Origin of the sequence: Massilia sp., from assembly GCF_031995545.1 — a bacterium.
In the GTDB taxonomy this organism is placed as follows: Bacteria; Pseudomonadota; Gammaproteobacteria; order Burkholderiales; family Burkholderiaceae_D; genus Telluria.
In genome coordinates this window covers 165622-222297 of sequence record NZ_DAMAGA010000001.1, presented here as the reverse complement: position 1 = coordinate 222297, position 56676 = coordinate 165622, and the positions used below count along the sequence as shown (strand labels likewise).

At 63.3% G+C, this 56676-nt stretch carries 52 protein-coding genes (2 of these 52 cut by a window edge); 22 read left to right on the top strand and 30 right to left on the bottom strand.

Going from position 1 to position 56676, the window contains the following annotated elements; translation table 11 throughout:
• A protein-coding gene (locus RTQ83_RS01075) for a cation transporter (RefSeq protein WP_312510685.1) crosses the window boundary here: on the top strand, positions 1-709 show its 3' portion. It extends 266 nt beyond the left edge of the window; 709 of the gene's 975 nt are visible here — the last part of the coding sequence; its start codon lies off the left edge, out of view; the stop codon is at positions 707-709.
• 45 nt (positions 710-754) lie between these two features.
• Here RTQ83_RS01075 and RTQ83_RS01070 read toward each other — a convergent pair whose 3' ends face one another.
• From RTQ83_RS01070 to RTQ83_RS01020, 11 genes are all read right to left on the bottom strand, one after another.
• Positions 755-1525, bottom strand: coding sequence for a hypothetical protein (locus tag RTQ83_RS01070; RefSeq protein ID WP_312510684.1), 771 nt, complete (start codon positions 1523-1525; stop codon positions 755-757).
• A 628-nt stretch (positions 1526-2153) separates the two neighbouring features.
• Positions 2154-3305, bottom strand: a complete 1152-nt coding sequence (locus RTQ83_RS01065) for a phage integrase central domain-containing protein (protein ID WP_312510683.1) — start codon at positions 3303-3305, stop codon at positions 2154-2156.
• Positions 3306-3560: 255 nt separating this feature from the next.
• A complete protein-coding gene (locus tag RTQ83_RS01060) occupies positions 3561-3872 on the bottom strand; it encodes a hypothetical protein (RefSeq protein ID WP_312510682.1) in 312 nt (103 codons plus the stop codon).
• Between the two features lie 643 nt (positions 3873-4515).
• Complete coding sequence (locus RTQ83_RS01055; protein WP_312510681.1) at positions 4516-6252, bottom strand: class I SAM-dependent methyltransferase; 1737 nt, start codon at positions 6250-6252, stop codon at positions 4516-4518.
• A 168-nt stretch (positions 6253-6420) separates the two neighbouring features.
• Positions 6421-7128, bottom strand: coding sequence for a TrkA family potassium uptake protein (locus tag RTQ83_RS01050; protein WP_312510680.1), 708 nt, complete (start codon positions 7126-7128; stop codon positions 6421-6423).
• Entirely contained in the window at positions 7118-8452 is a 1335-nt protein-coding gene (locus RTQ83_RS01045) for a TrkH family potassium uptake protein (protein WP_312510679.1), read from the bottom strand. Before RTQ83_RS01045 ends, RTQ83_RS01050 begins: the two co-directional genes overlap by 11 nt.
• 39 nt (positions 8453-8491) lie before the next feature.
• Complete coding sequence (gene nhaA / locus RTQ83_RS01040; protein ID WP_312510678.1) at positions 8492-9715, bottom strand: Na+/H+ antiporter NhaA; 1224 nt, start codon at positions 9713-9715, stop codon at positions 8492-8494.
• 144 nt (positions 9716-9859) lie between these two features.
• Positions 9860-11971 carry a TonB-dependent siderophore receptor gene (locus RTQ83_RS01035; RefSeq protein WP_312510677.1) on the bottom strand — a complete coding sequence of 704 codons (2112 nt, stop codon included), beginning with the start codon at positions 11969-11971 and terminating at the stop codon, positions 9860-9862.
• A gap of 215 nt (positions 11972-12186) precedes the next feature.
• Positions 12187-13023 (bottom strand): oxygenase MpaB family protein, encoded by an 837-nt coding sequence (locus tag RTQ83_RS01030; RefSeq protein ID WP_312510676.1) that lies wholly within the window; start codon positions 13021-13023, stop codon positions 12187-12189.
• A gap of 62 nt (positions 13024-13085) precedes the next feature.
• Entirely contained in the window at positions 13086-14522 is a 1437-nt protein-coding gene (locus RTQ83_RS01025) for a carboxylesterase family protein (RefSeq protein ID WP_312510675.1), read from the bottom strand.
• A 65-nt stretch (positions 14523-14587) separates the two neighbouring features.
• Positions 14588-15478 (bottom strand): LysR family transcriptional regulator, encoded by an 891-nt coding sequence (locus RTQ83_RS01020; protein WP_312510871.1) that lies wholly within the window; start codon positions 15476-15478, stop codon positions 14588-14590.
• A gap of 301 nt (positions 15479-15779) precedes the next feature.
• Between RTQ83_RS01020 and RTQ83_RS01015 the strand changes: the two genes are divergently transcribed.
• Both RTQ83_RS01015 and RTQ83_RS01010 read left to right on the top strand, forming a co-directional pair.
• A complete protein-coding gene (locus tag RTQ83_RS01015; RefSeq protein ID WP_312510674.1) occupies positions 15780-17477 on the top strand; it encodes a diguanylate cyclase domain-containing protein in 1698 nt (565 codons plus the stop codon).
• A gap of 266 nt (positions 17478-17743) precedes the next feature.
• Entirely contained in the window at positions 17744-18697 is a 954-nt protein-coding gene (locus tag RTQ83_RS01010) for an SUMF1/EgtB/PvdO family nonheme iron enzyme (protein WP_312510673.1), read from the top strand.
• Between the two features lie 117 nt (positions 18698-18814).
• Here RTQ83_RS01010 and RTQ83_RS01005 read toward each other — a convergent pair whose 3' ends face one another.
• The gene (locus tag RTQ83_RS01005) at positions 18815-21022 is read right to left on the bottom strand and encodes a hypothetical protein (protein ID WP_312510672.1); all 2208 of its coding nucleotides are present in this window, start codon (positions 21020-21022) and stop codon (positions 18815-18817) included.
• A 22-nt stretch (positions 21023-21044) separates the two neighbouring features.
• A complete protein-coding gene (locus RTQ83_RS01000) occupies positions 21045-24026 on the bottom strand; it encodes a type VI secretion system Vgr family protein (protein WP_312510671.1) in 2982 nt (993 codons plus the stop codon).
• Between the two features lie 404 nt (positions 24027-24430).
• Between RTQ83_RS01000 and RTQ83_RS00995 the strand changes: the two genes are divergently transcribed.
• Together RTQ83_RS00995 and RTQ83_RS00990 are read left to right on the top strand one after the other, a co-directional pair.
• Positions 24431-25420, top strand: coding sequence for a porin (locus tag RTQ83_RS00995; protein WP_312510670.1), 990 nt, complete (start codon positions 24431-24433; stop codon positions 25418-25420).
• Positions 25421-25531: 111 nt separating this feature from the next.
• The gene (locus RTQ83_RS00990) at positions 25532-25966 is read left to right on the top strand and encodes a hypothetical protein (protein ID WP_312510669.1); all 435 of its coding nucleotides are present in this window, start codon (positions 25532-25534) and stop codon (positions 25964-25966) included.
• On the opposite strand, the gene RTQ83_RS00985 is transcribed toward RTQ83_RS00990, so the two are convergent.
• The 3 genes from RTQ83_RS00985 to RTQ83_RS00975 all read right to left on the bottom strand — a co-directional run bounded on the left by RTQ83_RS00985 (position 25928) and on the right by RTQ83_RS00975 (position 28688).
• Positions 25928-26950 (bottom strand): SDR family oxidoreductase, encoded by a 1023-nt coding sequence (locus tag RTQ83_RS00985; RefSeq protein WP_312510668.1) that lies wholly within the window; start codon positions 26948-26950, stop codon positions 25928-25930. The genes RTQ83_RS00990 and RTQ83_RS00985 overlap by 39 nt on opposite strands.
• Positions 26951-27304: 354 nt before the next feature.
• Positions 27305-28330: a sulfate ABC transporter substrate-binding protein gene (locus RTQ83_RS00980; RefSeq protein WP_312510667.1), complete on the bottom strand. Its 1026-nt coding sequence runs from the start codon at positions 28328-28330 to the stop codon at positions 27305-27307.
• Positions 28331-28475: 145 nt separating this feature from the next.
• Positions 28476-28688 carry a hypothetical protein gene (locus RTQ83_RS00975; RefSeq protein WP_312510666.1) on the bottom strand — a complete coding sequence of 71 codons (213 nt, stop codon included), beginning with the start codon at positions 28686-28688 and terminating at the stop codon, positions 28476-28478.
• Between the two features lie 140 nt (positions 28689-28828).
• Between RTQ83_RS00975 and RTQ83_RS00970 the strand changes: the two genes are divergently transcribed.
• Both RTQ83_RS00970 and RTQ83_RS00965 read left to right on the top strand, forming a co-directional pair.
• Positions 28829-29578, top strand: coding sequence for a phosphatase PAP2 family protein (locus RTQ83_RS00970; RefSeq protein WP_312510664.1), 750 nt, complete (start codon positions 28829-28831; stop codon positions 29576-29578).
• Between the two features lie 14 nt (positions 29579-29592).
• Positions 29593-30429, top strand: a complete 837-nt coding sequence (locus tag RTQ83_RS00965) for a metallophosphoesterase (protein ID WP_312510662.1) — start codon at positions 29593-29595, stop codon at positions 30427-30429.
• A 16-nt stretch (positions 30430-30445) separates the two neighbouring features.
• Here the strand turns inward: RTQ83_RS00965 and cls are convergent, their stop codons facing one another.
• Positions 30446-31834 (bottom strand): cardiolipin synthase, encoded by a 1389-nt coding sequence (gene cls / locus RTQ83_RS00960; RefSeq protein WP_312510661.1) that lies wholly within the window; start codon positions 31832-31834, stop codon positions 30446-30448.
• The gene (locus RTQ83_RS00955) at positions 31831-33954 is read right to left on the bottom strand and encodes a site-specific recombinase (RefSeq protein ID WP_312510659.1); all 2124 of its coding nucleotides are present in this window, start codon (positions 33952-33954) and stop codon (positions 31831-31833) included. The genes cls and RTQ83_RS00955 overlap by 4 nt, the downstream gene beginning before the upstream one ends.
• A 160-nt stretch (positions 33955-34114) precedes the next feature.
• Here RTQ83_RS00955 and RTQ83_RS00950 point away from each other — a divergent pair, with 160 nt between their 5' ends.
• Positions 34115-34951, top strand: a complete 837-nt coding sequence (locus tag RTQ83_RS00950) for a branched-chain amino acid aminotransferase (RefSeq protein WP_312510658.1) — start codon at positions 34115-34117, stop codon at positions 34949-34951.
• Positions 34952-35026: 75 nt separating this feature from the next.
• Here the strand turns inward: RTQ83_RS00950 and RTQ83_RS00945 are convergent, their stop codons facing one another.
• The 5 genes from RTQ83_RS00945 to RTQ83_RS00925 all read right to left on the bottom strand — a co-directional run bounded on the left by RTQ83_RS00945 (position 35027) and on the right by RTQ83_RS00925 (position 40365).
• Positions 35027-37900, bottom strand: coding sequence for a TonB-dependent receptor (locus tag RTQ83_RS00945; protein ID WP_312510657.1), 2874 nt, complete (start codon positions 37898-37900; stop codon positions 35027-35029).
• 306 nt (positions 37901-38206) lie between these two features.
• Positions 38207-38875, bottom strand: coding sequence for an OmpA family protein (locus tag RTQ83_RS00940; protein ID WP_312510656.1), 669 nt, complete (start codon positions 38873-38875; stop codon positions 38207-38209).
• 101 nt (positions 38876-38976) lie between these two features.
• On the bottom strand, positions 38977-39123 hold the full coding sequence (locus RTQ83_RS00935; protein ID WP_005671362.1) for a lmo0937 family membrane protein: 147 nt from the start codon (positions 39121-39123) through the stop codon (positions 38977-38979).
• A gap of 88 nt (positions 39124-39211) precedes the next feature.
• A complete protein-coding gene (locus tag RTQ83_RS00930) occupies positions 39212-39436 on the bottom strand; it encodes a hypothetical protein (protein WP_312510655.1) in 225 nt (74 codons plus the stop codon).
• A 197-nt stretch (positions 39437-39633) separates the two neighbouring features.
• Entirely contained in the window at positions 39634-40365 is a 732-nt protein-coding gene (locus RTQ83_RS00925; RefSeq protein ID WP_312510654.1) for a glycine zipper 2TM domain-containing protein, read from the bottom strand.
• A gap of 206 nt (positions 40366-40571) precedes the next feature.
• On the opposite strand from RTQ83_RS00925, the gene RTQ83_RS00920 reads away from it, so the two are divergent.
• On the top strand, positions 40572-41300 hold the full coding sequence (locus RTQ83_RS00920; RefSeq protein WP_312510653.1) for a Crp/Fnr family transcriptional regulator: 729 nt from the start codon (positions 40572-40574) through the stop codon (positions 41298-41300).
• A 118-nt stretch (positions 41301-41418) separates the two neighbouring features.
• On the opposite strand, the gene RTQ83_RS00915 is transcribed toward RTQ83_RS00920, so the two are convergent.
• Positions 41419-41640 (bottom strand): glycine zipper 2TM domain-containing protein, encoded by a 222-nt coding sequence (locus RTQ83_RS00915; RefSeq protein ID WP_312510652.1) that lies wholly within the window; start codon positions 41638-41640, stop codon positions 41419-41421.
• A gap of 19 nt (positions 41641-41659) precedes the next feature.
• Positions 41660-41998 (bottom strand): BON domain-containing protein, encoded by a 339-nt coding sequence (locus RTQ83_RS00910; protein ID WP_312510651.1) that lies wholly within the window; start codon positions 41996-41998, stop codon positions 41660-41662.
• A 330-nt stretch (positions 41999-42328) separates the two neighbouring features.
• Between RTQ83_RS00910 and RTQ83_RS00905 the strand changes: the two genes are divergently transcribed.
• The 7 genes from RTQ83_RS00905 (at position 42329) to RTQ83_RS00875 (ending at position 47195) form a co-directional block, all read left to right on the top strand.
• Positions 42329-42718 (top strand): DUF4398 domain-containing protein, encoded by a 390-nt coding sequence (locus tag RTQ83_RS00905; RefSeq protein ID WP_312510650.1) that lies wholly within the window; start codon positions 42329-42331, stop codon positions 42716-42718.
• 143 nt (positions 42719-42861) lie between these two features.
• Positions 42862-43785: an OmpA family protein gene (locus RTQ83_RS00900; protein WP_312510649.1), complete on the top strand. Its 924-nt coding sequence runs from the start codon at positions 42862-42864 to the stop codon at positions 43783-43785.
• Between the two features lie 81 nt (positions 43786-43866).
• Entirely contained in the window at positions 43867-44400 is a 534-nt protein-coding gene (locus RTQ83_RS00895; RefSeq protein WP_312510648.1) for a ferritin-like domain-containing protein, read from the top strand.
• A gap of 38 nt (positions 44401-44438) precedes the next feature.
• Positions 44439-44786 carry a DUF883 family protein gene (locus RTQ83_RS00890; RefSeq protein ID WP_312510647.1) on the top strand — a complete coding sequence of 116 codons (348 nt, stop codon included), beginning with the start codon at positions 44439-44441 and terminating at the stop codon, positions 44784-44786.
• Between the two features lie 35 nt (positions 44787-44821).
• Positions 44822-45187 (top strand): phage holin family protein, encoded by a 366-nt coding sequence (locus tag RTQ83_RS00885; protein ID WP_312510646.1) that lies wholly within the window; start codon positions 44822-44824, stop codon positions 45185-45187.
• Positions 45188-45269: 82 nt separating this feature from the next.
• The gene (locus RTQ83_RS00880; protein ID WP_312510645.1) at positions 45270-45653 is read left to right on the top strand and encodes a hypothetical protein; all 384 of its coding nucleotides are present in this window, start codon (positions 45270-45272) and stop codon (positions 45651-45653) included.
• Positions 45654-46022: 369 nt separating this feature from the next.
• Complete coding sequence (locus tag RTQ83_RS00875; RefSeq protein WP_312510644.1) at positions 46023-47195, top strand: DUF3616 domain-containing protein; 1173 nt, start codon at positions 46023-46025, stop codon at positions 47193-47195.
• 197 nt (positions 47196-47392) lie between these two features.
• Here the strand turns inward: RTQ83_RS00875 and RTQ83_RS00870 are convergent, their stop codons facing one another.
• On the bottom strand, positions 47393-47776 hold the full coding sequence (locus tag RTQ83_RS00870) for a hypothetical protein (protein ID WP_312510643.1): 384 nt from the start codon (positions 47774-47776) through the stop codon (positions 47393-47395).
• 156 nt (positions 47777-47932) lie between these two features.
• Positions 47933-48391 (bottom strand): glycine zipper 2TM domain-containing protein, encoded by a 459-nt coding sequence (locus tag RTQ83_RS00865; RefSeq protein ID WP_312510641.1) that lies wholly within the window; start codon positions 48389-48391, stop codon positions 47933-47935.
• Positions 48392-48639: 248 nt separating this feature from the next.
• Between RTQ83_RS00865 and RTQ83_RS00860 the strand changes: the two genes are divergently transcribed.
• From RTQ83_RS00860 to RTQ83_RS00850, 3 genes are all read left to right on the top strand, one after another.
• Positions 48640-49206 (top strand): hypothetical protein, encoded by a 567-nt coding sequence (locus RTQ83_RS00860; RefSeq protein ID WP_312510639.1) that lies wholly within the window; start codon positions 48640-48642, stop codon positions 49204-49206.
• Between the two features lie 85 nt (positions 49207-49291).
• Positions 49292-49606: a BON domain-containing protein gene (locus RTQ83_RS00855; RefSeq protein WP_312510637.1), complete on the top strand. Its 315-nt coding sequence runs from the start codon at positions 49292-49294 to the stop codon at positions 49604-49606.
• A 46-nt stretch (positions 49607-49652) separates the two neighbouring features.
• Positions 49653-50939 carry an AI-2E family transporter gene (locus RTQ83_RS00850; RefSeq protein ID WP_312510636.1) on the top strand — a complete coding sequence of 429 codons (1287 nt, stop codon included), beginning with the start codon at positions 49653-49655 and terminating at the stop codon, positions 50937-50939.
• Positions 50940-51118: 179 nt separating this feature from the next.
• Here the strand turns inward: RTQ83_RS00850 and RTQ83_RS00845 are convergent, their stop codons facing one another.
• From RTQ83_RS00845 to RTQ83_RS00835, 3 genes are all read right to left on the bottom strand, one after another.
• Positions 51119-52042 (bottom strand): IS1595 family transposase, encoded by a 924-nt coding sequence (locus tag RTQ83_RS00845; RefSeq protein WP_312510870.1) that lies wholly within the window; start codon positions 52040-52042, stop codon positions 51119-51121.
• A gap of 187 nt (positions 52043-52229) precedes the next feature.
• On the bottom strand, positions 52230-53144 hold the full coding sequence (locus RTQ83_RS00840; RefSeq protein WP_312510635.1) for a YihY/virulence factor BrkB family protein: 915 nt from the start codon (positions 53142-53144) through the stop codon (positions 52230-52232).
• A 91-nt stretch (positions 53145-53235) separates the two neighbouring features.
• A complete protein-coding gene (locus RTQ83_RS00835; RefSeq protein WP_312510634.1) occupies positions 53236-54264 on the bottom strand; it encodes an OmpA family protein in 1029 nt (342 codons plus the stop codon).
• A 554-nt stretch (positions 54265-54818) separates the two neighbouring features.
• Here RTQ83_RS00835 and RTQ83_RS00830 point away from each other — a divergent pair.
• The 3 genes from RTQ83_RS00830 to RTQ83_RS00820 all read left to right on the top strand — a co-directional run.
• On the top strand, positions 54819-55424 hold the full coding sequence (locus tag RTQ83_RS00830) for a winged helix-turn-helix domain-containing protein (protein ID WP_312510633.1): 606 nt from the start codon (positions 54819-54821) through the stop codon (positions 55422-55424).
• Positions 55425-55695: 271 nt separating this feature from the next.
• Entirely contained in the window at positions 55696-56457 is a 762-nt protein-coding gene (locus RTQ83_RS00825; protein WP_312510631.1) for a glutathione peroxidase, read from the top strand.
• A protein-coding gene (locus RTQ83_RS00820) for a zinc-dependent peptidase (RefSeq protein WP_312510629.1) crosses the window boundary here: on the top strand, positions 56457-56676 show its 5' portion. The gene runs 668 nt beyond the window's last position; 220 of the gene's 888 nt are visible here — the first part of the coding sequence; it begins with the start codon at positions 56457-56459; its stop codon lies off the right edge, out of view. Before RTQ83_RS00825 ends, RTQ83_RS00820 begins: the two co-directional genes overlap by 1 nt.

Sequence of the window (56676 nt, the reverse complement as noted above, 5' to 3'; positions counted from 1 at the left end):
CTCGCTATCGTTCGATCTGTCCCAGCGGGAGTTGGCAGTGGTTCACCAAGGGGATGTGGAGGGCATCTTGAGCCGCCTACAGCCGCTAGGGTTGGGTGCTGTGCTCAATGGCTCGCCTACAGTGGTATCGGGGCAGGCGGCTGCTCAAAGCCAGACTGACGATGCCGGGGAGGCGAAGACGCTGCGGTTGCTGCTGGCAATCAATGCTGTGATGTTCGTCTTCGAGCTAACGCTTGGTCTGTGGGCGCAATCGACCGGGCTGATAGCAGACTCGCTTGACATGTTTGCAGATGCTGCTGTGTACGGGCTTGCTCTGTACGCCGTAGGTAAGGCGGCAAGCATGAAAGTACGGGCGGCACACTTGGCTGGTTGGCTCCAGTTGCTGCTGGCGCTGGGTGCTCTTGCGGAGGTCGTTCGTAGGTTTGTGGTCGGTAGCGAGCCAGAGTCTGCCTTGATGGTGGGTGTCGGTCTGGTGGCCTTGGTGGCGAATGCTGCCTGTCTGGTGCTGATTGCAAAGAAGCGAGACAGTGGTGTGCACATGAAGGCCAGCTACATCTTCTCGGCGAATGACGTAATCGCAAACATCGGTGTGATCGTTGCTGGTGGGCTGGTTGCTTGGACTGCTTCGCCATACCCTGATCTGGTGATCGGCACCATTATTGGTATCGTCGTTCTTAACGGTGCACGTCGGATTTTGAAGCTCAGCTAGTTCGCAGGGAGTGTTGGGATTGGTTGTCCTGTCACTCCCTTGTCGTTATGCCGTGGCTGTCCCGGTGTTCGCTTGGGATGGCTGGTAGATGTGCTGCATCTTCCCGATCATGTTGTCCAGTAGGCTGTCGCCAGTCTTAACCTTGATCGGGATATTGCCAATAAGGATGGGTTGGCTGGAGTCGATGGCGGCTACTGCCTTGTTTCGCGTTGGTCGCGAAGCGGAGAAAATTTGCCCTTGCTTCTCCCACTCCTTGTCCAACTTGTCCCGAGCCTTGTGGATGTAGCTCAACCATTCCAGTGCATCTACCAATCGCTGGGTTGCCTGTTCCGTGGCCCGGTTAGTGGGGCCGAGGTAAGGGAGTTGAGCGTAATAGTTCCCGCCGTGTATCTGGTTCGATGGCGACGCGATCCACGGATCATTAAGCTCTTGGTTGCGGCATTCTTTCGTTAGCCAGCCATCCTTGAAGGTATTCAGGATTGCCTGTGGTGGCGAGTTATCCGCGTCAACCAAGATAAAGATGTGCAGATGTTCGCCTCGCTCCACGCTGCATTCCCGTGCAGAGAACCATTCGTGGGGCACTCCGGCACGAGTTAGGTGCTGGCATAGGGCCGTGAGCATCGTCTTGTGCTTGCTGTAAGTGTTGCCAGACAAGATAAGGTGATACAGACGGGGTTCCCGGTAGTAAGTAAGGCACTGGATGATCTTGGTCTTCGCTGCTCGATATGCACGCTTCCCCTTCGGGTGCCATCCTGCGTTCTTGCGCCTTCTCCCGTGCACTACGTTATCGGGATAGGTTGTTGTTGCCTTTGGCATGTTGTGTTGTCCTTTCTTGGTCGATAGTCCTCCTTGGCCTGATCCGTGGACAGGCGCACTGATTCCCTGTTATTGATGAATGAATAATGGATGGTCGGATGACCGTCCTTGTTGCTGGCGATCCCAAGCAAACTCGATGGACAATAGGAATGCTCGGTAGTGCCAACTTGGGCTTACTACTATAGCTACTAGAGTAACGGAGAGTGCTTCCTAGGGCGGAAGGGATACTGCGGCAAGTGTGCATCCGGCTGAGACGTAGAGCCAGTGCGGGTTTTGCCGGAGAAAGAGGGCTTACACGGATGTGAGTGTAAAACGTCCAGATGAGCCATTGCCAACCCTGCACTGTAGCACGCCTTTAACCGGGTTTGCAACAACTTTCTTGAATAGTCCATTGGAAGCGATTTAAGGCGTTTTCAGTCGTCCGTGTGGGTAAGGGTCAACTCTTCCGTAAAACGCCTTGTAGGTGCCTTCCGTGCCTTCTAAAGCGATTCTAGGGTTCTGGGTAGCCAGTGTGGAGTGCTGGCTGCTCCCATGCTGCTTGCTCTGCTTAATTTTTACGCGGCTGTCGCATATAAAGCGCACACATTTGCTTAGCAAACCGCCGCTTCTCTGTCCTTGGCAACAGAGATTAGCCTGCTGTCGTGCAGTATGTCGCCCAGTCGTTCATTAATTCCCGGCGCTTGTTGAACAGATCGGAGCAGAAGTAGGCTGCTTCGGTCTTGTCCTTCTGTACGTGCGCCAGTGCGGCTTCGCATACCGCGTGCGGATAGCTGGTCTGTTCTGCTGCCCAGTCCCGGAAGGAGGAGCGGAAGCCATGCACCGTGAACTCGTGGCCCAGCCTCCGAAGGATCGCGGTAAAGGCCATGTCGGAGTATGGCTTGCCCTTTGAGTTCGGGAAGATCAGTTTCGGGTGCTTGCCCTTCTGCGCTTCGAGAATCGCCATCGCTCGGGGTGACAGCGGTACACGGTGCTCGTTCCCGGACTTCATCCTATCGCCCGGAATGATGCGACGCTTTTCCTCGAAGTCGATTTCCGACCACTCTGCAAGGCGAACCTCGCCAGTCCGGGCTGCTGTAAGAACAATGAACTCCAGCGCCAGCTTGGCCGAATCCTCGCTGCCCGTTAAGTGAGCCGCTGCAATCGTGGAGGCTACGTCCTTGTATGGGCAGGCAGCGAAGTTGCCCTTGGTGCCTCGGTTTGCTGGCAGTGCTCGTGCGATCTGGTTCCAGATGCCTGCATCGTGGTTCTGCCTATAGTCCTTTGCTGCTGCCCAGTCGAGTACGGCGTGGATGCGCTGCTTCACTCGTGATGCCGTGGGTGCTTTCGTCGTCCAGATCGGCGTGAGTGCGGCCAGGATGTCGCCCTTCGTCACGTCGGAGACAGGTTTGTTGCCGAACACCGGATAAGCATAAGTCTGTAGCGTGTTCGTCCACTGGGAAGCGTGCTTCTCGTTCTTCCAAGTGTGAAGGTGTGTCTGGTGGTACTCGGCTGCGCACTCTGCAAAAGTACGCTGGTGCTGGAGTGCGGCTCGTTGGCTGTCTCGGGCAGCGATTGGATCAGTGCCACTCTTCGCAAGTAGGCGGCTGGCAGTCGCTAACTCTCGTGCCTTCGCAAGCGGCACGTCGGGATACGATCCAAGGCCCATGTGCCGCTCCTTCTTGTTGAGTGTGAACCGATAAACCCACGATTTCGAGCCAGTAGGCGATACCTGTAAGTACAATCCGCCGCCATCGGGATAGTAGCCGGGTTCAGTTGTCTTCTTTACGGCCAATGCGCTCAATCGTTCCAGTTCTCGCTTACCCACGTTTCTACCCCCGTTTTCGATGTGGATTGGAGTGTACCCGAATGGATGAGCTTAGACAAATAACTGGTTGATTACATAGGAGAGCGGAGTGATTTCCGGATGATGGTGGTTTGACTTGGATTGATAGTTAGGAGGACACCGCTTCCGCCATCTACCCATTTTCTGCAATGAAGATCGGTTTGCTGATCAGCTTTACCCCCATCCCAAGCTGCTGACTTTTGACTCCGGTTGCTAGTCCGTCCTGCCATGTTGCGATCGCGATTTCTTCCCATGCCACCACGCGCGGGCCGAGTTGGACCGGGCCGGGAAGCTGCCAGCGCTGATCCGCTTGTGGATCGTGCTGCGCGCCATGCCCACCGTTTTTTTCATGTCCGGTAGGTGCAGGATTGCGATGGCGCTGGCTGCCAGCGCGGCGTAGCCGGTGCTGTGAAATGCTGTCTTCGCCGCGCGGCCATTGCCCGGAACCCGGGCGTGCACGAAGCGCTCACTGATCTCGCTAACGCTTCCCATCGGCGGCGTGTAGCCGTCGGTACCAACCAGCATCACGAGCTGTCCGATCTTTATGGCCGACCTTCCGGCAGTGTCGGGGATGCAGTAGAGGTGGTGACCATGCTTGCTCCAACGGTTATATATTCAGCGTTTTTTATTTGATGACGGTGTTGTTTTCCAGTAACCAAATCGCATGGATTTTTGTTGCCTCAGGGTATAGTTATGGGCATTAGCCGGCGATTGATGATGAAGATCCTAACTTTCGAAGTAAGTAACTGTTCCTTGGTAGTAACAAACATCGTCGAGTCGAGCCGCGGATGGGAATGCTCTTCCATTCTGTCTCAACAGACTCCAGGATCCAGCGAGGTCGTCCACAAGAGCACCAAGTCCTTCACCGGTCTTTATGACCCTGACGATGCGCTTGAGATCGGTTCCGAGTTCGCCAACTCTTTCATTGAAGATTGCTTTCCCGAACTCGCTGACGTCGCAGACTGCGTCTTAGCGTCGTGAATGGCAAGCTCAATGGCATCTTTTACTGATCGCCATCCGGTCTATATGCGCGGCGTGACACCGAAACCGCTGCCAGTTGTGCTTCTGATTTCTGCCAGCAGGCGACGTCTTCTTGCGCAGCGCTTCTGAGGCAACCGGCTTCGTTACGGCTTACGTCATGACGTAAGCCGCTCGGCTGGAATGCCGGCTAGCTAAAGCCCGGGGCCAGAACAAATCGCTCCTTGCTTGCCACTGGCTCCCATGGTCGCAAACCCTGATCCTTGGCGAGGCGGATGCGCTGCACCTTCATTGCATCGATCAGGTCTGTCGGTGACGCGGCCGGGTCCAGCATCGGAAGCGTTTGTTCGGCTTCGAGGAAGAAACGGTGCCGCGCATCGCTTCCCGCCGACAGGAACGCTTCCTCCCACCATTCCGTGATCCGCGCGCTGGCCTGTTCCAGGGCACTGTGCGTGACCAGGCGGTTCGACTTCTCGTTGTTGATCCGCTTCGATGCAGGCATCAGATTCCACGCGTCCCCGCACGGCCAGGCGGCGAAGGGGAAGCAATGGTCGATGTCGTAGTCGTCCTTCAGGCGCTGGCCCGACCAGACGCAGTAGATAGCCTTCCCCTGATCGCGAAGTCGTTCGACGGCAGCCCGTGCGAACCTGGTGTCGCGTTCTGGATCTGCCCATGCAAGTAGCGAGTACGCGGTCTGGCTGATGACCGGGCCGAGTTGGCCCGCATAGGACTCCATCAGACGCACCCATTCCGCAACGAGAACCGGTTCGACCCAGACGTTGTAGTGGCGAAGCGCATCCCAGATCGGGAGGGGAACGTGGAACTCGCCAAAGCTCCAGAGGAATGGATCGTCGATCCGCACGCTGGCCGGTGTCGACGTGCGGCGCTGGTGCTTGACCTGGAAGATGTTTTCATCGCTCGCGGGCCAGCGCAGGTACTTCACCGGCATCTCGCGGATCAGCCTTGATATCTCCCACAAGCTTGCGTGAAAGTGGCGCGCGGTGTCGCCGTGGAAGTCCATTCCGGCACGAAGGTCAACCGGGCGTAGAAGTCGCAAAGCGGTGAAGTTGTCGGTCACGAAGCCGGGCGCATTCCCAACACGGTTAGGCGGCATCTGTAGTAGCCCACCCTCGATGAGCGGCTTGTACATGCGCAGCCAGAAGAGAGCGACCAGGCCCATTGGCAGGACGACGGACTCCGCTTCGTGGCGCGCCGCACCCGCCGCGGTATCGGCGATCCTGGCGAGGATACGCAGCAGCGCGATCTTGTAGGTCGACGCCTTACTGTCCGTGAGGATCAAATGGCGCAACAGCGGGAGTGCCCCCAGGCCATCGTCGGGGAGCCCGAGAACTGCAGTGGTCCACGAAATCCCCGGTCGGTTCAGCCTGTCGGGGCTGTCATCGGTCCGCACCAGCCGCAGGCCCAACTGCTGGGCCATCACCGTCAGTTCCGGCAGTGTTACCTCGTACATGGCGCGGTCGGTATCCGGCGGGCCAATGCGAAGGCTGATGGCGATGCGGCCGTTCGGCGACAACAGGGTCGCCAGCTTGCGCAGGGCGCGCTGGCGTGCCGCCGGTGGAACGTGCATCCACACCGCCGACAGCAGGATCAGATCGAAGGTAAGTCCCAGACGGCGGACCTGGGCCAGATCCGGCAGGCTGTCGGCCACCCAGTGAATGCGTGGCGATGTATGGCGCTGGCGCGCCAGCGTGCGCATCCCCTCCGAGGGCTCGGCGGCGACGACATCATATCCTTTGGCTGCAAACCAGGCGGCGTCCCTTCCGGAACCAGCGCCGACGTCAAGTATCGTCGCCCCAGGCGGTGGCAGCAGATCCAGTAGCACAGAGTGCACATGCTCGAAGGTCAGCGATTCGTACTGTGAAACAAATTGCTCGGCGTTCTGATCGTAGTGAGGAATTGACTGCACGTGAGCTTCGGTATGCTGTGTCGACTCATCAATTGTATGCTGAACTATGCTGCCTTTGTGCAATGGATAAGTTGCAACCGTAGGGAGGTTGGTCAGGTCGGGTGCGGTAGGGCTTTATCCGAGTCAAGCAGTCGACTTGAAAACTTCGATCAGGCGAAACTAACTGCATCAGCCAGGTCTGCGCTTCTTGTCGCCAGCCGCAAACATCTCGATCTTTTTGGTTGGCCCCGACACAATCAACATATCCGCCGGCCGAATCACCGTCTCCGCCAGCGCATGCTGAAAATCCTCATTCGCCCGCTTCACCCCCACCACGGTCACTCCGAAACGCGATCGCACATGCGCCTCCGCCAGCGTCCGGTTATGCGTCTCCACCGGAGCATGGATCTTTGCAATCGCAAACCCATCCTCGAACTCGATGAAGTCCATCATGCGCCCGGTGATCAAGTGCGCCACGCGCGCCCCCATGTCCGCCTCCGGATAGATCACGTGATGCGCGCCGATCCGCTGCGCAATCTGTCCATGCTCCGGCGTCATCGCCTTGACCCAGATATCCTTGATCCCCAGCTCGGTCAGCACCATCAGCGTCATCAGGCTGGCCGCCAGGTCCGACCCGATCCCGACGATGGCATGCGAAAAGTCGGCCACGCCCAGCTGCAGCATGACGTTCTCGTTGGTCGAATCGGCCTGCACCGCGTGCGTCAGGCGGTCGCCCCACACCTGCACCAGGTCCTCGCGCTTGTCGATGCCCATCACGTCGTGCCCGAGCCGCATCAGCGACTGCGCCACCGCGCCGCCGAAACGGCCGAGACCGATCACCACCACGCTGTCGCTGGATGAAAACGCGAACTGCTCTGTAAAAATCCTACCCAACAATTGGATGCTCCTCAGGATAACGGTAAGGCATGCGCCGCTCGCCCAGTACCAGCGAGGTCGCGAATGTGATGGTGCCGACGCGGCCGACGAACATCAAGAGCGTCAGCACCAGCTGGCCGGAGACCGGCAGATCGGCGGTGATGCCGGTCGATAGTCCGGCGCTGCCGAACGCCGCGATCACCTCGAAGATGACCTGGTCGGTCGGGAAGTGGGATATGCGCAGCAGCGCCACCGTGCCCATCGCTACGACAACGCTGCCCAGCACCAGCACCGTGATCGCCTGGCGCTGGGCCGAGGCGCCGACCCGGCGGCCGAACGCTTCGGTGTCGGTGTGGCCCTTGGCCTCGGCCAGTACCAGCAACACCAGCACCGCTACGGTACCCACCTTCACGCCCCCGGCGGTGCCGGCGCTGCCGCCGCCGATAAACATCAGAAAGTAGTGCAGGGCCCAGGTTTCGCGCGTGAGCGCCGCCACGTCCACCGTGTTGAAGCCGGACGTGCGCGCGGCCGACGAGATGAACAGTCCGTTCATCAGCTTGTCGATCAGGCCGAACGAGCCGAGCGTGGCCGCATTGTTCCACTCGAACAGCAGCACCACCAGGTAGCCCGCCACCAGCAGGATCAGGGTGCCGCTCAGCGTCAGCTTGGTGTGCAGCGACCAGTGGCGCGGGTCGCGCCAGCGGTGGCGCAGGTCGTGCAGCACCGGGAAGCCGATGCCGCCGATGATCGCCGCCAGCATCATCGGCAGCAGGATGCCGGCGTCGCCGGCATACCGGATCATGCTGTCGGGGTGGATCGAGAAGCCGGCGTTGTTGAAGGCGGAGGCGGCGTGGAACAGGCCGACCCAGGAGGCTTCGGCCCATCCCATGCCGTAGTTGAATTCCAGCCGCAGCGTGAGAAAGGCGGCGATCGCCAGCTGGAACAGCACCGACACCGCCAGCACCACGCGGCCGACGCTGGCGATGTCGCCCATGCCGATCGAGCGCGTCTCGGTCTGGGCCATGAGGCGGGTGCGCAGTTTCGGCGAGCGGTTGACCATCAGGCCGAGCAGGGTGGCGGCGGTCATCATGCCCAGTCCGCCCAGCTGGAACAGCGCCATGATGGTCGACTGGCCGAAGCCCGACCAGTAGCTGCCGGTATCGACCACCGTCAGGCCGGTCACGCACACCGCCGACACCGCGGTGAAGAAGGCGACCATCAGCGGCGCCGTGGACGCCGCGTCGCCGGCGCGCGCCAGCGGCAGCATCAAGAGTGCGGTGCCGATGACGATCGCCAGCAGGAAGCCGAGGGCTACCGCCCGCGCCGGGTGGATGACCTTGTTCATCGGGCGCATCGGGCGGTCGGGGCGTCCGGGACGGGTGTGTCAGCGTGCATCGGTGTGTGGCCGGTGTTCAAAATTCATGGTGTCGGGATCGGTGTCGGAAGCCAGCGGCGCGCCCATCAGCTTGAGCCAGACGAAGCCGAGCACGCCGGCCGCCAGCGAAGCGAGCAGGATCGCCATCCTCGAGGCGTTGATGATATCCGTTTGGCCGACGAACGCCAGGTTCGTGATGAAGATCGACATGGTGAAGCCGATGCCGCCCAGCAGGCCGGCGCCCAGTACATGGCGCCAGGCCAGGTCGAGCGGCAGGCGGCACAGGCCGGCCGCGACCGCCGCAAAGCTGAACAGCACGATGCCGATCGGTTTGCCCAGCGTCAGGCCGAGCAGGATGCCCAGGCTGTTGGCCGACATCAGCTCGCCGGTCCAGCCTGCACCGATCACGATGGCGGTGTTGGCCAGGGCGAAGATCGGCAGGATCAGGAAGGTGACCGGGGTATGCAGCGCGTGTTCCAGACGGTGCGAAGGCGAGGCGGCGTCGTCCTGGCGCGCCGAGCCGGGAATCGCGAATGCCAGCAGCACGCCGGCGATGGTGGCGTGCACGCCTGACTTCAGCATCAGGAACCACATCAGCGCGCCGCCCAGCAGGTAGGGCCAGAGCGCGATCACGCGCAGGCGGCGGTTGAGCAGCCACAGCGCGCCGAAGGTGGCCAGCGCCGCGGCCAGGAACAGCGCCGACAGCTCGGCCGTGTAGAACAGGGCGATGACGATGATGGCGCCCAGGTCATCCATCACGGCGAGTGCGGTCAGGAACACCTTGAGCGAGGCCGGCACGCGGCTGCCGAGCAGGGCCAGGACGCCGAGCGCGAAGGCGATGTCGGTCGCCATCGGGATGCCGACCCCGGCCTGGGTCGGGGTGCCGCCGTTGAGCATGAAGTGGATCAGGGCCGGAGCCGCGATGCCGCCGGCGGCGGCCACGACCGGCAGCAAGGCGTTGCGCAGGTCGGACAGCTCGCCGCTGACCAGCTCGCGTTTGAGTTCGAGCCCGACCAGCAGGAAGAACACGGCCATCAGCGCGTCGTTGATCCAGTGTTCGATGCTCAGGCCGGCGACGTACCCGTGCCAGAAGCCGAGGTAGGGCGCGCTCCACGCCGAGTTGGCGATGGCGAGCGAGACGATGGTGCAGAGGATCAGCAGGGCGCCGCCGGCCTTGCCGGATGCGATGAAGTTCTGGAAGGTGGAAGAGAGCCGGCGTTCGAGTCGTTGCATGGATGATGGTCGCAATCAGGCCGCGCGGCGGCCCGACCATACGCGAATCCTGTCGTGCCCTGGCGGCACGATCACCCAGGCCGCATTATAGACGACGCGCCGGCCAGGCGCCGCCACGACGGCCCGGGTGACGAGCGGGCCCGGTCAGTACGTCCAGTTCAGGCTGACCGACGCATTCCTCGGCGCGGCGTAGAAGCTTTGATTCCAGAACAGGCTCTTCAGATAAGTCTTGTCGGTCGCATTGTTCAGGTTGGCGCTGATCCGGAAATGCGGGTTGATCTCGTATTGCGCCATCAGGCCGACCGTCGCATAGCCGCCCTGACGAACCATTGCCACCGCGTCCTCGATGTAAATCCGCGACTGCCAGTTGATGCTCGCACCCACCTTCAACTGCGGCATCGAGGCGAAGCGATAGGTCGTCGCAGTCCGCAAGGTCTTGCGCGGGATGAAGGTCCGCACGTCCTGGCCTTCATTGCCTTCCATGGACATCTGCGTGAAACCGATGCTGGCATTCCAGTTCTTGCTCAGTTGTCCGGCCAGCTCAAGTTCGACACCCTGAGACTCGGCTTCCACGCCGACATAGAAGGCGTCGAGACCATTGATATAGCCCGCCAGCTCGGGCGAATTGGTCTGCTTGGTCTTGAAAACGGCGCCCGACAGCTGCACCCTTCCATCCAGCAGATCGCTCTTCAGGCCCACTTCACGGGTTCTGCCTTCGACCGGCGCCAGCAACTGGCGGTTGAAGTCCATCTCGCTTTGCGCATTGAAGATCGAGCTGTAGCTGGCGTACGCGGACAGCGTCTCGTTGATGTCATAGACCAGCCCGGCATATGGCGTAGTCTTGCTGGCCGAGCGATAACTGCTGGTGCCATAGCTGCTGCCGCGGGTATCGACCTTGACCGTATTCGCGCCGGTCAGCAGCTTCCAGTCATCGGCCAGGTTCCAGCGCGCCGCCACGAAGGCGTTCTTGCGCTTGTCGGTGTAACCGCCGGCGCCGACTCCGGCACCGAACGCCGGACGCGGGTAGCTGCCGTCGACGGCCGCGTTGCCGGGCAGGCTGGTGCCGGTGTCCGGGCCGGAGGCCGAGCGGCTGTCGATTTCCGATTCCGACCACGATGCGCCGAAGCTCAGGTCGTGGCGGCGCCCGCCGAGGTCGAAGGTGCCGTTGACCGTGCCGTCGGCCAGCTTTTGCTTGAAGATCGAGTCGTAGGCCGAGGTGTAGCTGGTCAGGCCCAGCCCGGTGGCGCGGTCCTGGATGCCAGAGACGAAGAACAGTTCGGACTCGTTCGGCGAGCGGTTGTAGGTGAGCGTCGCCGTGCCGGTCCAGCCGTTGCCGAAGCCGTGGGTCCATTCGGCGAAGGTGCTGTTGACGATGGCGTCCTGGAACGACCAGTCGGTGCCGACGTTGGCCGAGCGCGGATAGCTGGTGGGCGTGCCGTCGGTGTAGTACAGCGGCAGTGCGCCCCACATGTTCCCGGTGGCCGCGCTCTTCTGGTAGGTGTGTCCGGCCGCCAGCTTGTTGTTGGCGTCGATGCTGCCTTGCACGATCACCGAGGCGACCGTTTTCTTCAGCGCGTAGCGGTCCAGGTAGGAGTCGCCCTGGTCGCGCGCCAGCACCACGCGCGCGGCCCAGTTCTCGCTCAGCGGGATGGTGGCGTCGACGTCGAGGCGCTTGTTGCCCCAGCGGCCGAAGGTGAGCCCGGCCTGGGCAGCCAGCTTGTTGCCGGGACGCTTGCGCACGAAGTTGACGGTGGCGGACGGATTGCCGGTCGACGACAGCAGGCCGTTGGCGCCGCGCACGATGTCGACCCGGTCGTACAGCGCGGTGTCGAAATTGCCGGTCACGTTGCCGAACACGAATGGAAGGCCGACGCTGTCGTACTGGAAGTTGGTGATGTCGAAGCCGCGCGCCGTGTAGTAGACGCGGTCAGTCTCGACCGCTTCGACAGTGACGCCGGGGACGGTGGCGAGCATGTCGCTGATCGAGTTCAGCTTGAAGTCATCGAGCTTGGCGCGCGTCACGACCGAGACCGATTGCGGGGTTTCGCGCAGGCTCAGGTCGAGCCGGGTGGCGGATGCGCTGTCGCGGACGCTGTAGCCGTCCTTCGTCGTTTCGCCAGTGACCTTGACGGTCTGCACGTTGGCGTCCGCCGCGAGGTCCGGCTCGGCAGCGGCAGCCGTGCCATGGCCGGCAGCGAACAGGGCGCAGGCGAGGGCCAGCGGCAGCAGACGCGGTTCGGAGGGCTGGTGCTGCAAGCTTGCGCGATGAGCGGACGAACGGAAAGCGGACGAACGGAAGGGCGTACGAAGAGACGGCATGAATAATCCTGATGGGTTGCCTGCGAAGAGGCAACGTTTGCGAGTCACACTAGTCCTCGGCAGAGGTCTAGATCTGAATATAAATAAGAATCATTCTCAATTATAGAAAGATCTGGACGGACTGGCAAGGAGCGAGGGCGCACGCCCAGGAGTTATGTCGAGTTGCCGGCCTTTGCCAGCCGCCGCGCCGATTGCGAAGCGGGGCTGTCCGCCATCGGGATCAGCGTCGCCGCGCGCGCCATTGCACGCACCAGCGTCGCTTCTCCCATCCGCAATCCGCGTCCGCGTAATTCCGGCAGCGAACGGACCGGTTCCGGCGTGATGTCCACGGCGGCGCGCACCAGCAGGCGCTGGGCCCAGCGCAAGGGAGCAGGAAGAATCGCCGCTTGCGCCATGATCCGCATGAACTCGGACAGGATGTCGGACCCCTCCAGTCCGGGCGCAGTCGCCGCGAGCAGCGTCTCCCACTCGTCCCAGCTGCGCGGCGCGCCGGTTGCGCCGTACAGGACGGACGAAGCCTGGCCTTCCGCGAAAGCGGCATCCTTTTCGGCGCTGGACAAGTGCCGGACGTAGGCGTGATAGGCCTCGGTGAAGCCGAACGTCGCGGTTGCTTGAACCCAGTCGAGCAGGCGCGGATCGTTGGCGTGATACGGGACGCCACCCGGCGTCGTTCCCTTCACCCGGCCGTGCATTCGTACCACCCGTGCGATCAGCTCTTCGGCCGCCGGGCGCGGGCCATACACGGTCATCATCGCCGCGAAGCCGGTACGCCGCAGGCGCAGCAGTGGATCGCGTTGAAAGCTGCTGTGGTCCCAGACCCCGGACCGCACCGAGGGTTCGGCCAGTTCGAGCAGGACGGCTGTCACGCCGCCGATGAACAGCGCAACCGGATTGGCGAATACTTGCCACGAAATGCCGTCGTGCGGCGTCAGCGCCGGCTCGCCGGCCGGCTGGCTGAAGTCGAACTCCAGGCCGGGAGGAGGGCGCATCAGATCTTGTATGACATTGAGCATCGCGTCGTCCCTGTGCCTGGTGCGTTACCTCGGCCGCCTCAGCGCTTAGTGGCAGGATCCTGTTTGGCTGCAGCGTCGATCTCGCCGGCCCACGGATCCTTCAGCGCGACCGGTTTGCCGCTGTCGGCGAAATCCATCAGCTGGTCGCTGGCGCGCGCATAACGCGGCCATGCCGGCAGTCCCGCGCCGTTCGGATCGCCGTTCTTGGCGAAGTTCACCATATACGTGCTCATCGCCTTGCCGACGCCGATATCCCTGGCCGTCGCCTGCTCGCCGTACTTCACCTTCACCGTGTCGAAGAAGTAGGGAATATCGGTCGCATGTCCCGCGCCCGGCTTGCCGATCGACTCGGCCACGTACGAGAAGCGGTAGGCATACACCGGCACTCCGTGGACGGCCAAGGTCGCCGCCAGGCTGCGCGCACCCGCCACCATGAACCCGGTCTTGCCGCCGATATCGGCGCTGGTCGCGCCGATCATCACCGGCACCTTGTGCATGCGGCCGTTTGCGAACGCGGCGCGCGAATCGATCGCCACCTTGCCGTCGGCGAACGGCCCGTGATAGGTCGGCATCCCTTGGCGCATGAAAGTCGCCAGGTTCAGGCCATCCACCACCTGGTCCGGCGGCAGCGCGCGCAGTTTCTCGAGCGCCTTCGGATCGTCGTCCGCGATGCCTTTGCCGGTGGCGAAATTGACGCCGATCTTTTCCACCGCTTCCAACGGCGTTGTCTGCGTGCCGCCATCGCCGCCCGACATCACCACCGCCTTGGCGAACAGGCCGCCGCTCATTGGCGAGGTCAGAAGATTATTCACCGACATCCCGCCCGCCGATTCGCCGGTGATCGTCACATTGCTCGGATCGCCCCCGAAGGCCGAGATATTGCGCTTGATCCATTGCAGCGCCGCGATCTGGTCCATGAAGCCGTAGTTACCCAGCATGCCCTGGTCGCCATTCTCGCGCGTCAGCTGCGGATGCGCGAAGAAGCCGAAGCGCCCGATGCGATAGTTGAAACTGACCACCAGCACATCCTGCTTCGCCAGCTCGGCGCCGGAATAGGTTGGCGGCGACGAACCGCCGTTGACGAAGCCGCCGCCGTAGATCCAGACCAGCACCGGCAGCTTGCCCTTGGCGCCGGCCGGCTTCCACACGTTCAGGCTCAAGCAGTCTTCGGCCGGGGCGGTGCCGAGCGGGGCGGCGTCGCTGGGGAAGGGCAGTTGCATGCAATCGGCGCCGTAGCTGTCGGTCTGGCGCACGCCGCTCCAGGAGGCGGCCGGCTGCGGCGCGCGCCAGCGCAGCTTGCCCGTTGGTGGGGCGGCGAAGGGGATGCCTTTCCAGCTCGCCACGCCATCGTCCACCTTGCCCTGCACCTTGCCGCTGTCGATGGCGACGACCGGGCCGCCTGAAGCGGCATGCGCGAGCGGCACCGCAAGCGCCATGGCCAGGTACAAGAAGGGAGCGAGGGTCGGACGTGGCATCGAGAGTCTCCTGTGGAATGGATTATGTGCAGTAATAATAACGTGACGTCTAGCTTCGTGCGTGCTCAGCCGAAGCCGGCGAAAATGTCCTTCAGCCAGTCGACGAACACCCGCACCCGTGGCGACAACTGGCGGCTCTGCGGATACAGCACGCAGGCCGGCAACGGTGGCGGCGTCAGGTGCGGCAACAGCACGCACAGCTCGCCGGACTGCAATTGGTCCTCGACGCGGTAGCGCGGCACCTGCACGATGCCGAGCCCGGCGCTGGCGCCGGCGATGTACATGTCGGCGCCAGTCACCGACACCGCGCCGGGCAGCGTCAGTTGGCGCAGTTCGCCGTCGACCAGGAACTCGAGCGGATACGGGCGCAGGGTGGCCGACGAGATGTAGTTGACGGCCAAGTGGCGCCCGAGTTCATCCAGCGTTTCCGGCCGTCCATGGCGCGCCAGGTAGTCCGGGCTGGCGACGGTTACCTGTTCCAGCCGTGCCACTTGCTGCGCCACCATCGACGAGTCCTGCAGATTGCCCACGCGCAGCACGCAATCGATGCCTTCACGCACCAGGTCGACCAGGCGGTCGCCTTCGCCGATCTGCAGCTCAATGCCGGGGTAGCGCGCCAGGAAGGCGGGCAAGGCCGGCATGACCACCCGCCGCGCCAGCGTCGGCTGCAGGTTCACGCGCAGCAGTCCGGTCGGGGCGGCGCGCGAGAACACGCTTTCCATCTCGCCCAGGTCGGCCAGCAGGTGCACGCAGCGTTCGTAATAGGCCTGGCCGTCGAGCGTCGGCGCCACCACCCGCGTGGTGCGTTCCAGCAGTCGCGTGCCGAGGCGGGTCTCCAGGCGCTTGATCGCATTCGTCACCGTCGCGCGCGGCATGCGCAGTTCTTCGGCCGCGGTCGTGAAGCTGCGGCGCTCGACGATGCGGGCGAAGATCTGCATTTCCTGGAAGCGGTCCATATGGGTGGGCATGCAGTCAATCCAATCGATAATGCGTTATAGTCGAGTTCAACGATTCAGTCTGATATTGCCCTGAACAGGTGCGGACGATTCGTGTGTTAGCGCTAAGGCTAACGTTTATTTTCTCGATTTTGACGGGATATAGCATAAATACGCTGCGTGATAATGCGTGTAAGTGTTGCATTTTGTCCAAAATGGCAGGTTGGAAACGAAAAATTCCGCATTGCATCATATCGTTTGATAACAACTCACAGTTCCTTCGGTATCATGACGGGTTCTTACGCCACCCGCTCCATCTGCCATGAACGGTCTGCTCTGCAAATTTAGGCTCTCCAGCCTGATCACCCTGGCCGTGTGCGCCACGGTGGCACTGACCGTGGCCCTGCAGATGGCAGTGGTCAACCATTTTGCGGTGCGCCAGGCCGGTGCCGAAGCCGAGTTGCGGCTGCAGCAATTGTCCTGGCAGATGCGCGACTCCCTGAACCGCGTGGTGGAGCAAGCCACAGGCGACGCACGTGTACTGGCCGCGCTGCCGCAGGTGCGCCAGGCGCGCAATCCGGCATCGGCCCGCGCCGCGCTGGAAACCCTGCAATACACTTTCCCCGATTACGCCTGGATCGGCCTGGCCGGCACCGACGGCAAGGTGATCGCCTCGACCAAGGGCTTGCTGGAAGGCGCCAACGTCAGCGCGCGGCCGTGGTTCCAGACCGGCCAGCAGGGCGTGCGCGCTACCGATTACCACCCGGCCAAATTGCTGGATAAATTGCTGCCGCATGCACCCGATCCGTGGCGCTTCGTCGACGTCTCCACGCCCGTGTTCAGCAACGACGGCGAGCTGTTCGCCGTGCTCGGCATGCACCTGAGCTGGGACTGGGCGCGGCGCCAGGCGCGCAAACTGCTGACCCCGGTGCTGCGCGAATACGGCGCCGAGATCCTGGTGGTGCGCGACGACGGCACCGTCATGCTCGGCCCCGAAGAACTGGTCGAGAAGAAGATCGATACCGTCAGCCTGCGCAAGGCACAGGCCGGCGACACCGGCTCGCTGCGCGAGCAATGGCCTGACGGCCAGGCCTATCTGACCGGCTTCAGCCAGACCGGACAGGCCGGTAACGACACCACGCTGCGCTGGTCGGTGCTGGTGCGCCAGGACGAAGACAAAGCACTGCAGGGTGCAAGCGAACTGAAGCGCCGGATGCTGATGTGGAGCACCTTGCTCGGCCTGATCCTGGCCGGCACCGCCGCGCTGCTGGCACGCCGCCTGACGCGGCCGATGAACCAGCTGGGCGAAGCGATCGAGCGCGTTACCGAGGCCACTGCCGCGGGCAAGGAGTTGCCGCCCATCCCGCAGATCAATGGCTTCCAGGAAGCGAGCATGCTGACCCGCACCATGCGCGAGCTGGTGCGCAGCGAGGCGGAATACCGCAGCGCGCTGCTGGCCATGAACGAACGCCTGGAAGCGGCAGTGGCCGCGCGCACCGCCGAGCTGCAGGCGCTGCTGCTGCGCGACGTGCTGACCGGCTTGCCGAACCGGCGCGCGCTGCTTGAGGCCCTGCCCGAAGCCATGTCCCGCGCGCAACGGGTGGCGCGTCCGGCCGCGCTGCTGTTCATCGACATGGACGGCTTCAAGGCGGTCAACGACAACCATGGCCACGAAGAGGGCGACGAGCTGCTGCGCCAGTTCGGCGCGCGCCTGCTGCAGACGGTGCGCAGGACCGACATGGTGGCGCGCCTGGCGGGCGACGAATTTGTGGTGGTGCTGGAAATGCTGGCCGATGCCGGCCATGCTGAAGACACGGCGCGCAAACTCCTCGAGCGTGCGCGCCAGCCGTTCAAGCTGCGCACCACCATGGTCAATGTCGGCGCCAGCATCGGCGTGGCCGTGTTCGCTCCCGACGATCGTCATGATCTGGACGGCTGGCTGGCACGCGCCGATCATGCCATGTATGCAGCCAAGCGCAGCGGCAAGAACGCGGTGGCAGTGGCGGCTGTGCCGCTCTGAGGCGTCCCGGCGTTTGGCTGTGCGGGTCTGGCGTAATTCACTGACCCGGGCATATGGCGCAACGGTCACCGGTTAAACCGGACAGCTATCCTGCGCACTCGCGCCGGCAACCATCTGTGCTCACATATACTGCCAGTATAATTAACACGGCAACTGGGTCGCCCCACGTCTGTCGGCATCATCGAGCCGCTGGAAAGGTATTCTCATGGCCTGTGAGAATCCGGATGCCCGGAATGGTTAATACACTCTAATTCATTGTGTGGATTATGAAAAAAATTGATCTCGTTCTTCTTGTTTCCCTGTTTGCCGTGCAAGCTGGTGTTCAGGCCGATACCAAATTTCAAGAAAACCCCGGAATTGAAGTTCTGGAAGACGGTAATGTCCGTGATCCGGCACCCTCCTCGCAGCAGATCGCAAGCCTTGTGGCGCAAACAAAGAAGAATTTGGTCAAACTGCCGGCAGGTACATTCGACATGGGCGACTGGGGTCCCGAAGTCAATCCGCAGGGCTTGCCGTTTGATGGCTATCCGCAGTCGAAACCACTGCACAAAGTGAAGCTCAAAAGCTTCTCCATGAGCAAGTATCCTGTGACCTATGCGGAATTTGATGTCTTTTCAGCGGCACACAGGCTTCCACGTGCAAATCAGAGCCGATTTTCCCGGAAATCGCGAACCGGCAATCACGCTGCGCTGGTGAGTTGGCAGGGGGCGAAAGAATATTGTCAGTGGATCGGAAAACAGGCTGGGTTGGCCATGGATCTGCCAACCGAAGCGCAATGGGAATATGCAGCGCGTAGTGGCGGCAAGCGGAATTTATTCCCTACTGATAATGGGAAGGAGGAGAAGGGAAGAAACTTCCCATCGTACGACCAAAACAAAGAAGACGGTGGTCGCGTTCGTGTTGGAAAATTCCCTCCCAATCCCGCTGGATTTCATGATTTCGGCGTCAACGGCGAATGGGTCAATGACTGGTATGCAGCCGACTATTATGCGAACTCGCCTGTTGATAATCCAAAGGGGCCGGTGTCGGGAAAGGAACGAGTGGTTCGCGGTAACCTGGGTCAGCTCGTCATGAACATGGAGCGAAATGGCTATGAGCCGGTGGAACGAACCGATACTTGGACATTGTTTCTCGATGAGCCACGTGGTGCCGAAAAAGAGGTTCCGTACACAAAGTTCTCAGGGAAGGAGTACATCGCATTCCGTTGCGTTGTCAATTAGCCTGACAGAATATGCCCCACGGCTGCACGGCATTTGCACCGAAGCCTCCAGCGGCTTCGTGGGAGGCTGGCGTCAGGCGGCATCGAGCGCCGTATATGTCGCTCATTGACATGATACTCACGAATACATTGCATCGTCGATGCCCATACGTGCGGTAACAAATTCCGGTTCAGTGTTCCAGATATACGGTTTGCTCACCAGCGTTTGTGCGCCTGCGAGTCTTTCTTCCGCTTGTATACGCGCGCTCGCGTATCGGGTTCCCTGAAGGCAGTTATCGATCATGGCAAAGCCCATTGCCTGATTCTGCTTGTCGCCCAGGGTGGGGGTCATCCGTTCGGCAATGGTTGCAAGCTGATTCATGGTCTGGGGTGATCCCAAGGACAATGCCATCAGTCGCGAGGCCTCCTGGCCAAGGGTGGGATGTGCGCTTATGCCGATCAGGGCAATTTGGCGATTGATCTGGCCAGTGACTTCCGGAGGGGAATAGCTGAACCAGCTGCCGGTCTTTTTGAGAAGCTCGCTCCGGATATTATTCATGAACTGCTCAGCACCTGCAGCGCCGTTCTCGATCGCGTTGTCGAGGCGGTTTTTAAAGTCGTCATATTCGTCTTCAATTGCTTGACCAATCTTGTCTGCGTAGTCAACGAGCTTGGCCCCCTTGGCAACGACGAGATAGGAGACCTTGCAGTAGTATTCATAGACTTGCTCCTCCATGAAATCCCCAATCCTGTGGTAGTCGGCCCGCTTCAACTGATACGACACGAACTTGAAGAATTCCTGGATCGTGTCGTACCCGACTTCACCGGTCAGCGCTGCCTCGCCGCCCAGCCCCAGGCATGCGCCCACGCGTGCACTGATCACGAACTTGCCTTTATTGATTCCGATCTTGAAGGCGCCCTTGATGCCGGCGCCCGCGCTGCCCGTCACGCCGGCGCCGACTTTGGCCACCGTCTTGTATTCGCCGATGGCGTCGCCCGGCTTGACGGTCGCCGGCTTGCCGTCGCTGGCGTCGCCTTCGGGGTTGAGCCATTGCACTTCGCCATGGATGTCGATCGACACGCGTCCACCAATGAAGGCATCCAGGCCGGCGTCGGCGCCGGCACGTGCCCTGACCCCACGCTTGTTGCGGTTTGCAGGCGGTACGCCACGGATGCCCTGCTTGCCGCCGGTGTAACTGATCCCGATATCGGTTTCCACCGCCAGGCTGGCGCCCACACCGCCGGAGAGCACCAGGTCGCCGTACAGCCGCATATACCCCATTTCGAACGTCTGCCCTGCAATCGTCGGCTGCACGTGCCAGCCGGCAAAATGCGGATAATAGACCTCGGTGCGAACCTTGCCCTCGGCAACCGCGAACGACGCATGTGCGTTGCCCTTGATGCCGAATTCGCCCGACTTCAGGCCGCGCAGGGCGCGCTTGGTCCAGGTCCTGTCACGTCCGTCGTGCAGATTGCCGGTGAACGGGTTGAAATTGATCTCCAGCCCGGCGCCGGCCGAATAACGCATCAGCTGCGCGTCCGCCGACAGGTCCGCGCGCCGCTCCGGATTGTCCGGGTCCAGCTCCAGGTACTTCTCGAGTTCGCCCTTGTTGCGTTCGATGAAGGTAGCGATGTCGCCGTTCATGGTACGCGCCCACGCGAACAGCACGCCGGTATACGCGTCCGCATCCTCGGGTTTGAGCTTCCATTCCTTGGAAAACTTGGTCTTGTCCTGGACTTTCTCGGTGATCCGGTGCTTGATTTCCTTCACATTCAGCTTGCCGTCCTTGAGGATCTTGTCTTCCTTGCGCTTGGCCTTTTCTCCTTCGACGAGATAGATCCGGTTGTCAGCCAACACCCTCTTGAGCGAGGTGCTTTTCACATAGATGGGCGTGGGTTTCTGGCCGTATTTCCTGGTCTTGAGCGCCACCATCTCGACCATCTTGACACCTTCCTTGGCATCCAGACTTTGCAGCGGCTCGAGCTTCTTCTTGACCGCGTCGCTGGCGGCGGCCATCTCGCTGATCGCTTTCTTGAGCGCCGCTTCAGCCGCGTCGATATCCGGCTTGACGTTCGACTTCTGCGCCTCGCGCAGCTTCAACGATGCGGCCGTCACGGCGCGGTTCGCTTCCTGCAAGGCGGCGATCTTGGCATTGTGCTCGTCCGCCTCCGCCATCAGGGCGCGGTGCTCGTCCTCATAGCAGGCGAGGAACGCGTTCTTCTCCGGCCAGTAGATCAATATGCCGCCGCCCTCCGTGAGCTTGGCTTCGACAAAGGTGTCTGCGGCTGGCGTGGTGGTGGCGACGGCATGCGGCTTCGGCGGCGTGGCGGTAGCGGTTTCGGTCATCGTGTCTGCTTCTACAGAAAATTCAGTCCTGCTCTTTCAGGAACAACTGGATGGCTTCGGGCTTCGATGTGAACAGGCGCTGGGTGCGGCCCATCGCATCGGTCACGCCTTCGACGACGACGCCGCTTGCCGATTCCATGCGATAAGGGACGTGCGCCATGATCTCGCCGGTCTTTTCATTGCGCACCACGAAGGCTTCATTGAAGATCTCGGTGGGCGTCGGCATCGCGGGCAGTCCGGTACTGGCGTCATGCGGTCCGGTAAGTTCCTTCATGCTGGCCTTGAACTCGATCTTGCCCGGGCCGAACAGTTCGATATTCCCGCCCTCGAGCTTGAGCTGCGCGCCCTGGGCATTGAGCAGGACGTGCTGCTTGGCCTTGACGTTCACCGAGGCCGTAATGCTGGCGACCGTGATTGCCTTGTCCGCAGTCAGTGCGCTCGCGGCCGACTGGCTCATGCTGCTGACCTTGCCGCTGGCGGCATGCAGCCGGATGCCGGTTTCCTGGTTCGGCTTGTCGGCATTCGATGCCTTGCCGTAAGTGAACAGGCTGATCCCGCCCTTGACCGAGGCCACCGTGTTGCCCTGCGATGCCAGGTCGATGCCGTGTCCGGCACTGAAGGAGCTCGTCATGCCGGCGGTGAATACGGCCTGGACCGGTGTCGATGCCACGATGCCGTCAGGCGAACTCAGCTGCAACTGCGGTTGGTCATAGCCTGGTTCCGCTTCTGCTTCCGACGCGGTCCCCGGTGCGGCCTGCGCCTGCGCTGCAGCGGCCGCGGCGGCCTTCCCCTGCAGGGCGTCGCGGCTGCGCGCCAACGCTTCGCTGGCGCGCAGTGCGCTCGCACCTGCACCGGCACTGTTATCATTGCCTGCCGCCTTCGGGGGCGCCGATCCGGTGGCGTTGTGCTTCTGCGCCAGCTCGGCCAGGTCGGTCTGGAGCGCCAGGCTGGCTTCGATCTGGGTGATCGCTTCGCGCGAATCGAGCTGGTTTCCTCCTGCGCCGCTGCGCGCATCGGTCGTCAGCAACATACCCTTCCCGGCGCGCAGGGAGACGCTGTGCTCGGTCTTGAGCTCGGCGCCGAAGCCGGCCGCCGCCAGGCGCCGGTTGTCGGTCTGATGCGCCAGATGTCCCAGGTTCAGTTCGGCCGTCCCTTGATGGGCATTGGCGTGGCGCTGCAGGGACACCCTCGCTTGCCCCGGACTGTCGTCCAGTACCAGCTGGCCATAGGCGCCGCTACCGGTCCGGCTCGCGGCGAGCGCCTGTGTCTTGAAGCCGGACAGAACTGCCGGATGCGCGCACTCACCCGCTTCGCCGGGGAACCAGGCCGGCGCATTGCCGGTCGCGGCCCCGGCACCGGAAGCTACCTGGTTATGCTGGGCGTCGGTTTGTCCCCGACCGTTGTAGAGTGCGCCGATAATCACCGGCCGGTCGATATTCCCTTCCAGGAAGTCGACCAGTACCTCCTGGCCGACGCGGGGCAGGGCGTTACCGCCCCAGTTGGCGCCGGCCACCGGCGCGATCGGCGTCGCTACGCGGACCCAGGTGCCGGCACTGTCGTCGCCCGGCGCACCGGCATGGCCGTCCGCCTGCGGATGGGGCAGCCTGCTGTGGCTCTGTACACCGCGCTGCCAGTGGAACTGGATCTTGACTCGGTGATCGCGGTCGCTATGGATCTCGATGCCCGGCGGGCCGACGACAATGGCGGTCTGCTGGCCCATGACCGTCGGACGCGGATGCAGCAGTTGTCCATGCGCGTCAAGACCGCTGCTGCGATAAGGTACCTTGCTACGGATGGCATCGATCCGGTTGCGGTAGACCGGACGCTGGCCGATCGTCTTGCCTACGGCGTGAAGGCTACGGCGTTGCTCGTGTTCGATCGCGGCAGCGAGCGGGGCCACGCCGAGCCGCCCGTCGACGTTGGCGCGCATTTCGGCGCTCAGGTTATTGTGCATCAGGTGCACCACGCGCACCACGACGAAACTGCGCGCATCGTCGCCCGCGGCCGTGTCCAGGGAAGGCTCTCCGGTCAAGGTGAAGACCGAGCCCGGCTGAAGCGTGCGTACCGTGCCCGCGCCGACGTGGATCTCCTTGCCTGCCTCGATGGCCTGCAACTGGCGCTCGGCGATGCGCTGCCCCTGCGCGCGCGACGCATACGCGTAGGCTCCCGGCATATCGGCGCTGGACAACACTTGCTGACGCATGCCGGAGGCATTGGCCGTGCTGGCGGTGCCGACCACACGGTTGTCGAGCGAACGGTAATCCCAGCTGCTCAGCTCGACGGCATTGGTCTGCAGGCGCAGCTCGGTGCGCCAGCGGTCGAACGTATCCTGGTGCATCGTCGCACCGGGTTGCGAAAAGGCGATGCTGCCCTGCCGGTCACTCTCGAATGCGCCGTTGTGGTCGGCGATGACCATCGTGTGCGTGCCCAGCGCCGGGCTGTCGGCCTGGCCCGTGTGTTCGAAATAATAGAACAGCCCTTCCTCATGCATCAGCCGTTCGACGAACGCCAGGTCGCTCTCGCAGTATTGCGTGGTGATGCTTCGCTTTGGATAGATCTCGCGGTCCTGCAGATCGAAGCGCCAGGCCGGGGCCAGCTTGCCCTTGCCACGGTACCCGGCAAACACCGCCTCCAGAATGTCGGCTGTGGTCATGTCCTGGAAGATTCGGCTGTCGCGTCCGTGCTGCAGGAATGCCGTCCATGGTTCGACCGTCAGCTGGTAACGCGCCAGGCCGCCGTTCGAGCCGGTCAGTTCGACCGCCGTGACATGGCCGTGGAAAGGACGCAGCGCGTCGCGTCCTGCGCTTGTCATGAGCTCCAGCAGCACCGGTTGTCCGATCAGCGATTTCAGTGCGATTGCAGCATCGGTGGACAGGGCGGCGATCCTGAACTGAAAGCACTGGCTGAGGCCTTCTTCTCCGCGCACGCACTCGGCGACCAGGATATCGGCACCCAGCACTGTGCTGAGATTGAGCAGACGCGTGTCCTGGGTAATTTTGGACATGAACGGAAGCTGGAAGGGAAGATTTGGAGGTGGCTTCGATACGGACATATAACAACAGTCTCCAGACAAGTGCACGTAACCTTATTCAATACAGCAGGTTTTGTTAAATTTGATTAAGACAATAATACAACGTAACTGCTAGTCATTCTCCAGCATTTTTATGAAAGTTGGTTGCGCGCCAGGACGGTGAACGAATTGCGTGCCAGTCTGGTCTGGAGTATTTGCAGCGCCGCGCTACTGATCACGATGGTCCCAGGCACCAGACCAGAATCCTCCACATATCAAACTCGACTCAGCAGTTTGTGGTGCATCACGGTTGTAAAGAAACCGCCAGTTATGTGAGGTATTAGACAGATCAGCCTGTACCGACAGGCGGATAGTAGGCGTCAGAGAGGAATGACGCCATGAGAATGTCTATCGTTGCATTGGCCGTGCTCGGTGCAAGCGCGGCATCTGCTGCGGCGCAGAACGCGCAGAACGATACGGCCGCCCCGGGTGTGGCGACCGGCACCGGTGCGTTCAAGGAAGCCGTCTGTGCCGAAGCCTGCCTGGCCGAGCTGCATCTGGCGGCGCGTGGCGGCCAGGTGCCGGCCGCCGACGCGCCCGCGATCTTCACCCTGGAGAGCGCCAGCGACTCCGAGCGCAAGCTCGAACGCGAGCGGCGCGACGCGCTTACCGTCGGGCGCCAGTACACCCTCGACTACACCACGCTGTACGACGTCGGCGACCCGTTCCATGGCGGCCTGGCAGCCCAGGCCGAACCACGCGGCGAACGCGCCGACGACAGCGTCGCCTACCAGGGCCGGGTGGCTGGCTTCGACACCGGCGCCAAGTGGGGCAAGGGCGATGTCGACGGCTCGCCGTCCGGCCGCGCCTGGGGCATGTCGCTCGGCTTCAACGCCGGTCCGCTCACCATCCGCGCCGCGCACCAGAACCGCAACGTGGCCAAGGTCACCCGCTTCGACCAGGTCGGCATCACGATGGCGGCCAAGAATTCGATCGTGGCCGCCAACATGCGCTTCGGCTGGGGCACGGCCTACGCAGCCTACAGCGCCAGCCGCGGCTGGAACAATTCTCCGCTGTTCAATCCCGACAATCCCTATGGCGCCGGCATCGCCTCGACCCGTTCGACCAACAGCCGCGATGTGCTGGCCGGGGTGGCGGTGCCGGTGACGCGCTCGACCACGCTGCTGGCCTCGTTCATCCGCAAGAACGACCGCGATCTTGCCAACCGCGACGCACGCCAGCTGGCCATCGGCGCCACCTATGCAGTGTCGCGCCGCATGGATTTCTACGCCGCCTATTCGCGCATCCAGCACCTGAACGGCGTGGAACTGGGCGTCAATCCGGGCAACGGTTCGGCGGTCAACGTCGGCATGCGCCGCGCCTTCTGAGCCTGCCGCCGCCGGCGGTTTGTGCGCGCACGCACATGGCCAGCGTTGCGACGTTGAAAGGCAAAAAACAGTACCCTGTCTCCATGGTCAATCAACTATTGAGGAGGCATCATGACTGGTACCAGCACACTTGATCCGGACAACTTCCCGGAGCGCCCAGACCGCAGCCTGGGTAAAGGCCATGGCATCGACGCGCTCGGCCCGAGCGACATTTCCGACACCGGCAGCGACGTCGTGGGTGGCCCTGGTTTCGCGGGCAATCTGGATGACGATCAGGTATTGGACTTCGACGAAGGCACCACTTCCGACCTGGAAGCGAGCCATGCAGGGGACACCGCGGGCCCCGACGTGGGCGACGCCGATTTCTCGGGCGACAGCGACATGGGCGGCACCGGTGAGCGCGCCGCCGCGGGACGCGATGCCGTCGCCAAGGATGGCGCCGACATCGATACCGACCGCATCGAGTCCATCCCCGATCTGCCGCTGACCGAGGAGGACACCGAGTTCTTATCGAGCCAGCCGCCGCGAGAGGGCGAAGGCCGCTAACAGGGCGCCGCCGCCCAGCAGGGCGGTGGTGACCGGACCCGAGCGCAGGCTGGCCGAGGTGTACGGGCTGCGCTCATGGGTTTGATAGATGCCCTGGCGCTCGCGCAGTTCGCGCGTATGGTCGGGCTTGTACAGCGCGTCGCGCCGGCTCGGATCGGTCGAGCGTTCCTGCTTCTGGTTGGCGAACATGGTCGCCTTGACGAACTTGTCGAAGGCACGCGGCATCAGGCGCGAACCCGACGAATTCATTTTCGCCGCGCCGCCGACGAACACGTCGCGCTTCGGATACTGGGCCGCGTACAGGATGGCGTCGGCCACCAGCTCCGGCGCATAGACCGGCGACGGCAGCTTCGGTTCCTTGTCCATGTAGTTCTTGGCGTGCACCGCGAACATGGTGTCGATGCCGGACGGTTTTACCAGCGTCACCGACATCGGCGCTTCTTCTTTTTCCAGTTCCAGGCGCAGCGAATCGGTGAAGCCTTTCACCGCGTGCTTCGAGGCCGCGTACATGCCCTGCAGCGGAATGCCGTGGTCCGACAGTTCGCTGCCTACATTGATCAGGGCGCCGCCGCCGCGCTGCTTCATGCGCTTGACCGCTTCCAGCGAGCCGTTCACCACGCCCCAGAAGTTGGTCTGGAACAGGCGGTGGTGGTCTTCCGGCGACACGTCTTCCAGGCGGCCGTAGATCGAGATGCCCGCATTGTTGACCCAGGTGTCGATGCGGCCGAAGCGGTCGATCGCGGCGTCGCCAATGCGCTCGACATCGTCGATCTTGCCGACGTCGGCGGTGACGGTGATGACGTCGGTGCCATAGGCACGCTTGAGTTCGCTGGCCAGTTCGTCGAGCGCATCGTCGGCGCGCGCCGCCAGCACCAGTGCCGCGCCTTCACGCGCGGCCATGCGCGCGGTCGACAGGCCGATGCCGCTGGTGGCGCCGGTGATGACCATGACTTGCTCGTTGATTTTCCGGAGTTTGACTGACATAGCGTGATCCTTTCCGTAGGGGGTGGGTCGGGGTAAGGACTGCCGCAGGCGAGGGTTGCCGGGCAGGCCACGAATTAGTGAATTGTTCACTTCGTGGCCGTTGTCGGGATTTCAAGGGTTAATTTGAGCGGGGCCGCGTTGGACACATTCCCGTGAATTCCGAAGCACGTAGGGTTGGCGGCTTCGCCGCCGACGCGTTCAACCGGCTCACGTTTGGTCGTGCGGCGTGCGGACACGGTCTGAACGCGTCGGCGGCAGAGCCGCCAACCCTACGGTCTGGGACGTATTGGTTGAACGCGTGGGCGGCGGATGAGGCGGGTGAGGGCGAGCAGAGCGCCGCCCCCGAAGTCCAGCTTACTTCTTGGTATAGATCTGATCGAACACGCCGCCATCCGCGAAGTGCGCCTTTTGCGCCTGCGTCCAGCCGCCCAGCTCGCTGATCTGGAACAGCTTGATCTGCGGGAATTGCGACGCGTATTTCTTGGCGAACTTGTCCACCGCCGGACGATAGTAGTTCTTGGCGATGATGTCCTGGCCTTCGTCGCTGTACAGGTATTCCAGATACGCCTGGGCGACCTTGCGCGTGCCTTTCTTGTCGACGTTCTTGTCGACCACGGCCACCGGCGGCTCGGCCAGGATGCTGATCGACGGTGCCACGATCTCGAACTTGTCCGGACCCAGTTCGCGCAGCGCCAGCAGCGCTTCGTTTTCCCAGGCCAGCAGCACGTCGCCGATGCCGCGTTCGACGAAGGTGGTGGTGGCACCGCGTGCGCCGGAGTCGAGCACCGGCACGTTCTTGTACAGGCGCGCCAGGTAGTCGCGTGCGCTCTTGTCGTTCCCGCCCGGTTGGCGCAGGGCGTAGCCGTAGGCGGCCAGATGGTTCCAGCGCGCGCCGCCCGAAGTCTTCGGATTCGGCGTGATCACCGACACGCCCGGCTTGACCAGGTCGCCCCAGTCGCGGATCTGTTTCGGATTGCCCTTGCGCACCAGGAACACGATGGTCGAGGTGTACGGCGAGCTGCGGTACTGCAGCTTGTTTTCCCAGCCCGCGTTGATCAGGCCGCGGTCGCGAATCGCATCGATGTCGTAGGCCAGCGCCAGGGTGACGACGTCGGCCGGCAGGCCGTCGATCACCGAACGTGCCTGCTTGCCCGAGCCGCCGTGCGATTGCTTGACCGTGACGTTGTCGCCGGTCTTGGCCTTCCAGTGCTTGGCGAATGCGGCGTCGAAGTCCTGGTACAGCTCACGGGTCGGATCGTAGGAGACGTTCAGCAGGCTGACGTCGGCGGCATACGCGCTCGTGAGGGCGGCCGTCGGGGCCAGCAGGCCCAGGGCGGCAGCGGAACTGGTCAGTGCACGGAAGATAGTTTTGCGCAGCATTTCTTCTCTTTCTATAGATGGGAAACACTAGCGTACGGTCCCGACCATGACTAAGAGAACGAATAAATTCGCGCAACCATATGCGGTTTTTACAAGTGGCGGCGCAACGCGCGCCCGCCGCCTGCTCATACCGCCATGGAAGAGATCAGTGCGCCTTCGACAGGATCAGCAGCCAGCGGCGGAACACCAGAATTTCGAGATGACCTGCCTCGACGCCGGTATCGCACTCGATGATCGGGTTTACGGCGTAGAAGCGCTTGCGGAAATCACGGGTGACGAGGATTTCGCGGCGGCCGATGCGGACCATGAAAGGGATCGGTGCGTGTTCCAGGCCGAAGGAGCTGTTCAGAGTGGTCATGTGCGTTACCTTTTAACGAGTAGTTGTGCAGTGAGGAAAGAATAACACAACTACTGTATAAATCTACAGGTACTGTGCAGATATACAGTGATTTTTGCCGTGTGTGGTTTTTTCGCCAAGTCGGTCATAATCGCTTCACCATGAACAATGTCCTGCCACGCCTGCACCGTTTCGCCGCCGCCCGTTTCTCGCCGGAGGGGCAGTTCGGCCTGCACCTCACTGTCGGCGTCGTCTTCCTGCTGGGGGCGATGGCGGTGTTCGCGCGCCTGGCCGGGGCGGTGGTGGCCGGCGCGCCGATCATCCAGCTCGACGCCGAGATCGCCATGTGGCTGCACCTGCACGCGCGTGAGGGTGGCCTGCTGCGCGACGGTCTGCTGCTGCTGACCCACCTGCACAGCACGCCCGGCGTGCTGGCGATCGCCTTTTGCGTCGGGGTCTGGCTGACTAGACGCGGACACCGCTACTGGCCGATGGCGCTGGTCGCGGCGGTGCCGGGCGGGATGCTGTTGAACGTGGCGCTGAAACATACCTTCGAGCGCGCGCGCCCGCATTTCGAAGAACCGATCCTCACGCTGACGACCTACAGTTTCCCGAGCGGGCACACGATGGCCGCTACCGTCCTGTATGGCTTGCTGGCCTGTTACTTTGCACGCCGCGCCCGCTCATGGACGGGCCGCGTGCTGCCGTTCCTGCTGGCTGCGCTGATGATCGGCACCATCGCGTTCTCGCGCATGTATCTCGGCGCCCATTATCTGAGTGACATCCTGGCCGCGCTGGCCGAAGGCTGCGGCTGGCTGGCAGTGTGCGTCAGCGGCGCCGCCACCCTCAACCGGCGCCGTGCGGCCCGGCAGCGGCGTGAAGCCGGCAGCGCGCCACCCCAGGAAATCTAAAAGGAGACTTGCGAATGCGCACCCTCGTTCATCTATCCGACCTGCACTTCGGCCGCGTCGACCAAGCGCTGCTGGGGCCATTACGCGAGCTGGTCGAGCGTATCGCCGCCGACGTGGTGGTGATCTCGGGCGACCTGACCCAGCGCGCCAAGGAAGAAGAATTCGAAGCGGCGCGCGCCTTCCTCGACAGTTTGCCGGGGCCGCAGATCATCGTGCCGGGCAACCACGACATCTCGCTATACAACGTGTTCCGCCGCTTCATCAAGCCGCTGGCGCGCTACAAGCGCTACATCACCGACGACCTCGATCCGGTGTATATCGACGACGAGATCGCGGTGGTGGGCGTGAATACCGCGCGCTCGCTGACCATCAAGGACGGGCGTGTCAGCCACGAGCAGGTGGCGGCGATCCGCGAGCGCCTGGCCGGGCTCAAGCCCGAGGTGACACGCATCGTGGTCACCCATCACCCGTTCGACCTGCCGGACAGCTTCGAGAAACGCGACCTGGTGGTGCGCGCGCCGATGGCGATGGAGGTATTTGCCGAAACCGGCGTCGATATCCTGATGGCGGGCCACATGCACGCCAGCCACGCCGGAAGTACGGCGGCGCGCTACCAGATCGACAAGTATGCGGCGCTGGTGATCCAGGCCGGGACCGCGACCTCGACCCGCGGGCGCGGGGAAGTCAATTCATTCAATGTGGTGCGGGTGGCGCCGTTGCGGGTCGAGATCGACCGCTATGGCTGGGATGTGGTGCACGGCCAGTTCTCGCTGGTATCCACCGAGAAATTCATCCGCGCCGGGAATATCTGGTCGCCGCACGACGACGGGATGATGGCGGCGGGGTTGTAGCCCGCCGCGCGGGAGCTCAGATCCAATACTCGGTCAGGCGCGACATTGCTTCGCGCACGCGATCCATCCACGGCCGGTGCTTCCACGCGTCCAGCGTCACCTCTTTCGAGTGGCGCAGATCCTCGCGGAACGCCGCTTCCATATCCTTCCCGAACGCCGGATCCAGCACCACCACATTCACCTCGTAGTTGTGAATGAAACTGCGGCGGTCGATATTCGCCGATCCGATCGACGACCACATGCCGTCGATCACCGTGGTCTTGGCATGCAGCACCGCCACCTGCAGCTGGTGGATGCGCACGCCGCCCTCGAGCAGTTCGGCGTAGAACGATTCGCCGGCCGACTTGATGAAGCTGTGGTCGGACACGCCCGGCAGCACCAGCTGGACGTCGACCCCGCGCCTGGCGGCGGCGATCAAGCCATCGACGATCTGGCGGTCGGGAACAAAGTAAGCCGCGGTCAGGTGGATCGATTTCTTGGCCTCGTTGATCGCCACCACCAGCGATTTGTAGATCTCCGAATCGCGGTCAGGCGAGGTGGCCAGCACCCGCACCACCTTGTCGCCGACCGGCGTTAAATGCGGGAAGTAATCGATCTGCGGCAGCTCGCCCGCATCCTGGTGCACCCAGTTGTCGACAAACGCCCATTGCAGTGCCGCCACCGCCGGGCCTTCGATCTTGATGTGGGTGTCACGCCAGCCGACCTCGTCCTCGTTGACCTTGCTCGCCTTTTTCTTCGAGCGGAACAGCGAGCTGTTGGCATAGGTGCTGCTGATGTTGATGCCGCCCGTGAACGCGACCTTGCCGTCGACTACCATGATCTTGCGGTGGTCGCGGTTGTTGACCGCCCATTTGCCGGGACGCTTGGTCGGATCGACCGGGTTGAACACCAGCACATTGATGCCGCCGGCGCGCAGCTTGTCGAAGAATTCGCGCGGCGTGGCCACGGTGCCGACGCCGTCGACCATCACGTTCACCACCACGCCGGCCTGGCGCCGGGCGATCAGGATGTCGGCGAACTGCATGCCGATTTCGTCGTGGTCGAAGATATAGGTTTCCAGGTTGATCGAACTGGTGGCGCCGCGCGCCGCTTCCATCATGGCGCGCATGGTGGCCGGGCCGTCGAACAGCAGCGACACCTTGTTGCCGGCGATCAGCGGCACGCTGGTGGCCTGTTCTTCCAGCACCGCCAGCGCCTTCAGGTCGGGCGAGGCCCGTGCCCAGCGCCGCTTGAGCAGGGCGGCGGCCTGCTGCTCCTTGAGTTCGCCTTTTTGGGTGGCTACCGTGGGCACGGCCTGCGGCGCACCGGTCGCCATCGTGTCCGCACCAGGCAGGCTCTTGCACGACGCCACCACGCCCACCAGGGCAAGGACAGCGATCCAGGCGGCGACGCGTTTGTTGTTCATTTTGAGCTCTTCATGGTAGTAGGATCGGGCGGCGGCAATTGCCGGTGCTTGGGTCCCAGGAAAAAGTCGACCGGCCCGCTGATGAAACGCCGGCCCAGCGCCTGCACCAGCAGGATGCCGCGCTTGAAGCGGATCTTGCGTGCGCGCAGCGCCACCCACAGGGCGAGACCGAAGCTGACCAGGAGGTTGACGGTACCGATCAGGAACACGCCGGCGGTGGCGTTGGCGATCTGGGCCCAGGTCATCTGGTAGTCGAGTGCGACCAGTGCGGTGGCGAAGTTGGCGGCCGAGAAAGTGATGTGGCGGATGTCGATCGGCAGACCGAGCAGGAAGCCGACGGTGCCGGTGGTACCAAGCAGGATGCCGAAGAAGAAGTTACCGGCCAGGCCCCCCAGGTTGTCCTCGATGTACTGGCCCAGGCGTGCCAGTCTTTCTTTTCCTAACAGACGGCGCAGGCCGCGCAGCTGCTGAATGCGCTGGCCCATGCGCGTGTACAGCGCCTTGTTGTCGTAGTAGCCCGAGATCAGGCCGGCCACGAACAGCCACACGCCGGCCACGGCTGCGTAGAACAGGGCCGGGCTATGGAGCGGATCGATGTCGTTGAGCAGGTGCAGCGCCTTGATCGGATCGACCAGGTGCTTGTCGCTGATCGCGTTGTAGCCGGCCGCGATGGCCCACGCCACCGGGAAAGCCACCAGCACATTGCCCAGCACCGCCACCATCTGGGTGCGGAACACTTTATTCACCAGTTCGGCCAGGCGGTCGACGTCCAGCCCGCGTCCGTTGTCGGCGCGGTGCAGCGAAGCGGCGATGCGCTGCGCCGTCATGGCCGGCTGCTTGGTCGCCACCGTGAAGTGCATCAGGTGGATCACTACGAAGCCGAGCGAATAGTTCATGCTGAACAGGAAGGCTTCGACCAGCGGCGGCGTGCGCAGGTATCCCAGCAGGATCTTGAACAGCGCCATGAAGCCGACGATGAAGCCGGCGCCCGAGGCGGCGCCGAACATGGCGCGCAAGTCCTTGCGGCTCTCGGCGATGTAGTGCTCGCCGGTGCGGCTGGCGTTCTCGGTGACATTGCGTGCCAGCAGGTCGACGTTGTCGCGCACCAGGTTGCTGACCTGGTACTTGGTGTTGTGGGCCTCGATCAGTTCTTCGGCCAGCGCGATCGCGGCCAGGCGCTGCGGCGACAGCGACGGCGCTTCCAGCTGCAGCACGCCGTTGGCGTCCGGCGCCAGGACCGGGGCCGGCACCGGCGCTGCCGCGCTGGCCGCTTCCTGGTCATGCACGTCGACCAGGAACAGCAGCTTGTGCAGGCGATCGATGCTTTGCTGCAGGGCGACCAGCAGATAGGTGAGGGCGACGCTGGTGCCGGTCGACAGCGCGCCGCGCCGGATCTTGAGCACCACGTCTTCGCACTGGTCGAGCATCACCAGGAGGTGGCGGGCATCGTCTGGACGCTCGATATCGCCCGCCAGGTAGCGCGCGTACTGGTCGAGGTAGTGGTTGGTCTCGATGTTCTGCATCAGGAACGGCGAATCGAAATTCTCGATCTGGCTGTAGCTGTGCACCAGGCGCGGCTCCAGGCCCAGCGCGCACACGCGGCAGGACAGGGTGCGGATCGCGTCCAGCAAGCCTTCCAGCGTCACCACGCGCGCGCGGCCGGCGGTGGCGTCCTCGGGCGGCGGGGCGTCGGCGATGATGTCGAACAGGGCCATCCAGTCGGCGTCGGGGACGGCGCGGATCCAGACGTAGTCGTCGTCGCGGTACAGCACCTGGTCGAGTGCGTCGGACAGGTACAGGTCGTCCAGCGCCGGCGGCAGGAAGCGGTAGGTGATGCGGTTCTTGAGTTCGGTAACGAAGCCGTCGTTGGACAGGATGCCGATGTCGCTGTACAGGCTGGTATGACGGCGTTTTTCCAGCAGGGTGGTGATGTAGCGGCGCAAGGCCCAGGCCTGCTCGGGATTCCCCTTGAGCAGCTGGGTCAGGGTGCGCACCGCCTGCGCCGGATCGTCCTGTCCCTGCCACACCCAGCGCTGACGCGGGCGCAGATGGCAGACCAACTCGACCAGCAGGTCGATGTTGTCGCTGTGGGGATCGATCCGTTCGAGAGTAGCTAGCATGAATACAACTTCTGTTGGAAAGCCCTAGTGTACGCGATGGGGTCGGTTAGGATGGTTAAACAACGAACAGTAAGTGACTGGACGGTAGGGTAGGGGAGCCGATACACTGGACCCATTTGTACCAATCTTTTCAGCATTTTTTGTTATCACCTCAGCGATCATGTACCTGACTTATTACAACGGCCAATGGGCCGAAGGCAACACTCCCCTCTACGGCGCCATGGACCACAGCCTGTGGCTGGGTTCGTCGGTGTTCGACGGCGCACGCGCCATGCGCGGCAAACTGCCCGACCTGCGCCCGCACCTGGAGCGCGTGATCACCTCCGCCGAAAAGCTGGGCCTGCGCTGCCCCTTGAGCGTGGACGAGATGGAAGCGCTGGTGCGCGAAGGCGTGGCCAAGTTTCCGGCGGATGCCGAGCTGTACATCCGTCCGCTGGTGTTCGGTTCGGAAGGTTTCCTGATCCCGGTGGCCGAAAAGAGCCAGTTCGCACTGACCCTGTTCGATGCGCCGCTGCCGCCGTTCACGGGTTTCAGCGCCTGCCTGTCGACGCTGCGCCGTCCGCAGCCGAACATGGCGCCGACCGACGCCAAGGCCTCGGCCCTGTACGCCAACTCGACGCGTGCCATGCGCGAAGCCAAAGAGCGCGGTTTCGACCAGGCGATCATGCTCGACGCCGAAGGCCACGTGGCCGAGTTCGCGGCCTCGAACCTGTTCCTGGTGACCGAGGATGGCGCTGTGGTGACGCCGGCGCTGAACGGCACTTTCCTGGCCGGCATTACCCGGGCGCGCGTGATGGCGCTGCTGGCGGATGCCGGCGTGAAGGTGGAAGAGCGCAGCGTCAAGGCGACCGAGCTGAATACGGCGCGCGAGATCTTCAGCACCGGTAACTACGGCAAGGTCACGCCGTGCACGCGTTATGAAGAGCGCACGCTGGAAGCCGGGCCGGTGGCGCGCCAGGCGCGCGAACTGTACCTGGCGTTCACCGACGCCTCTTGATACGCGCGCGACACAAAACAAAAAGCCGCCCGGTGTGAACCGGGCGGCTTTTTGTTTATCAAACTACCTATTCAATCAGAACTTGTAGTTCGCGGTCAGGCGGAAGTAACGACCCTGGCCGTTGTGCAGCTGGGTGTTGAAACCCTGTTCCGGATAACGTGGATCGTACGGTGCGGCCTTGTCCAGCAGGTTGCGGATGTTGGCCGACAGGGTCCAGTTCTTGAAGCCGGTGTACGAGTAGGCCACGTGCATGGTCGCCCAGTACGGCACCGAGCAATCGCTTACCCAGTTGCTGAACTTCTCCAGGCCGCCCAGGCTGTAGGCGCTCGATGGCTGGCCCTTGCCGTAGTAGCAGTACGGCACCGGATAGATGTCGAAGTCGTCCGAACGGCGCAGCATCGAGATGCGCGAGACGAATTCGCCGGTCAGGGTGACCGAGTGTACGTCGCGGGTCCAGTTGGTCGACAGGGTGGCGCGGTGGCGCGGGATATCGCCGACCGAGGTGGCCCAGTCCGACAGGCCGCCGTTGGTGCCGACCAGGTTGGCCTCACGCTCGCCCGGACGCTCGGCGCGCTTGTAGCGCAGCTGGTAGCTCCAGTCGAACTTGGTGCTCAGGCGGCCCATATCGCCCAGCGACAGGCGGTGCGCCACTTCGAGGTCGATGCCCGACACTTCGGTCGCGCCCTGGTTCACGTAATAGCGGTTGACCGCGTTGAGCGGGCCGGTGCCCGGGATCGGGTTGCCGTTGCCATCGACCAGCGCGTTCAGCGGGTTGGTGTCGCGGATCGCCAGGTCCTGGTACAGCTCAGGGTGCGAGACCACGTAGCTGGCCGACAGCAGCGCGGTTTCGTCTTCCTTGCGGATACGGTAGTAGTCGATCAGGACGTCGAGGTTGCGGGTCGGGGCGAAGATCGCGCCGAACGAGTAGCTCTTCGAGGTTTCCGGCTTCAGGTTCGGATTGGCCGCCGACATCGACGAGATGCCGCGCGAGCAGTCCGACGAGTCGCCGCCCGGCAGCGGGTTCTTGCCGTCAGGGCAGCGCACGGTGTCGGTCAGGGTGGTGAACGACTGCACGCCGCCTTCGGCGATCTGCGACAGGGCCGGAGCACGGAAGCCCTCGGCGTACGACGCGCGGAAGGTCAGCTTGTCGTTGGCGATGAACTTGGCGCCGACTTTCGGGACGAAGCTGGTCTCGGTCGGGTACTTGTCCCAACGGCCGGCGAAGTCCATCTCGAAGTTCTTGGTGAACGGGGTACGCAGTTCGACGAACGCCGACTTGACCATGCGGCGGCCTTCCACCAGCGTGTTGGCCAGGCCGATGATGTTGCCGACCTGGGTCTCGTAGTCCGGGTTCATCGACAGCTTCTCTTGACGGATCTCGCCGCCGAAGGCCAGGCCGATGTCGCCGCCGGCCAGCTGGCCGAGGGTGGTCGAGGCCTTGGCGTCGAGCTGCGACACCTGGGCGAAGCCGGTATTGATCACGTCACGCGCCACGCTCGGATCGGCAGCGGTCTCGGCCAGGGTGCGGCCTTCGCTGACGATGCGGTCGACGGTTGGACGGTACAGCATGCCGTGGTTGGTCTCGGTACGCTCGCTGCGGTTCAGCAGCAGGCCGGTTTCCCAGTCAAACTGGCCGGTGGTGCCGCGCAGGCCGGCCAGGAAACGGCCCGATTCGTTGACGTTCTTGGCGCCACCATCGATGTTGGTGAAGCGGTAGCCGACGGCCGAACGCGCATCCGGGAACGGATTGTCCGGATGGCCGACCGGCAGGATCAGCTGGTAGTTGCTCGGCAGCCCGTTGGTGCGGAACACGGTGGTCGGCGAGGTCGACAGGATGGTCTTCGAGTTGCCGCGGTATTCGCGCTCGGTGCGGGTGTAGGCCAGCTCGGTGAAGGCGGTGATGTCCGGGGTCAGCTGGTAGGTGAACTTGCCCAGCAGGTTGGCGTCGTTGCCCTTGCTCTGCGCTTCGTAGTTGTTCCAGGTATCGTAGTTGCAGAACGTACGGCCATTCAGCATCGAGGTCGCGGTCAGGTTGTGCTTGTCGCGATTGCCGGTGACCAGTTGCGACGAGTCGCAGCCGGTGCGGTTGATGATGCCGGCGCCGTTGGCCAGGGTGGTCGAGAAGTTCTTTGCGCCGCTGGTGCGCTCGCGGAAGAAGAACGGCTGGTTGGTCAGGTAGCTGCCGTATTCGCCCAGGCGCTGGTTGACGTCGGCGTAGATCTCTTGTTTGACGTCCTTGGCATCGCGGATGCCGGTCTGGTCGCGCGACGAGATGTCGAAGCTCAGGAAGCCGTTGTAGCCGTCATTTTGCAGGTCGCCGAAGCCGGTCACGCCGCTGATGTTGCGGCGCGCGAACTCGCCGTCATCGTTGGCACTGGTCGAGGCGGTGATCTCGGTGCCCTGGTAGTTGGTCTTGGTGATGAAGTTGATCACGCCCGCGATCGCGTCCGAGCCGTACACGGCCGAGGCGCCATCCTTGAAGATCTCGACGCGCTCGATCGCCGACACCGGGATGGTGTTCAGGTCGTAGACGGCCGATTTGCCCTGGTTCGGGTCGGCGTAGGCCGAGGCGGTGATGCGGCGGCCGTTGAGCAGGATCAGGGTCGAGGACGAACCCAGGCCGCGCAGCGACGCGGTCGAGGCGCCGGCCGAGAAGCCGCCGTCGACGATGTCGACCGAGGTACCCGAGCCGAAGGCCGGGATGGTCGACAGCAGTTCGGCTACGGTGTTGGCGCCGGTGGCGGCGATCTGCTTGGCGTTCAGGGTCGAGACCGGCGAGGAGCCTTCCTTGTCGGCGCGCTTGATGTTGGAGCCGGTCACGAAGACCTTCTGTGGCGCGGCTGCAGCCGGTTGTGCAGACTGGGTTTGCGCTTGGGCGATGCTGGCCGATGCCAGGGCCACGGACACAGCGATGACGCTGCGCTTGATGACGAGTTGCTGCTTGATCAAAAAAGTTCTCCGAAACTGCTATTGAGACGCGCCGTGCCGGGTAGGCCTGCGCTGCCGCTGTTGTAATTGATACCCCGGCACGGTGAAAAATAATGTAAAGCTGCCGGAGGGCGACATCAAAGCATTTCGGTTGAACAAGTGTCAAATTGGATTGGTGAAGTGTTTTGGAATCGCAACAGTAAACAAGAAGGGATTGACAAATGTTTTGCCGAAGGTATGTGACATGCATGGTTGTCGGCTGTGCACGAATCGTTGAGGCGAAAAAAAGGCCGGCATGGCCGGCCTTCATTACCCTTTCGGGAGCGCTTAACCCTGCGCCGGCTCCGCGACATAGATCTCGACGCGGCGGTTGCGCGCCTTGCCCGAGGCGTCCGCATTCGAGGCGATCGGCTCGCGCGAGCCGCGGCCTTCGATGGTGATGCGGTTCGGGTTCACGCCACGGCCGGCCAGGTAGTCGCGGGTGCGCGAGGCGCGGTCGACCGACAGCGGCTGGTTGATGGCATCGCTGCCGGTGCTGTCGGTGTGGCCGATGATGACCACGTTGGTGTTCGGGTTCTCTTGCAGGGTGCTGGCGAAGCGTTGCAGGATCGGCTGGAAGTTGCCCTTGATGTCCGAGCGGCCGGTATCGAACGAGATGTCGCTCGGGATTTCCAGCTTCAGGCGGTTGTCTGCGGTCTGCGACACCTGCACGCCGGTACCCTGGGTAGCTTGTTCCATTTGCTGCTTCTGCGCTTCCATGCGCTTGGACCAGATGTTGCCGATGACGGCGCCGGCCGCAGCACCGATCACGGCGCCGCGGGTGGCGCGGCCACTGCCGCCGCCGCTGGTGGTGCCGCCGATCAGGCCGCCCAGGCCGGCGCCGATGCCGGCACCGGTGGCGGTGCCGCGCTGGGTGGCCGACATGTCGGCGCAACCGGTGGCGGTCATCAGGACGATGGTTGCGGCCGCGGCCGACTTGGTCAGTTTCGAGTACATGCGAATCTCCTTAAAAAAAGAAAAATCCGTTTCGCTGTCGTGCCTTTGACAGGCGCGACCGCGAAACGGATTGGATGTTACGGGTCGTACCGGTGCTTATTCTATATGCCCCGACCGCTGATCAGGCGCACCAGGATCATGATGACGGCGACGACCAGCAGGATGTGGATGAAGCCGCCGATGGTGTACGAGGTCACCAGACCGAGCAGCCAGAGAATGACGAGGACAACAGCAATGGTGTACAGCATGATGGATCTCCTTGAGAGAATGCGCCTTGGTTGCGCTGTGAATCCAGTATGTACTGAGCCGCCGGATGACACCGTTCGATGGCGTACATTAAACGCAACTTTTTTGTTTGCGCAACCCCGGGATCCACCCCATCAGGCCCATCAGGCCGATGCAGCCGATCAGGCAGGTGAGCAGGCCGCCCGCTACCAGGAACACGACGTCGTGCGCCTGCAGATGGCCTTGCGCGTCGGGCGTCGGCGCGGCCGACAGCAGGCCGAAGCCGGTTAGCAAGAGTCCCCAAACAATGATGCCGATCCATGTCAGGCTATTCATTTGCTTCTCTCCCCACAGTTGATGTGCCCGCTATACGTTTCAGCGTGGAACCATTTTCGGTCGAGCTCATCAGTTGGTCCGTGCGTTGTCGCACATTGCCTCAGAGAAAAACTTTGGCCGGGATGCTTGCGCGATCCCGGCCATGTGCTAGCGATATCGGGCGCGTCGCCGCGCCCTGATTACGTTGCGTTGGCGCGTTATGCCACCGAGCGCAGGCGGCCCTTGACGATGCGCACCCGGTCGCCGCTGCGCCATTGCGGCTGGCTGTTCTGGCGGAAGGTGCGTAGGGTGCCGTCGTCCAGGCGCACCCGGATCTCATAGCTGGTGGTGGCCTTCATATTGCCTTCGATCTGGTTGCCGGCCACGGCGCCGCCGATGGCGCCGGCGACCGTCGCCAGCTGGCGGCCGCTGCCGCCGCCGATCTGGTTGCCGAGCAGGCCGCCGACCACCGCACCGCCCGCCGCACCGAGGCCGCTGCCTTCGGCGCGGCTGGTGATGGTGCGCACCGATTCGACGTTGCCGCAGTTCGAGCACCAGTTGCGATCGCTCTCGGCCGAGGCGACCTGGGTCGGTTTGCTTTCCTTGACCGGTGCCGCAGGTGCCGGCACCGCCGGCGCCAGTTGCTGCGCCGGCGCCGCCGGCACGGCGGCAACGCCCGGGGCATAGCCGGCATCCGGCTGGGCCGTGCCCGGCGCGACCGCGTAGGCCGGTGCACTGTCCTGCGGCAGGGTGGAGGCCAGCGCTTGGCGCTCGGCCTCGGTCAGCTGGCGTTCGGCATTGCCGCCTACCGATGACGGCAGCCAGCCGAGGATGGCTGCAGTGCCGACCAGGCAGAACAGCACCACGGCAACCGCGGCCGCGAGCAGCAGGGGATGGGTGCGGCCTTTGTGCGGAGTGGGCGGCATTCCGGATGGGGTAGGGGTGTTCATGAAGGGTTCCTTTCTTGTGCGGCGCTGGGCCTTTGTTCGTCCGAAGATTGTCCATAGGAACAACAAGCGGTTCCGTGCGTCACCGTACATACTCGCTCAAGGGTGGCGGTTACGCTGGCCGAAATTGTTTGTAAATGTATCGGCGAGCTTGCTCAGGCCCGGCACGACCGTGCTCGGCCTTTTCAGCGCCCGCCTGCGAGGACCCGATGAATTTCGCCGCACACCCGCCCGTCGCCGAGCACAGCAGCAATCTGCTGCTCGCCGCGCTGCCGCCCCAGGAACTGGCCCAGCTGCTGCCGCAGCTCGACCAGGTGACGGTGGCGGCCGGCCAGGTGCTGTGCGAGCCGGGCGACCCGATCCGGCATATCCACTTTCCGCACGATTGCCTGATCTCGCTGCTGGGCGTGGCCGAAGGGCGCATGACGCTCGAGGTGGGGCAGGTAGGGCGTGAAGGCATGCTCGGCGCCACCGTGGCGCTGGGCCACGAGACGGCCCAGGTGCGCGCCGTGGTCCAGCGCGCAGGCAGCGCCAGCCGCATGGACGGCGCCCGTTTCCAGGCCGAGGTGGCGCGCAATCCGGCGCTGCAGCAGGTGCTGTACCGCTACACCGATTCGCTGCTGGCGCAGGCGATCCAGATCGCCGTCTGCAGCCGTTTCCATGTGCTCGAGGCGCGCCTGGCGCGCTCGCTGCTGGTGACGCGCGACCGCCTGCAAAGCGACAAGTTCCATCTCACCCATGAATTCCTGGCCCACGCGCTCGGCGTGCGCCGGGTCGGCGTCACCAAGGCCGCCAGCGCGCTGCAGCAGCAGGGGCTGATCAACTACAGCCGCGGCAATATCGAGATCCTCGATCCCGAAGGCCTGGCCGCCGCTTCCTGCACCTGCTACGAGATCGTGCGCGAAGCCGGTGCGCTGCCGGTGCAGGGCGTGGCCTGACACAACAATCCTGCGCTCCGGTTTCCATCGAAGCACGCCGCCAGCACGCGGCCACAACGACAAAACGCCCGGCATGCCGGGCGTTTTTGCTAGGTAAGACCGGAAGCTAAGCGAATGCTTAGTTGGTGGTCTTGACCTGGTTGCCGACCACGCCGCCGACGGCTGCGCCGCCCACGGTGCCGACAGCGCTGCCGCCGGTCAGGGCGCCGCCGAGCACTGCGCCGGCGCCGGCGCCGATCGCGGTGTTACGGTCCTGCTTCGACATGTTCGAGCAGCCTGCCATGCCCAGAGCGACAGCTGCCAGCGATGCGGTTACGACCAGATTCTTGATGGTTTTCATGGTGATCTCCTTGGTGGGGTTATTTCAAGCGCAGGTCATTCCTGACCGATCTCACGCCTTTTACAGAGCGCGCGACCGAGGCCGCGGCGCCTACGCTATCCGTCGAGCCGACAAAGCCGCTCAACCGGACGATTCCTTGGTACGCCGTGACACCGATATCGAACATCTTCAATTGCGGATCGCGCGCCATCGCGTCCAGGACGCCTGCCGTGATGGCCTCGTCGTCCACCGCCGTTGCACTCCGGTCAGTTGCGTTGGAAACGCATCCGGCCAGTGGTGCGGCGGCCAGGACAGCCAGCAGGACAGTTGCACTCGTAAAACATCCTGCGCTGCGCTTTCCACTCATTCCGATATTCATTTATCAATGTCTTGGCGACAGATTAAGCGTGTGCCGGGTTCTGCTCTGTTCGGCAACACACAATGAGCGTGCCAGGTTGTTACGACATGTTTCCACTGTCGTGCACGGCGGCGTCGTTTGGCCTCCATCGGCGCCGTGCCGACGACGACAGGCGGTATTCAGCTGGCTCGATCGGCGAAGCGAATGTGCGCCGTTTCACCCTGTGGCGTGCAAGGCAATATGGTCTAAGAGACAATGTGCGTCAGCGTACTGATCACGCTCAATTACGGGTCTATAACGTTCACTAGACCCACCGTTGTCATATCTACGTCGTTCAACAGGAGAAAAGCGATGCGCAAACAACAATCGATGACCCAACTGGCACGCCTCAGCTGCGTCGCCCTGCTGGCAAGCCTGGCCGCTTGCGCCAGCCCGGACCAGGCGCCGGCAACCGCCGACGTGGCTGTGTCGCGCAATGCGGTCGAAAACGCCGTGTCCGCCGGCGCCGCCGAACTGGCCCCGGCCGAAATCACGGCCGCACGCGAGAAGATGGTGCGCGCCAACCAGGCGCTGGCCGCGCGCGACTACAAGCTGGCGCGCGAACTGGCGATCCAGGCGCAGGCCGACGCCAAGCTGGCGCAAAGCAAAGCCGTGTCGGCCAAGGCGACCACCGCCTCGACCCAGCTCAATGAAGACCTGCGCGTGCTGCGCGAGGAAGTCGACCGCGCCAACAACCAGTAAGGCGCAGTCGCGCCGGTATCAACGATTCGAGGTCGTCCGCATCGGCATTGCGCCGGCGCGGCGCCAGCTGCAAAGGTCGCGCCGTCGGGTCGCGTGATGAGTCCGCGCCATTCGGGCGCTTAAAAAAGAAGAGGAACAAGAACATGAAAAACCGCAAATCCGCCGTCTCGATCCTGGCCGCCGCCGTGCTGGCCGCCGCCTGCGCCAGCGCGCCGGTGACCACGCCGACCCTGGACGCGGCGCGCGCCGACTTCGTCTCCGCCAACAACAACCCGCAAGTGTCGACCTACGCGCCGCTCGAATTCAAGCAGGCCAGCGAGGCGCTGGACCAGGCCAACCAGGCCGCGGCGCGCCGCGAAAGCCTGGAAGACATCGACCGCCTGGCGTATGTCGCCAAGCAGCGCATCGCCACCGCGCAAGAAGTAGCCAAGGGCAAGGCCGCGGAAGCGAACATCGCTGACGCCACCCGCCAGCGCGACCAGGTTCGCCTGGAAGCGCGCACCGCTGAAGCCGAGCGCGCCAAGCGCGAAGCCGAAGCGGCAACGGCGCAAGCCCAGCAGGCTCAGGCGCAGGCCGCTTCGGCCCAGGCGCAAGCCGATGCCGCCCAGCAGCAGAACGCTGCGCTGGCCGAGCGCGCCGCCCAGCTCGAAGCGCTGCTGGTCGACCTGCACGCGGTGAAAACCGAGCGCGGCTATGTGGTGACGATCGGCGACGTGCTGTTCGCAACCGACCAGGCCACCCTGACACCGAACGGAACCTCGACCTTGCGCAAGCTGGCCGACGTCATGGCACAGAACCCGAACCGTACGGTGCTGGTCGAAGGGTTTACGGATAGTACCGGCAGCTCGACCCACAACCAGGAACTGTCGCAGCGCCGCGCCAATGCGGTAGCGACCGCGCTCGCTTCGATGGGCGTGGCGCGCGACCGCATCGCGATGCGCGCCTACGGCGAAGCGTTTCCGGTGGCGTCCAACGATACGGCGAGCAATCGCCAGCTCAACCGCCGGGTAGAGATCGTGCTGTCCAACGAGGGCGCGCAGATTCCGCCACGCGCGGCGATGCGCTGATCCGGTTCGATCGGCCCGGCTTTATCGAAGTACCGATTTACGAAGTACCGACTCATTGACTCACTGAAACAAGGAACTGCTATGGAACAGACCAACAACCTGGCGCATGGCTTCGACGTCGAAGCGATCCGCCGCGCGGCGGCCAACCTCGACGACGGCGCCGTCACCGAGGGCTACCAGGCCGACCGCGAAGCGGTCATCGCCATGCTCAACGACGCGCTCGCTACCGAGCTGCTGTGCGTGCTGCGCTACAAGCGCCACTACTACACGGTGAGCGGCCCGAACACCGGCCACATCAAGGACGAGTTCCTCGAGCACGCCCAGCAGGAGCAGGACCACGCCGACCGCATCGCCGAGCGCATCGTGCAGCTGAACGGCTCGCCGAACTTCAACCCGGCCACGCTCACCGCGCGCAGCCACGCCGAGTACGACGACTCGAACGACGTCCAGGCAATGGTGCGCGCCGACCTGATCGCCGAGCGGGTGGCGATCGAGTCCTACCGCCAGATGATCGCGGCGATCGGCGACAAGGACCCGACCACGCGCGCGCTGCTGGTCGACATCATGGCCGTCGAAGAAGAGCACGCCGACGACATGAGCGACCTGCTGGCTTGATGCCAGGTTTTTCATTCAAATCCACACAGGAGTAGACCATGCTTGACACCTCCCGCAACAACCACGGCAGTTCCTTGCATCCGATCAGCGGCAGCACCTATGCGACCCAGTCCGACATCAAGGCACTGGTGCGCGACGCCCAGTCGATGCTGACCGCGGCGGCCTCGCTGACCGGCGAGAAGGCCGAGGAACTGCGCGCGCGCGGCATGGAACTGCTCGACCGCGCCCTGGGCAACGCCAAACTGGTGCCGACCCAGGCCGTGGAAAAGGGCAAGGAACTGGCCCATACGGCCGATGTCTATGTCAAGGACAACCCTTGGCGCACGATGGCGATCGCGGCCGGCATCGGCCTCGCGCTCGGCATCCTGCTGAGCCGTAAACAATAATGCCGGGGGCTGCCGTGGACAAGAACGAAACAATCGTGCACAACCCCGGCCTGATGGGCGGGGTCTCGAGCCTGTTCAAGAGCCTGTTCGGCCTGGCGGTATCGCGTGTGGAGCTGGCGGCGCTCGAGCTGACCGAGGTGCGCAATCACATCATCGAGCTGCTCGCCATCTTCGCGGCGGCGCTGCTGGCGGTGTGCTTTGCCATCGCCTACGGCACCGTGACGATCGTGGCGCTGGCCTGGGATTCGATGGGCTGGACCATCCTGCTGGTGATGTTCGCGGTGTTCGCGCTCGCCACGGCGGTGCTGGTGGCGAAGGGGATGGCGCTGCTGCGCCAGAACAAGCTGGCCTTCCCGGCGACGATGAAGGAACTCAAGAACGATCGCGAAATGTTGCTGTAACAGCGGCTGCTGTAACAGCGGCTGCTTCGAAAGAGCTGCAAGCAAACGGCTGCTGTAAGCGGCGACACCGATAGGGGAAACCATGCACAATCACGACGGAACGACTGGTTTGGCCGGTCACAAGCACAGCCTGGATCCGGCGACCCGCAAGCAGGAACTGCTGCGCGAAGGCGAATTCTTCCGCGCAGGCGTGGCGCATGCCAAGGCGCACATCCAGCATGCGGCCAAGCCCGAAGTCATGCTGCACTCGGCGATCGACCATGCCACCTGGGCGCTGCGGGCACGGGCCGACGCCCTGCTGAAGCCGACCGGCACCAATGTGTCGGTGCTGATGCCATACGCATTGGCAGCGGTCAATTTCGTGCGCCAGCGGCGCATGGGCAAACAGGCGGCCGGCGCGGCCCTGGTGCTTGGCGCACTGGGCTGGTACGTCAACCGCCGCCGGTCGCAGCAATTGCCGGAATAAATCCGGCTGCGGCAGGGCCGGCATCGCAGGTGCCGGCACCGAAGGCCGGCTTGATAAGGCCGGCTTGATGCGCCTGCCGTCGTCGTGGCTTCCACGAAAAGGATAGGACGCATCGTTGTACAGAATATGGTGGGGCTTGAGCGGCGTCTCAATCGGGGATTGGACGCCGTCTTTTTTTGTCCTGGCCATGGCTGTCGCGGTGCATCGTCAGGACCACCTTGCCGCGTACTGCGCATCCAACGCATGAAAAACCGGGCGGTTGGCAGGGCGAGGCAATTCTTCACGCGCCGGCCACACGACGCGCGCAGATCATGAACGGATCCTGAACACATGCAGTAAGCTGTGGCAAACGTCGACACGCGAGGCCGCATGCAATCGTTCCATACGCACCCGAGCAATATTGTCCTGCTCGAATTTCATCCCGAACATGACGAACTCAGTCCCGGCAAGGAGCTGCGCGACGGCCTGTCGGTGGCGCTGCGCATGGGCTCGACGTTATGGCTGGCCAACGACGAGTCACTCAGCATCGAGCGCCTGACGCTGGTGCCGGAAGACAGTACCGGCCGCAGCAGTTTCGCGGGAAATCACCGCCAATTCGCCCTGCACGATTTTCTGTCGCTGCCGCTGCCGCCGCGCAATGGTCCGAGCGAACGCATCAACGAAGCCGACATCGAAGGCCTGGCCTGCGACGGCAAATACCTGTGGCTGACCGGCTCGCACAGCCTGCGCCGCAAGCAGCCCGATCCGGGCGACGGCAACCGCCGCGCCCACAAGCGCCTGGCCAGCGTCAGCGCCGACGGCAACCGCTACCTGCTGGCGCGCATTCCGGTAGTCGAGGAAGAGGGCGGGCACACCCTGGTCAGGGAAGTCAAGCACAAGGGCAAGCGGCGCAGCGCGGCCCTGCTGCGCGGCGACGAGCATGACAACGAACTGACGACACTGCTGCGCACGGACGAGCACCTGGGGCCGTTCCTGGCGATTCCCGGCAAGGACAACGGCTTCGACATCGAAGGTATCGCCATCGCCGGCAAACGTATCCTGCTCGGCCTGCGCGGCCCGGTGCTGCGCGGCTGGGCCACCATCATCGAGGTCGCGCTGGAGCCGGACCACGATCCGGCCTGGCTGCGGCTGGCACCGCTTGACGCCGAAGGAGCACTGTACCGCAAGCACTTTCTCGATCTACAGGGGCTGGGCATCCGCGACCTGTGCGTGCATGGACGCGACCTGTTGATCCTGTCGGGGCCGACGATGGACCTGGACGGTCCGGTGACGGTGTGGCGCTGGCCGGGTGCTGCCGGGGCGCCGCAGGAGCGCGACACGCTGGTGCCGACCGCGGTGCTCGAGCGCGTGCTCGATCTGCCGTTCGGCCACGGCGTCGACCATCCGGAAGGCATGTCGCTGTACACGCATGACGATGGCGACGCGCAAGGTTTGCTGGTGGTGCACGATGCGGCCTCGCCCAGCCGCCAGATCGGCGAAAGCACGCTGGTGGCCGACGTGTATCCGTTGCCGCCGTCGCGGCGCAAGAAGGAGGGGAAGTAGAGAGGAGCTAGTGCTGGCGATGGCAGGCCGGGAAACGCCCTGAAACGGATGCCGTGGCGAGGAGCGGTGCGCGGATGACTGGCGAGCACGATCGCCAGTCATCCGCATAGCGTTACGCCAGTGTCATCACGCGCCGGCCGGTCGAGCGTCGGGTTCATCACGCGTCCAATCCGGTCGCGTGCTCCGGCGAGCGCTGCTTACTGCTGGCCCGGCGTGCGCAGCTGCGCCATATCGCGCTGCCAGGTGGCGCGGGCTTCCTGCATGCAGGTCTTGCGCTCGCTCGCCGGTTGCTGGCGGCAGGCGTTCTGCGCTTCCTGCAGGGCGGCGCCGATTTCCTTGCGCAGGGTCTGTTGCTCGGTGTCGTTGCGGTACCAGCGCGGCGGATCGCCTTTCGCGATTTCCTGTGCCTGCTGGCGCGCGGCGGTCGGATCGACCACGCGGTCGCCGGACTGGGCATCCTGCGCCGATGCCGATGCCGATGCCGATGTCGATGCCGCCGCGAATGCCAGCAGCGCCGCCGCGCAAGCGCGCACGGCCGGATGCGAATCAAAGAAACGAGTGGAACGGGTGGAATAGTCCATGGTTGCCTCCATCCTCAGTGACGCCGGCAGGACGCCGGCGCGGGAACGCGGACGGGCGCAGCGGGATGGTCCCTGGCGCCGTCCGCCTCAAGACATGCGAACCGTCACGATCGGCCGGCAGCGCGCGGCTGCAGCCGAGCGGGCGGTCGCTTTCGATCAGTAGCGGTAGACGCGGCCGTCGACGATGCGCACGCGATTGCCGACGCGCAGGTCGTAGGCGCTGTCCTGGGTCACGGCTCGGTATTCGCCGTTATCCATGCGCACGTTGATCTGGTACATCTCCTGGCCGCCGGCGTTGCGGTTAGATTCCACTCGGTTGCCCACGGCGGCACCGGCGACACCGCCGGCCACGGTGGCTGCGGTGCGGCCGCCGCCGCTACCGATCTGGCTGCCGGCCACGGCGCCGACCAGGCCACCCAGGATGGCGCCGGCGCCGCTGGTGCGGTTGTCGGCCTGCGCGACCTGGATCGATTCGATCACGCCATAACCTTGCGAAACCGAGCTGGAGTTGCTGCTGTAGCCGCCGCCATACGGCTGGCTGCTGTTGCTGGCGCAACCGGTGAGGATCGCGCTGGTGGCCAGGATGGCGGCCATGAAGGTACGGGAAGCTTTCATGTTGTTCTCCTGATAAGAGGTATGGAACCAGCTTATGAGTGCACTGGAGGAGGGTCTGTGCGTTGCCGCACCCACCTTTCCTGGCGTAAGGCTCATTGCTGGGTGTGAGGAGCATGACGTGCGACGGTTATTGCTGACTACGTTACTTGTGTTCGGCATCGAACAGAGTTCGTTCGTGTGTCATGTAAAGATGACATCCATCGCAGAAGGAAAACGCGAGATCGAATGACCGGATACGGAGAGGACGCATGAGGCTAGTGTGCAAGGGATTGTCGGGCAAGGCGCTGATCGTTGCGCTCGCCATGGGCTGGCTGGGCCAGGCCGGCGCGCAGCAGGTGGCGCCCGGTGCCAGCGAGGCCCATGACCAGGCAATCGAGCGCGCCAAAGCGGTGTACGAGGCCGCCAGCGCGCGTTGCGACGCGCTGGCCGGCACCCCGCACGATATCTGCGAAGCCGAAGCGCACGCAGTGCGGGTGCGCAGCGAAGAAGAAGCGGGCGCCGCTTACAAGAACACGCTGTCCGCGTACACCAGGGCGCGCATCCGCATCGCCGCCGCGTATCACGAGCGCGACAAGACGCGCTGTTCGGCGCTGGGCGGCAACGACCGCGAGGTCTGCCTGCAGCAGGCCAAGGCGACCCTGGTCGCGGCCCAGGCCGACGCCCGCGCCGACCGCAAGGCGATCGAGGCGCGCCTCGACGCCAGAGAAGAGAAACTGACTGCCGAATACCGCGTCGCATTGCAGAAATGCGACGCCTTCGCCGGCGCCGTCAAGGACCAGTGCGTGAGCACGGCCAGGACGGCCTACGGCAAATGACGAAACCTGCGGGCCGGCTTGCCGGCACCGCGCAACCCGCCCGCAAGGGTAATTTGCTTCACCATGACCACTAACAGGAGCCATTATGAAAATCGCTAAAAACCTCATCTCCGCCGCATTCGTCGCCACCATCGCCATCACCGCTGTCGGTTGCTCGTCGACCAACAGCCAGTCGAGCACCGGCGAATACATCGACGACTCCGTGATCACCACCAAGGTCAAGGCTGCCCTGATCAACGACCCGAACGTGAAAGCACGTGAAGTCAACGTCGAAACCTTCAAGGGCGACGTCCAACTGTCGGGCTTCGTGGCTGATCCACGCGACGCACAGCGCGCCGTTGAGATCGCTCGTGGCGTGAAAGGCGTGACCTCGGTCAAAAACGACATCCGTGTGAAATAATAGACGGATCGCCGGGGCGGCCCGGTTACTTGTTCAGGCAACATCCATGCAGCTAGCTCAATCCGATCCGGCATCGCCGGCCAATTTGCCTGACCCGACCGCCCCGGAAGCGCCATCCCACGGCGCCGACCCGCGCACTTCGTCTTCGGCTTCTGCCGCGTCCGGCCTGGACGTGCATGCCGAGGCGCGCGCGGGAGGCGACGAACTCGCCCTGCACATGGGCGGCCTGCGCGTACCGCTGCACGTCAACGCGCGCGGCCTTTCTCTCGGCATCCTTGCCACCATCGCTTTCGTATTCGCGCTCCAATGGGCGCAAAAATTCTTCGTACCGCTGCTGCTCGGCATCCTGATCGCCTATACCCTTAATCCCGTCGTGCGCTGGCTCGAACGCTGGCACGTACGCCGTATCATCGGCGCCACCCTGGTCACGGCCATCATCGTCGGCGCCATGGCCGGCACCCTGTACCGGCTGCAGGGCGAATTCTTCAACATCATCGACGAACTGCCGACGCTGACCCACAAGATCACGCGCATCCTCACCAACACCAGCGGCCAGCGCTCGACCCTGCAGCAGATGCAGGCCGCCGCCGCCGAGATCGAGCGCGCCGCCAGCAATGTCGGCAGCGACGTACGCAAGGCCGTGCCGCGGCGCCAGAACCTGCCGGCGGCCGAATCGAGCTCGCCGATCCGGGTCATGGACTGGGTGCTGGCCGGCTCGATGGGTCTGGCCACCTTCCTGTCGCAAAGTACGATGGTGGTGTTCCTGGTGTTCTTCCTGCTCCTTGCCGGGGACACCTTCAAGCGCAAGCTGGTCAAGCTGACCGGACCTTCGCTGTCGCGCAAGAAAATCACGGTCCACATCCTGGACGACATCAACACCTCGATCCAGAGCTATATGTTCATGCTGCTGGTGACCAATATCCTGCTGGCGCTGCTGATGTGGGGCGCGCTGCGCGCCATCGGCCTGGAAAATGCCGGCGCCTGGGCCGCGTTCTCCGGCGTGGCGCACCTGATGCCGTATTTCGGCCCGCTGGTGATCACCGCCGCCACCGGCACCGTCGCCTTCCTGCAATTCGAATCGATGAGCATGGTGATGCTGGTGGCCGGTGCCTCGCTGGCGATCGCGACCCTGGTCGGCATGGTGGTCGCCACCTGGATGACCGGCAAGATCGCGCGCATGAATCCGGCCGCTGTGTTTGTCAGCCTGCTGTTCTGGGGCTGGCTGTGGGGCGTGTGGGGCTTGCTGCTGGGTGTGCCGGTGGTGATGGTGCTGAAAGTGGTGGCCGAACGCGTCGAGGGCATGGAAGTTATCGCCGAGTTGCTGGGCGAATGATCTTCCTGCGGCAGTAGTGCCTTCGCAGCGCTGTTCCAGTCGACGCGCTCGCATCCGATCAAAGGTGAGTTCGTTCGCATGTGAAAAAGCGTGGCCGCCGAGGCTAGCCTTGCAACCTTTCACCACTGAACAACGCGCATCGCCAATTCCAGTCGTCACGGCGTAAAAAAAAGGCGCTGTCACCGTTTTGCGTTGAAAACTCCAACAGCCGCTCTGAGCAAGACATCGAGTTTGCCGATGCGCTCTCCATCGAGCGCCCAGCGCCATCCAAGGTAGTTCGGAAGATAGTGCGACGCGACGCCATTGAAGCGGGCCAGCCATTGCCGGAAGCGCCGGTGGTAGCCATTCACGTTCTGCACATGCACGGCGCCATGCATCCGCTTGCCTTGGCGCAGGTTGACCGATTCGTGCGTGATGCAGGCTTCCTTCGCGAAGATCCGGTACGCCGCATGGGCATCCGTGACCAGCAGCACGTCCTGGTCGAGTACGGGCAGCAGATGCTGGTGCAACTGCGCCTTGGTGACGGCCCCGCGCCCCGGGACGAAATCGAATGTGCGACCCTCGCGGTCGCGCGCCACGAGGACGCAGTCGTGCTCTTTCGTAATGCCGCGCTTGCCGGCGACGCCGCCGCGCTTGCGCGCAGGACGATCCAGGCAGCGCGAACCTTTTTGCGATTCGAGCAGGAACAGCTCATCCGCCTCGGCGATGCCGTTCAGGCTGGCCGGGCGGTCGTGCTTGCTGAGGTAAAGAAAGCGGTGGCGCCAGCGAAAGCTGGTGTTGCGATGCACGCCGATGGCATCGGCGGCGCGCCGCACCGGGGTCGAATCGAGCATCTTGCCCAGGTAATCGAGCAATTTGGCACGATGACGAAGCCGGGCCAGGGGCGTGCCGCTCAAGGCCGTAAAAGTCTTGCCGCAGCTACGGCAGCGGTAGCGCTGCAGACCGTGGTCGCGGCCGTGTCGATAGAGGTCCGGCGCGCGGCAATGCACGCAACAGTGCGGCTTCCTGGCACCATCGATCACCGCGCAGACCCGGTCCAGCTCGACGGCCGGACTCAAGATGGCCAGCAATCGTCTGCGCTGCTCCCGGCTCAGTTGCACCAGCTATCCCAGCCACCGTTCGAAGGCCTGCGCTTTCATCGCTCCCCACTGTCGCGTCGATATGGGTCAGACCATCGACTCACTCAGCAGTTCGCAAGATTCAACAGAAAACGGTGACAGCGCCAAAAAAAACCGGGCAGGGCGTCAAGCCCCGGCCCGGTCCGGTGTCATTGCAGACACCTCCAGTGCATCAAGCGTTGCTGGCGCGCGGCTCGACGCCGGTGATTTCCTTCGGTTTGTGGCGCAGGCTACCCATCTTCAGCGCATACTGGCGTGCGAACTCCGCACCCAGGAAGAAGATCTGGGCCGAGTAATATACCCACAGCAGCAGGGCGATCAGCGAACCGGCGGCGCCGAAGCTGTCGGTCGCGCCGCTGTTGCCGATATACAGGCCGATCCCGAATTTGCCCAGCGTGAACATCGCCGCCGTGCCGAGCGCGCCGATGGTAACGTCATGCCACGACAGGCGCACGCGCGGCAGCAGCTTGTAGATCACGCCGAACAGCGTGGCGATGACCAGGAAGCTAAATGCCCAGGCCACCCAGCCCATGATGAACGCGGCTTCCTGCCACATCCCACCAATAAATTTCTCCACCACTCCCAGGGCGGCGCTGACCACCAGCGACACCATCAGCAGGAAACCCAGTCCCAGGATCAGGCCGAACGACAGCAGGCGGGTACGGATCATGCCCCAGATACCGGCGTCGGGCGGGGCCGGGATGCTCCAGATTTCGTCGAGGCTGTCCTTCAGTTCCGAGAACACGGTGGTGGCACCGACGATCAGCAGCACGGTCGCGATCACGGTGGCGAAGAAGCCCGATTCCTTGTTCTGGGCGCCGGCCAGGATCGTCTGGATGGTCTGGGCGCCTTGCTCGCCGACCAGGCCGCGCAATTCGTTCAGTAATTGCCCCTGGGCGGCTTCAGTGCCATAAAAGAAACCGGCCACAGCGATGACCAGCACCAGGATCGGCGCCATCGAGAACAGGGTATAGAACGCCAGTGCGGCGCCCTTGCTGGAGCCCCGATGTTCGATCCATTCGAGCACCGAGCACTTCAGCACCGAGATGATCTGGCGTGAGTAAGGGAACCATTTCTTGACTGCCATTAACCCATCCTCCCATTGAAAAAGGGGGCCGAAGCCCCCTCGATTGCAGCGCGGCGGCCGTAGCAATACGGCCGCACCGACGCGTCAGGTATTACTGCTGGACCGGGACTTCGACCACGATCTGGTCGACTTCCACGCGACGGTTCGGTTCCAGGCAAGCGATCAGCTCAGCACGCTTCTTCTGGTTGCACTCGACCACCGGGTTGGCTTCGCCCTTGCCGATAGCGCGCAGACGGTTGCCGTCGATGCCCTTGCCGACCAGGTATTCACGTACGGCCTGAGCGCGACGCTCCGACAGCTTCTGGTTGTAGCTTTCCGAACCCAGACGGTCGGTATAGCCGGTGATTTCGACGTTGGTCACCGAGGTGTCGGCTTGCAGGGCAGCTGCGATTTCGTCCAGCTTCGGTGCCGGGGTGATCACTTCAGCCTTGTCGAAGGCGAACATCTTGGTCGCTTCCAGGGTCACTTTCTGGAAGCGTGGCTGCGGTGCTGGCGGCGGAGCGACTGGTTCCGGAGCCGGTGCCGGAGCTGGTGCTTCGACGATCGGTGCCGGTGCCGGCGGTGCTGGCGGCGGGTTGAACGCGTAGTTCAGGCCGACGGTCAGCATCTTGTTGTTGCTGCGCTTGAAGCCGAACAGTTCGTCGTCACGCAGGAAGCCGCGCACGGTGCGCAGGTCGGCTTGCAGCGACCATTGCGGGGTCAGGCTGGCCTGGAAACCGATACCGACGGTAGCGTATGGCGAGTTTTTCTCGACGTTGCGGATTGGGTTGTTGACCTTGTCGCGTTCTGCGCCGATACCGAACAGCACGAACGGACGGAAGCGATCGCGGCTCAGCATCAGCAGAGCATCCACGCCCAGCAGGGTCTGGCGATACTCGTTACGACCTTGCTCGAAGCGGGTCTGGCTGGCGCCAACCTGGATATCCCAGTTCTGGTGCACGGCTTTACCGAACTTCAGGCCGCCGCCCGTGTCGCGATCGTCCACACCAAAGTCGGCGTCCGGCTTCACGTGGTTAACGCTTGGCTGGATGTACCACGATGGGTTGATCTCTTGGGCGAGGGTGGCGCCGGATGCGCACAGCAGTGCAGCAGCCAGAGCGATCTTCTTCGTATTATTCACAGGTAACTCCCGTAGGTTAAAGTTGATGACAACGCATACGTCAGCAGCGATGTTGGATAAAGAATAACAGTGCAAGTTCCATAATCTCGGTGCGGTAGCGCACCCAACGAAACGGCATGTGTGATTTTACAACAGTGCTGAAAAATCCACGTTTCCTTAGTGAAACGAACTGTAACTGGATTGTCATGTTACGTATGTGGCAAAACTCACATAACGCGTCATCTTCCTGTCATCGTGGAAATTATTGTCATGCGTCTGTAAATCGCGGGCTGTCGTATCGTGCGCCGAGTATTCCAACGGCCATGTAGGATAATGCTTACTTGCAGCATATCTCCGCGCTTCCACCATATATAACGGCCCTTCCGGGGCGCTTGCAGGCATCTTAAAAAATGCTTGCAGGAATCTTGTTGAATGTTGGATGGCGCACAGACCACGTTGTTTGATGCGGTCAAGATTGAGCCTAGTTAAACGGAACCGAGATGTTGTCAGGGTGTCATACGACACACAGCGACCCGGACCACACAGTCTCACTCTAAATCTTGGAGCTCACCAATATGCATGCAACGACTCAGCACAACGCGGTATCTGGCGAAACCGGCGCAGTGCACACTTCCAGCAATTCGGCACTGATCGAGCGCGTCCCACCGCAACCGACCGAGCGCGCCCCGATCTCACTGGCACCGATCGAGCGTGTGCGTTCGACCTCGGCCACCCAGCGCCGTATCGAAAACATGCAAAAGCTGATCAACGAGCTCTCGAACCACGAAATGCTGGCCGACGAGATCGCCTGGTTCCTCAAGTTCTCGCCGTCGGGCGCCCGCAAGTACATCCGCGACCTGCGCGAAGCCGGCGTGATCGAACTGGCACGCTACATCGAGGGCACCGCCACTTACCTGGGCAAGGCCGTGTACCAGATCTCGCCTGATCCTGAGCGCGTCAAGGCCTTCCTGGCAGCGATCTGCCAGCCGAAGCGCGAAGGCGCCGCCCCACGCAAGGAACGTCCAGGCCTGCGCGAGCAGAACATGGCCGGCAGCGGTCGTCACTTCCACATCCTGGCCGATGACACCCATTACGCCATCCGCGTGAACCGCAGCCCGGTGGCGCGCGACCCGCTGGTCGCCGCACTGTTCGGACCGGCCCCGGGCCAGACCGCCAAGTAATGCTTTCCAGTAGCGCGCCTTAGTAGCGCGCCCCGGTCAGGCCGCGGTAGAGACCCGTGGCAGGGCTGGTCAGACGATCGCTGTCGTCATTTACGCCGCGCCTTGAGCGCGGCTTTGTTTTTTTGCTCTCCGATAGTTTTCGCTCATGCGCATTGCATGGCCGTCCCGGCCGCTCGACTATTTCGACCGGGCGTGTTGAAATCCGGTCAATAATCCACACCTTCCTGCCATCGTGCCGGCCTGCCGGCTTCTACCAACGCAAGGAGTGACGATGTTACCGAGTGCCGAATCGCTGGAAGGCAAACCTGTTCCCAACGTGACCTTCAAGGCCCGCCCTGACGACCAGTGGCGTGACCTGCGCACCGACGAATTGTTCAAGAACAGGACCGTGGTCGTGTTCTCGCTGCCCGGCGCCTTCACCCCGACCTGTTCCTCTACCCACCTGCCGCGCTACAACGAACTGGCGCCGGTGCTGCGTTCGCACGGTGTCGATGAGGTGTTCTGTATCTCGGTCAACGACGCCTTCGTCATGAACCAGTGGAAAGCCGGCCAGGATGCCGCCAACATCACCGTCATCCCGGATGGCAACGGCGACTTCACCGAAGGCATGGGCATGCTGGTCGACAAGCGCGAGCTTGGCTTCGGACGCCGCTCCTGGCGCTATTCGATGCTGGTACGCGACGGCATCATCGAGAAAATCTTCATCGAACCCGAACGCGAAGGCGATCCGTTCGAAGTGTCCGATGCCGACACCATGCTGGCCTACCTGGCGCCCGACGCCGAGGTGCCGGAACCGGTGGTCATGTTCTCGCGCCCCGGCTGCCCGCACTGCGCGCGCGCCAAGAAAGCGCTGCGCGAACACGACATTCATTTCACCGACATCCCGGAAGACGGCCGCATCAATACCATCGTGCTGCGCGGCGTGACCGGACGCATGACCTGGCCCCAGGTCTTCGTCGGCGGCGAGCTGATCGGCGGAGCGGACGAAGTCCAGGACTGGCTCGCCGAACGCAGCGCCGGCCAGGGCATCTGATGGAAGCTTTGCTGTTCGGCCTGCTTGGTGCGGGCCTGCTGGGGGCCTGGCTGGTGCCGAAGTGGCGCCTGCGCCGGGCACTGGCGCGGCCGCTGGCGCCGGAGCATGTGCGCATTCTCGAGCGCAATGTCGCCCAATACAGCGGCATGGCGGACGGCGAACGCGCACGCCTGCAGCGCATGGTGCAGCGCTTCCTGCATGAAAAGAAATTTGTCGGCT

What these genes read in the sequence shown, in the direction of transcription:
- RTQ83_RS01070 (WP_312510684.1), bottom strand. Translation starts at nt 1,525, where the DNA reads ATGCCAAAGGCAACAACAACCTATCCCGATAACGTAGTGCACGGGAGA.
- RTQ83_RS01060 (WP_312510682.1), bottom strand. Translation starts at nt 3,872, where the DNA reads ATGCTGGTTGGTACCGACGGCTACACGCCGCCGATGGGAAGCGTTAGC.
- RTQ83_RS01045 (WP_312510679.1), bottom strand. Translation starts at nt 8,452, where the DNA reads ATGAACAAGGTCATCCACCCGGCGCGGGCGGTAGCCCTCGGCTTCCTG.
- nhaA (WP_312510678.1), bottom strand. Translation starts at nt 9,715, where the DNA reads ATGCAACGACTCGAACGCCGGCTCTCTTCCACCTTCCAGAACTTCATC.
- RTQ83_RS01030 (WP_312510676.1), bottom strand. Translation starts at nt 13,023, where the DNA reads ATGCGCCCTCCTCCCGGCCTGGAGTTCGACTTCAGCCAGCCGGCCGGC.
- RTQ83_RS01025 (WP_312510675.1), bottom strand. Translation starts at nt 14,522, where the DNA reads ATGCCACGTCCGACCCTCGCTCCCTTCTTGTACCTGGCCATGGCGCTT.
- RTQ83_RS01020 (WP_312510871.1), bottom strand. Translation starts at nt 15,478, where the DNA reads ATGGACCGCTTCCAGGAAATGCAGATCTTCGCCCGCATCGTCGAGCGC.
- RTQ83_RS01015 (WP_312510674.1), top strand. Translation starts at nt 15,780, where the DNA reads ATGAACGGTCTGCTCTGCAAATTTAGGCTCTCCAGCCTGATCACCCTG.
- RTQ83_RS01010 (WP_312510673.1), top strand. Translation starts at nt 17,744, where the DNA reads ATGAAAAAAATTGATCTCGTTCTTCTTGTTTCCCTGTTTGCCGTGCAA.
- RTQ83_RS01005 (WP_312510672.1), bottom strand. Translation starts at nt 21,022, where the DNA reads ATGACCGAAACCGCTACCGCCACGCCGCCGAAGCCGCATGCCGTCGCC.
- RTQ83_RS01000 (WP_312510671.1), bottom strand. Translation starts at nt 24,026, where the DNA reads ATGTCCAAAATTACCCAGGACACGCGTCTGCTCAATCTCAGCACAGTG.
- RTQ83_RS00995 (WP_312510670.1), top strand. Translation starts at nt 24,431, where the DNA reads ATGAGAATGTCTATCGTTGCATTGGCCGTGCTCGGTGCAAGCGCGGCA.
- RTQ83_RS00990 (WP_312510669.1), top strand. Translation starts at nt 25,532, where the DNA reads ATGACTGGTACCAGCACACTTGATCCGGACAACTTCCCGGAGCGCCCA.
- RTQ83_RS00985 (WP_312510668.1), bottom strand. Translation starts at nt 26,950, where the DNA reads ATGTCAGTCAAACTCCGGAAAATCAACGAGCAAGTCATGGTCATCACC.
- RTQ83_RS00980 (WP_312510667.1), bottom strand. Translation starts at nt 28,330, where the DNA reads ATGCTGCGCAAAACTATCTTCCGTGCACTGACCAGTTCCGCTGCCGCC.
- RTQ83_RS00975 (WP_312510666.1), bottom strand. Translation starts at nt 28,688, where the DNA reads ATGACCACTCTGAACAGCTCCTTCGGCCTGGAACACGCACCGATCCCT.
- RTQ83_RS00970 (WP_312510664.1), top strand. Translation starts at nt 28,829, where the DNA reads ATGAACAATGTCCTGCCACGCCTGCACCGTTTCGCCGCCGCCCGTTTC.
- RTQ83_RS00965 (WP_312510662.1), top strand. Translation starts at nt 29,593, where the DNA reads ATGCGCACCCTCGTTCATCTATCCGACCTGCACTTCGGCCGCGTCGAC.
- cls (WP_312510661.1), bottom strand. Translation starts at nt 31,834, where the DNA reads ATGAACAACAAACGCGTCGCCGCCTGGATCGCTGTCCTTGCCCTGGTG.
- RTQ83_RS00955 (WP_312510659.1), bottom strand. Translation starts at nt 33,954, where the DNA reads ATGCTAGCTACTCTCGAACGGATCGATCCCCACAGCGACAACATCGAC.
- RTQ83_RS00950 (WP_312510658.1), top strand. Translation starts at nt 34,115, where the DNA reads ATGTACCTGACTTATTACAACGGCCAATGGGCCGAAGGCAACACTCCC.
- RTQ83_RS00940 (WP_312510656.1), bottom strand. Translation starts at nt 38,875, where the DNA reads ATGTACTCGAAACTGACCAAGTCGGCCGCGGCCGCAACCATCGTCCTG.
- RTQ83_RS00935 (WP_005671362.1), bottom strand. Translation starts at nt 39,123, where the DNA reads ATGCTGTACACCATTGCTGTTGTCCTCGTCATTCTCTGGCTGCTCGGT.
- RTQ83_RS00930 (WP_312510655.1), bottom strand. Translation starts at nt 39,436, where the DNA reads ATGAATAGCCTGACATGGATCGGCATCATTGTTTGGGGACTCTTGCTA.
- RTQ83_RS00925 (WP_312510654.1), bottom strand. Translation starts at nt 40,365, where the DNA reads ATGAACACCCCTACCCCATCCGGAATGCCGCCCACTCCGCACAAAGGC.
- RTQ83_RS00920 (WP_312510653.1), top strand. Translation starts at nt 40,572, where the DNA reads ATGAATTTCGCCGCACACCCGCCCGTCGCCGAGCACAGCAGCAATCTG.
- RTQ83_RS00915 (WP_312510652.1), bottom strand. Translation starts at nt 41,640, where the DNA reads ATGAAAACCATCAAGAATCTGGTCGTAACCGCATCGCTGGCAGCTGTC.
- RTQ83_RS00910 (WP_312510651.1), bottom strand. Translation starts at nt 41,998, where the DNA reads ATGAATATCGGAATGAGTGGAAAGCGCAGCGCAGGATGTTTTACGAGT.
- RTQ83_RS00905 (WP_312510650.1), top strand. Translation starts at nt 42,329, where the DNA reads ATGCGCAAACAACAATCGATGACCCAACTGGCACGCCTCAGCTGCGTC.
- RTQ83_RS00900 (WP_312510649.1), top strand. Translation starts at nt 42,862, where the DNA reads ATGAAAAACCGCAAATCCGCCGTCTCGATCCTGGCCGCCGCCGTGCTG.
- RTQ83_RS00895 (WP_312510648.1), top strand. Translation starts at nt 43,867, where the DNA reads ATGGAACAGACCAACAACCTGGCGCATGGCTTCGACGTCGAAGCGATC.
- RTQ83_RS00890 (WP_312510647.1), top strand. Translation starts at nt 44,439, where the DNA reads ATGCTTGACACCTCCCGCAACAACCACGGCAGTTCCTTGCATCCGATC.
- RTQ83_RS00880 (WP_312510645.1), top strand. Translation starts at nt 45,270, where the DNA reads ATGCACAATCACGACGGAACGACTGGTTTGGCCGGTCACAAGCACAGC.
- RTQ83_RS00875 (WP_312510644.1), top strand. Translation starts at nt 46,023, where the DNA reads ATGCAATCGTTCCATACGCACCCGAGCAATATTGTCCTGCTCGAATTT.
- RTQ83_RS00870 (WP_312510643.1), bottom strand. Translation starts at nt 47,776, where the DNA reads ATGGACTATTCCACCCGTTCCACTCGTTTCTTTGATTCGCATCCGGCC.
- RTQ83_RS00865 (WP_312510641.1), bottom strand. Translation starts at nt 48,391, where the DNA reads ATGAAAGCTTCCCGTACCTTCATGGCCGCCATCCTGGCCACCAGCGCG.
- RTQ83_RS00860 (WP_312510639.1), top strand. Translation starts at nt 48,640, where the DNA reads ATGAGGCTAGTGTGCAAGGGATTGTCGGGCAAGGCGCTGATCGTTGCG.
- RTQ83_RS00855 (WP_312510637.1), top strand. Translation starts at nt 49,292, where the DNA reads ATGAAAATCGCTAAAAACCTCATCTCCGCCGCATTCGTCGCCACCATC.
- RTQ83_RS00850 (WP_312510636.1), top strand. Translation starts at nt 49,653, where the DNA reads ATGCAGCTAGCTCAATCCGATCCGGCATCGCCGGCCAATTTGCCTGAC.
- RTQ83_RS00840 (WP_312510635.1), bottom strand. Translation starts at nt 53,144, where the DNA reads ATGGCAGTCAAGAAATGGTTCCCTTACTCACGCCAGATCATCTCGGTG.
- RTQ83_RS00830 (WP_312510633.1), top strand. Translation starts at nt 54,819, where the DNA reads ATGCATGCAACGACTCAGCACAACGCGGTATCTGGCGAAACCGGCGCA.
- RTQ83_RS00825 (WP_312510631.1), top strand. Translation starts at nt 55,696, where the DNA reads ATGTTACCGAGTGCCGAATCGCTGGAAGGCAAACCTGTTCCCAACGTG.